This is a genomic window from Rhizobium sp. 25PS6 (assembly GCF_032464655.1).
Classification (GTDB): Bacteria; Pseudomonadota; Alphaproteobacteria; order Rhizobiales; family Rhizobiaceae; genus Rhizobium; species Rhizobium laguerreae.
The window spans coordinates 109,446-164,735 of record NZ_JAWDIV010000010.1 but is presented as its reverse complement, the minus strand read 5'-3'; the positions used below and the strand labels follow the sequence as shown (position 1 = coordinate 164,735).

The window sequence follows — 55,290 nt, the reverse complement described above, 5'->3', positions numbered from 1 at the left end:
CCGCATGGTTCCTCAGCAATCCACCCATCGTCGCTGCGGTCCGACGTCGACATGAATGATGCCGTTGCAATAGCTGCCGATGCCGCCGATGCCCGGCGCGCTTCTTGCGGCAGCAATGATCGTGCGCTCCGACAGGCCGGGTATCCTGATATCGGCCGCCAGACACTTCCCGTGCAGGGACCCATGGCGGCGGGGATGCGGCCTGTGGCCAGAGGTTATCACCGGGCGTCGCCCGGTCTTCGCGGCGATATGCGACAGGATCGCTCGCAGGCGCCCTGGAAAACAGCTGGCACGAACGCTGACGGTCTGGACCGTGTAGGCGAGACGTGCCTGAGGTTTTGGAAGATGAATGGCATGCCTTTTCATGTCTTGACCGACGGCAGCCGTTGCTGATTGTAGGGCGAAAAGGCCTGCCATGGCGAGCAAAATTGCGTTCTGCATGGTCGCTCCGATCGGCTATCCCAGCGACCCCAACGGCGCCGGCACCAGACGCAGGATTTTCGGTTCAAAAAAAGCTTTTTTGTGAAATTTCATACTCAGATATGAGTAAGGCGGCTGATCAATTCGGCTTAAAATCCGGGGAATTGCCGCTCACAACTGGAATAAACATCTCAAACGCGAGGCAGCACATGGTGATCCAGTCTCTTTTTCTCGTCACCCTCGTGGTCGACGATTACGACCGCGCCAAGGCTTTTTACTGCGATGGTCTCGGTTTCGATTGCCTGCAGGACGAGCTACAGCCGGAGGGCAAGCGCTGGGTGGTGGTGAAGCCAAGGGGTGGGGATGGAGCCGCCTTTCTGCTGGCGCAGGCGGCAGACGAGACGCAGCGCGCGGCCATTGGCAATCAGACCGGCGGCCGTGTCGGCTTCTTTCTGAAGACCGACGATTTCGCCCGCGACCATGCCGCGATGCTGGCGGCCGGCGTGCGCTTTCTGGAAGAGCCGCGTCATGAGGTTTACGGCACGGTGGCGGTGTTTGCGGATCCCTACGGCAACACTTTCGATCTGATCCAGCACACTGCCGCCTGAACCCCTTGATTGCGACCGGTTGCCCGTGCATAAGCCGCGGCGTTAACAACATGGGCGAAAAGCCCTGCTGCATTCTGCAGCAATTAAACTGTGACAGCGTGGGCCCTCCACCAGCCTATTGAGGACGACATGAACGAATTCAAGAAACTCGTATTCTCCGGCGTGCAGCCGACCGGCAATCTGCATCTCGGCAATTATCTCGGCGCGATCCGCCGGTTCGTGGCGCTGCAGGAAGGCAATGACTGCATCTACTGCGTCGTCGACATGCATGCGCTCACCGCCCAGCTCGTGCATGAGGACATGCCGAGCCAGACGCGCTCGATCGCCGCCGCCTTCATCGCCGCCGGCATCGATCCGGAAAAACATATCGTCTTCAATCAGTCGGCCGTGCCGCAGCATGCCGAACTCGCCTGGATCTTCAACTGCGTCGCCCGCATCGGCTGGATGAACCGGATGACGCAGTTCAAGGACAAAGCCGGCAAGGACCGCGAGCAGGCCTCGCTCGGGCTCTACGCCTATCCGAGCCTGATGGCCGCCGACATTCTCGTCTATCGCGCCACCCATGTGCCTGTTGGTGAGGACCAGAAGCAGCATCTGGAGCTTGCCCGCGACATCGCGATGAAGTTCAACCTCGACTATGCCGAGCATATCAGCAGGACCGGCTACGGCGTCGACATCACCGTCGGCAACGAGCCGGTGCATGCCTATTTCCCGATGGTCGAGCCGTTGATCGGCGGGCCGGCGCCGCGCGTCATGTCGCTGCGCGACGGCACCAAGAAAATGTCGAAGTCGGACCCCTCCGATCTCTCGCGCATCAACCTGATGGACGACGAGGACGCGATCTCGAAGAAGATCCGCAAGGCCAAGACCGATCCGGACGGTTTGCCGAGCGAGATCGACGGGCTGCAGGGCCGTCCGGAAGCCGACAATCTCGTGGCGATCTATGCCGCACTCGCCGATAAGTCGAAGGCAGACGTGCTCGCCGAATTCGGCGGTCAGCAATTCTCCATCTTCAAGCCGGCGCTGGTCGAGCTGGCAATCAACGTGCTCGCGCCGATCACCGGCGAAATGCGCCGGCTGATGGATGATACCAGCCATATCGACGCGATCCTGCGCAAGGGCGGCGAACGCGCAAGGGCACGCGCCGAGGTGACCATGCGCCAGGTGCGCGACATCATCGGCTTCCTCTATTGAGATAGATCTCCTCTTCTCCCTGTCGCGGTAGAAGAGGATTTCTTCTGGGGCATCACGGCAAAAACTGGACTTGCATATTTTCCGCTTCGGGTGTCAGAGTCCGCGCCATGGTATCGAAGCGACTCTCACGGCTCGAAGGTCACCGCCGCAAATTCATGGCAGTGATCGACGGTACACCCGAATGCCAACGCGCCGTTCATTATGCCGGCCGGCGCGCGAAGAATTCCAATGGCGGGCTGGTGCTGCTCTATGTGATCCCCGACGGGGATTTCCAGCAATGGCTCGGCGTCGAAGAGATCATGCGGGCCGAAGCGCGTGAGGAGGCCGAGGCGGTGGTTGCCAAGATCGCCCAGATCGTGCGCGAGACCATCGGCATCGAGCCCGAGGTCGTCATCCGCGAGGGCGGCGCTGCCGAACAGATCAACGCCGTGATCGAGGAAGACCGCGATGTAGCGATCCTGGTTCTGGCCGCCGGTTCGGCGAAGGAAGGTCCAGGGCCGCTGGTTTCCTCGGTTGCCGGTCGCGCGGCGGCGTTTCCGATCCCGGTCACCGTGCTGCCGGATACGCTGACCAACGAGGAAATCGATGCCCTTTGCTAGAGCATGATGCCGAAAAGTATGAGCGGTTTTCGGACGACATCATGCTCTAACTATATAATGTAGAACAGGATTCAGATTTTATGCTAACGGGCCTAAAATCATCCTGTTCTGGCATTTCTTGAGTACAAGTCTCTTGATTAGAGCCGTCAATCGGCTTATCTTCTTTTGAAGAATTCTAAAGACGGCCGAGGCCCTGGCCGACCGCATGGAGAACCAGATGTTCATTCAGACCGAAGCCACGCCGAACCCCGCCACGCAGAAGTTCCTGCCGGGCAAGGTGGTGATGGAAAACGGCACGGCAGAGTTCCGCAGCACTGAGGAGGCTCAAGCTTCGCCGCTCGCTGCCCGCCTGTTCGAAATATCCGGCGTCACCGGCGTCTATTTCGGCTATGATTTCATTTCCGTCTCCAAGGATAATGCCGACTGGCAGCATCTTAAGCCGGCTATATTAGGCTCGATCATGGAGCACTTCATGTCCGGCAAGCCGGTCATGGGCGATGCCTCCATCCTTTCCGAAGACGCCGATGCCGGCGACGAATTCTTCGACGAAGGCGATGAATCGATCGTGCTGACCATCAAGGAGCTTCTGGAGACCCGCGTACGCCCGGCCGTTGCACAGGATGGCGGCGACATCACCTTCCGCGGCTTCAAGGATGGCAAGGTCTATCTGAACATGAAGGGTTCCTGCGCCGGCTGCCCGTCTTCGACGGCAACGCTGAAGCACGGCGTCCAGAACCTGCTGCGCCATTTCGTTCCGGAAGTGCAGGAAGTGATTGCCGCTTAAAAATCTTGAATTCGTCCAGCCGTTCATCTCAGGTTCGGCCGAACGGGTTTATCGATAGGCGACACTGGTTTATTCGGAAATTGATGGCATGATCATTCTGGCGCTCGACACGGCAGGTGTGGACTGCGCTGCCGCCGTCTATGACAGCGGCAGGGATACGGTGCTGGGGGAGGCATCGGACATGATCGGCAAGGGGCATGCTGAACATCTGATTGGTATCGTCGATCGCGCACTCGATCAGGCGGGACTGGCCCTTTCGGATGTCGACCGCCTTGCCGTCACCATCGGTCCCGGCTCCTTTACCGGTATCCGCGTCGGCGTTGCCGCAGCCCGCGGTTTTGCGCTTTCCCTCAATGTGCCGGCCGTCGGCGTCACCACGCTCGAAGTCATGGCATCAGCCCAGCGCGACAAGACGCCTCATCGCGCCGTGCTGGCGGCGATGGATGCCAAGCGGGACGAAATCTATCTCCAGTCCTTCGCCGCCGACGGTTCGCCCCTCGACGCGCCACGGGCAGTCAGCGTTGCGGAAGCGCAGGTTTTTGCCGCCGGTTTTGACGGCGAGATTACCGGTTCGGCGACGCCGCTCCTCAAGGCCGACGCCTTCGGCGATCACACCAACAGGTTCCCGATCTCCGTCGTGGCGCGCCTGGGCGCTGCCGCCTCCCCCGATGCCGGAAAGCCGAAGCCCCTTTATCTGCGCGGACCCGATGCCAAGCCGCAGGCCGGGTACGCGATTGCGCGACGAGTATGACGATGCTGGAAAGCTATCTGACGCTGAAACCGGAATTCGAGATCATCGCCATGGAGCGCGAGGATTGCCGCGATGTTGCCGCCCTGCACGGCGAGCGGTTCGCCCGGCCCTGGGGCGACGGTGAATTTCACGGGCTGCTGATGCAGGATACCGTCTTCGGCTTCGTCGCGCGCCAGACCAATGCCATCCTGAAAAAGCCGCTTCCGGGGTTCATTCTCGCCCGCCATGTCGCCGGCGAGGCGGAGATCCTGACGATTGCCGTGCAGGCGAAGGTCTCCCGTGCCGGACTTGGCTGGCGACTGATGCAGGCGGCGATGCGGGAAGCGCGGTCGCGCGGCGGCGAGAGCATGTTTCTCGAGGTCGACAACGGCAATACGGCAGCGCTTGGCCTCTACCGCAAGCTCGGCTTCGAAAAGGTCGGCGAACGTCTGGGTTACTACAAACAAGAAAACGGCGCCCTCTCCACGGCGCTTGTCATGAAGCGCGTTCTTCGGTAGTTCCCTGGCAGCGAGATAACATGCAGGCCGGCGCAAATGCCCCAGCGGCGTTGTCGAAACACGAATATCTCTATAGGCCGGCGATGACTGATGTAGCCAAGACCCTCGAGGAGCTTTGCACCGAACGCGGCATGCGCATGACCGAGCAGCGCCGCGTGATCGCGCGCATCCTGGAAGATTCGGAAGACCATCCCGACGTCGAAGAACTCTACCGCCGCTCGGTGAAGGTCGATGCGAAGATCTCGATCTCGACGGTCTATCGCACCGTGAAACTATTCGAGGATGCCGGCATCATCGCCCGCCACGACTTCCGCGACGGGCGCTCGCGCTACGAAACGGTGCCGGAAGAACATCACGACCATCTCATCGACCTGAAGACCGGCACGGTCATCGAATTCCGCTCGCCGGAGATCGAGGCGCTGCAGGAGCGCATCGCCCGCGAGCACGGCTTCCGGCTGGTCGACCACAGGCTGGAGCTCTACGGCGTTCCGCTGAAGAAAGAAGATCTCTGAAGCAATGGCAGCCCGGGAGACCAGCATTTGATCGCCTGGCTGCGCATCGCTTTCGCCGCGGTCGTCATCCTTGCCGTCAGCATCGTGCTCATGCCGCTGCAGGTCCTGGCGCTGCGGTTCGACTGGCGGCTGCGCCGCCGGCTTCCGCGCGCCTGGCACCGGATCGTCTGCTATTGCCTCGGCATCCGCGTCCGCGTCATGGGTAAGCTGGAAGATCGCCGGCCGCTGATGCTCTGTTCCAACCATTCCTCCTGGCTGGATATCATGGTGCTGTCAGCCGTTGCCGACGTCGTCTTCATCGCCAAGATCGAGGTGCGCGACTGGCCGATCTTCGGCACGCTCGCCAAGCTGCAGAAGAGCGTCTTCGTGGTGCGCGAGGAGCGGCGCAAGACCGGCCATCAGGCAAACGAGATCGCCGGGCGCATGGCCGACGGCGAGATCGTCGTGCTCTTCCCCGAAGGCACGACCTCGGACGGCAACCGGCTGCTGGAGGTCAAGTCCTCGCTGTTCGGCGCTGCCGCGATGGCCGTGCCTTATTCGCCGACGGGAACGGTCGTGGTGCAGCCGGTGGCGGTTGCCTATACCCGGGTGCACGGCATCGCCATGGGGCGCTATCATCGGCCGCTCGCCGCCTGGCCGGGTGATATCGAGCTGCTGCCGCATCTCATCGATATCGTCCGCTGCGGCGCCATCGACGCCGAAGTTTCCTTCGGCGAGGCGGTGGATTACCGCGCCGAGACCAGCCGCAAGGAGGTGAGCGCGACGATCGCCCTGCGCATCCGCAACCTCCTGAACAGCCGCCTGCGCGGGCGAGAAATCTCTTAGAGCCTTTCCTGGTCAGATTGCAGCATTCTGCCGGAGCAGGTTTTCGTCGGGGCAGAGGCGATTGGCGAAGGGCATACCCCTTGGTACGTCCGAGCCGATCGCCTCTGATCCTGGCGGAAAGATGCCCGGCCCTTCGGGTTGGCTGAAACGGGCCGCCTGCTCGATCGGCCGGCTTGGCCGTAGAGCTTGGCTACGACGCGCGCCGGCCGGTCGAGCATTCGACTCCGTTTGAGCCAACAGAATGCTGCAATCTGACCAGGAAAGACTCTAGAAGAAGATTTCGATTTTCTCCGGCGGCAAAAACCACTAAATAGCGCGCCATGACACAGGACAGCGCCCTTCTCCAGGCCCCGGAATCGACACCCCGCGATGGCAGCAACAGCCGCAAGGTCTTCATCAAGACCTATGGCTGCCAGATGAACGTCTACGATTCCATGCGCATGAGCGATGCGCTCGCCCGCGACGGCTATGAGCCGACGGAAGATATGGAAGAGGCGGACCTCGTTCTCCTCAATACCTGCCATATCCGCGAAAAGGCGGCCGAGAAGGTCTATTCGGCGCTCGGGCGGCTGCGCGATATGAAAAAGAAGAAGGCGGCGGACGGCCGGGAGATGATGATCGGCGTTGCCGGCTGCGTCGCCCAGGCCGAAGGCGAAGAGATCCTGCGCCGCGCACCCGCCGTCGACGTCGTCATCGGCCCGCAGACCTATCATCGTCTGCCGGAGGCGCTGCGCCGGGCCAAACAGGGCCAGCGCGTCGTCGATACGGAATATGCGATCGAGGACAAGTTCGAGCATTTGCCGATCGCCGAGAGCCGAAGGATCCGAGCCCGCGGCGTCACCGCCTTCCTGACGGTGCAGGAGGGCTGCGACAAGTTCTGCACCTTCTGCGTCGTGCCCTATACGCGCGGCTCGGAAGTGTCGCGGCCGGTTTCCCAGATCGTCGAGGAAGCCGAAAAGCTCGCCGACAGCGGGGTGCGCGAGATCACCCTGCTCGGGCAGAACGTCAATGCCTGGCACGGCGCCGGGAGCCAAGGCGAGGCATGGAGCCTCGGCGACCTGCTCTATCGCCTTGCCGAGATCCCCGGTCTTGCGCGGCTGCGCTACACCACCAGCCATCCACGCGACATGGATGACCGGCTGATCAACGCCCATCGGGACCTCAGGGCCCTGATGCCTTATCTGCACCTGCCGGTGCAATCGGGCTCCGACCGCATCCTGAAAGCGATGAACCGGCGCCACACGGCGGCCGAATATCTGGCGCTGATCGAGCGCATCCGCACGGTGCGGCCCGATATTGCGCTGTCGGGCGATTTCATCACCGGCTTTCCGGGGGAGACAGATGAGGATTTTGAGGATACATTGAGACTTGTGGAGGAGGTCCGTTATGCACAGGCCTTCTCGTTCAAATACTCGACACGACCGGGCACGCCCGGCGCGGAGCTGAAGGATCAGGTGCCGGAAGAGATCAAGGCAGAACGGCTGGAACGCCTGCAAATGCTTCTCCTGAAGCAGCAGCAGGAATTTGCCGAATCTTGCATCGGCAAAGAGATCGACCTGTTGCTCGAAAAGCCCGGTCGCATGCCGGAACAACTAATCGGACGTTCTCCCTGGCTTCAATCCGTGAATGTTGATGCAAAAGCATCGCAAATCGGTGACATTATTAAAGTGCGAATCACAGGGACCGGAACAAACAGCCTGTTTGCCGAACGCGCAGAGGCTGCGGTCTAACCCAAGGAGCCTGACCGCTTGAACGGACAAGAATTGGTTTCTTCTTCACCGCGCCACCCCCGCACGCCGAGCGATACCAATCACTTCGTCCTGACGTTCGAGAACAACCGGTTCGCCAGCGAGCTCTTTGGTCAATTCGACCAGAACCTCAAGCTGCTCGAGCAACGGCTGAACATCGATGCGCGGGCACGCGGCAATTCGGTCGTCATCACCGGCGATGTCGTGACCACCAATCAGGCGCGGCGCACACTCGACTATCTCTATGAAAAGCTTCAGAAAGGCGGCAGCGTGGAACGATCCGACGTCGAGGGTGCAATCCGCATGGCGGTCGCCGCCGACGATCAGCTCAGCCTGCCGACGATGGAGCGCAAGGCCAAGCTGACGATGGCGCAGGTTTCCACCCGCAAGAAGACGATCATCGCCCGCACGCCGATGCAGGACGCCTATATCAGGGCCCTGGAACGCGCCGAGCTTGTCTTCGGCGTCGGCCCGGCGGGCACCGGCAAGACCTATCTCGCCGTCGCCCATGCCGCCCAGCTGCTGGAGCGCGGCGCTGTCGAAAAGATCATCCTGTCGCGCCCGGCCGTCGAGGCCGGCGAGCGCCTCGGCTTCCTGCCCGGGGATATGAAGGAAAAGGTCGATCCCTATCTTCGCCCGCTCTATGATGCGCTCTACGACATGATCCCTGCCGACAAGGTCGACCGGGCGATCACCGCCGGCGTTATCGAAATCGCGCCGCTCGCCTTCATGCGCGGCCGAACGCTCGCCAACGCCGCCATCATCCTCGACGAAGCGCAGAACACCACGTCGATGCAGATGAAGATGTTCCTGACGCGTCTCGGCGAAAATGCGCGCATGATCGTCACCGGCGACCCGAGCCAGATCGATCTGCCGCGCGGCGTCAAATCCGGCCTCGTCGAGGCCCTGCAGCTTCTGAACGGCGTCGAGGGCATCTCGATCGTGCGCTTCACGGATACCGACGTTGTCCGCCACCCGCTGGTCGGGCGCATCGTCAGGGCCTATGATTCCACCTATGCCGTCGCCGAAGACGTCAGCCGGCAGGACTAATGGCCGAACTCGACATCCAGATCAGCGTCGAGGACATCGGCTGGCCCGGCGAGGAGACGCTGCTGTCGTTTTGCGAACGCGTGCTCGGTGCCACCGCGGTCTATTTACGCGACAGCGAGAAGCAGCCATTCCCGACGATGCCGCCCGAGGTTTCGCTTGTTTTCACCGACGATGCCTCGATCCAGGACATCAACGCCGAATGGCGCGGCAAGGACAAGGCGACCAACGTGCTCTCCTTTCCGGCCTTTCCGGTTCAGCCCGGCAAGATGCCCGGTCCGATGCTCGGCGACATCATCATCGCCCGGGAGACGCTGGAGCGGGAAGCGGCCGAGCTCGAAAAGAGTTTCGACGACCACCTGACCCACCTTCTGGTGCACGGTTTCTTGCATCTTCTCGGCTACGACCATATGAATAGTGCCGAAGCCGAAATTATGGAGGGGCTGGAGACTCGCATTTTGGCGCAGCTCGGCCTATCTGATCCCTACGAGGGTCAAGACCTTAAAATGGAACCATGAGCGACTTTACGACGAAGCCGGCGGCAGACGCCAAAGACTCCGAGTCATCCTCCTCTTCGGACGAGGCAGGCAGTAGTAGTCGGCCATCCGGCCGATCCCAATCCTTCTGGTCGCGCGCCGCGCGCATCCTTCGCCCGCAACAGGGCTCGCGACTGCGCGAGGATCTCGCCGACGCGCTGATGACCGATGCGGCCGGCGACGACGCCTTTTCGCCCGACGAACGGGCGATGCTCAACAACATCCTGCGTTTTCGCGAGGTGCGCGTCGCCGACGTGATGGTGCCGCGCGCCGATATCGAGGCGGTCGACCAGAACATCACCATCGGCGAACTGATGATCCTCTTCGAGGAATCCGGCCGCTCGCGCATGCCTGTCTATGCCGATACGCTCGACGATCCGCGCGGCATGGTGCATATCCGCGACCTGCTCTCCTATGTCGCCAAGCAGGCGCGCAACAAGCGCCGAGGCCCGACGAAACCGGCCGCTGTCGTGCCGGCGATCGAGGTTGCGCCCGAAAACATCCAGAAGACCACGCGTTCGGCCAAGCAGAATTTCGATCTCGCCCGCGTCGACCTGCAAAAGACGCTGGCCGAGGCCGGTATCATCCGCAAGATCCTGTTCGTGCCGCCGTCAATGCTGGCGTCAGACCTGTTGCGCCGGATGCAGGTGAACCGCACGCAGATGGCGCTCGTCATCGATGAATATGGCGGCACCGACGGGCTTGCCTCGCATGAAGACATCGTCGAAATGGTGGTCGGCGACATCGACGACGAACATGACGACGAAGAAGTGATGTTCAAGCGCGTCGCCGAGGACATGTTCATCGCCGACGCTCGCGTCGAGCTGGAAGAGATCGCCCAAGCGATCGGGCCGGATTTCGACATCAGCGAGCAGGTCGACGAGGTCGATACGCTGGGCGGCCTGATCTTCTCCGCACTCGGCCGCATCCCGGTGCGCGGCGAGGTCGTCCAGGCGCTGCCAGGCTTCGAATTCCACATCCTCGACGCCGATCCGCGCCGCATCAAGCGACTGCGCATCACCCGCAAGCGCCACGCGGTTCGCCGCCGCGCCAAGACGGACGGCGACATCCCTCCCGGCGCCGAGGCCGGCGACGACCGGCCGGCGAAATCGACCGCCAACTGACAGGACCCAACTGACGGGACAAAGAGCCGCTTTTTTGAAAGACTGCGAACGGGTTGATTCGCGGTTTGATGGGAGTGCGCATGGAGCGGCTTGCGGACAGGGTTATCCTCGTCTGGGGTTTCAAACGGTCGCTGCTGGCTATCGCCGCCGGGGCATTCGCGGTTCTGGCGCTGCCGCCCATCGGCTTTTTCGCGGCGATGTTCGTTTCCTTCACGCTGCTCGTCTGGCTGATCGACGGGGCGGCGGCTTCGCCTGAAAGCGGTCTGATCGGCAGACTGTGGCCGGCGTTTGCCACCGGCTGGCTGTTCGGCTTCGGCTATTTCGTCGCCGGCCTCTGGTGGCTCGGCCATGCGCTGCTGATCGATCAGGAAGAATTCGCCTGGGCGCTGCCGCTGGCAATCCTCGGGCTGCCTGCCTGTCTTGCGATCTTCTACGGCCTGGCGGCCGCCCTTGCCCGCATCGTCTGGTCTGATGGCATGGGGCGGATCGCCGCGCTTGCGGCTGGCTTCGGGCTGATGGAATGGCTTCGAAGCTTCGTCCTCACCGGCTTTCCCTGGAACGCCATCGGCTACGGCATCATGCCGGTTCCGCTGATGATGCAGTCGGCGCATGTGATCGGGGCGATGGGCGTAACGGCCCTTGCCGTCTTCGTCTTTTCTGCGCCTGCCCTTGCCGGGACGCGGCAGGGCGCGCGACCGGGTATCGCGCTCGCCGTCCTCTTCTTTGCCGCCCATCTCGGTTATGGCGCCTATGCTCTCCATCTCGCGTCGCGGCCGGACACATTGCCTGAGGACAAGCGGCCGGTGGTACGGCTGGTGCAGCCGGCGATCGATCAGACAGCGAAAATGGATAACGACGTCGACCGCGCCGCCATCTTCGAGACGCATCTGAAGCTGTCGGCCGAAGCGCCGAAGAATGGCGGGCGCAAGCCCGATATCATCGTCTGGCCGGAAACGTCGATCCCCTTCATCCTGACCGACAACCAGGATGCGCTGACGCGGATTGCCGACACGCTCGACGACAGTCAGATCCTCATCGCCGGCGCCGTTCGCGCCGAGGAGATGGGACCAGGCACGCCGCCGCGCTACTATAATTCCATCTACGTGATCGACGGCCGCGGCCAGATCATCGCCGCCTCCGACAAGGTGCATCTGGTGCCCTTCGGCGAATATCTGCCCTTCGAGGACGTGCTCACCGAATTCGGCATCCAGAACGTCGTCGAGATACCGGGCGGCTTTTCGGCCGCCGCAAGCCGGCACCTGCTGGCGCTGCCCGGCGGGCTCAATCTCTATCCGCTGATCTGCTACGAGATCATTTTTCCCGGCGAAATGACCGGTGACATAAAAGACGCCAACGCGATCCTCAATATCACCAATGATGCCTGGTTCGGCGTAACGCCCGGCCCCCACCAGCATTTCCAGCAGGCGCGGGTACGGGCTGTTGAAACCGGCCTGCCGCTGATTCGCGACGCCAATAGCGGCATTTCAGCGCTGGTGAATGCACATGGGGAAATTATTGCGGGCCTCGATCTCGGAGAAACCGGCTTCGTCGATGCAACGCTCGATAGCATCGGCGATGGAGTCGGAACGACATTCCCCCGGCAAACTTACTTCTGGTTGACCGAGGCGCTGCTGATTTTGATTGCGCTAATTTCTCGCAGAGGTTTTATTTCCGGGTTGAATTGACCAAAAACCCCTAAAATTGCATAGTGATGTCAATCGGCGTTCTTAACGTATGTTTGAAGGTGGGTTCCTCACCGCTTGCAACGTGGCGTTTTGGGATGGATCAGGGGCATGCCGGTTAGAAACAGGTTGAAATTCTTAGCTAGGGCACGACCATGATTGAAAACAAGAAGAAGCCTAACCCGATCGACATCCATGTTGGCAGCCGTATTCGCCTCCGCCGTACGATGCTGGGCATGAGCCAGGAAAAGCTTGGCGAAAGCCTTGGCATTACCTTCCAGCAGATCCAGAAATACGAAAAGGGCACCAACCGCGTCGGCGCAAGCCGCCTGCAGAATATCTCGAACATCCTCAATGTTCCGGTGTCGTTTTTCTTCGAGGACGCGCCCGGCGAACATTCCAGTGGCGGCGGCGGCATGGAAGCCTCCAGCTCGAATTACGTCGTCGATTTCCTCTCCTCCTCGGAAGGACTGCAGCTCAATCGCGCCTTCGTCAAGATTTCCGATCCCAAGGTTCGCCGCAAGGTCGTGGAGTTGGTGAAAGCCCTGGCCGCTGAAGCCGACGCCGACTGACCACCCACCATCGCAGAATTCGAAAGGCGGTCGAAAGGCCGCCTTTTTTGCGTTTTTGGGGCAAAATTTGTCACTTTGCCGCAGATATAAAGATATATTTATGTCCTTCTGCGCTTGTCATCAGGCCTCGAACTGAGTACCTACTAGCTGGCTTTATTCTTTGAGGGGAATCCCGAAATGCGCGCAAATTATCTCTTTACCAGCGAATCTGTTGCCGAAGGTCATCCGGACAAGGTCTGTGACCGCATCTCCGACGAGATCGTCGATCTGGTCTACCGCGAAGCGGCCAAGACCGGCGTCAATCCGTGGGGCGTGCGCATTGCCTGCGAGACGCTGGCGACGACCAACCGTGTTGTCATCGCCGGCGAGGTCCGCCTGCCGCCGAGCCTGATGAAGAAGGACAAGGATGGCAAGGACGTCATCAATCCTTCGAAGTTCAAGGCTGCCGCCCGCCGCGCCATCAAGGATATCGGCTACGAGCAGGACGGCTTCCACTGGAAGACGGCAAAGATCGACGTGCTCCTGCACTCGCAGTCGGCGGATATCGCGCAGGGCGTCGACAGCGCCGCCGACCAGCAGGGCGACGAGGGCGCCGGCGACCAGGGCATCATGTTCGGTTATGCCTGCCGCGAAACGCCGGACCTGATGCCGGCGCCGATCTATTATTCCCACAAGATCCTGCAGCTGCTCGCAGTTGCCCGCAAGAAGGGCGACGGCGAAGTCGCCAAGCTCGGCCCCGACGCCAAGAGCCAGGTGACCGTGCGCTACGTCGACGGCAAGCCGTCGGAAGCAACCTCGATCGTGCTTTCGACCCAGCATCTCGACGAGAGCTGGGATTCGAAGAAGGTCCGCGCTGTCGTCGAGCCCTATATCCGCGAAGCGCTCGGCGAGCTGAAGATCGCCGACGATTGCAAGTGGTACATCAACCCGACCGGCAAGTTCGTCATCGGCGGACCGGACGGCGATGCGGGCCTCACCGGCCGCAAGATCATCGTCGACACCTACGGCGGTGCCGCTCCGCATGGCGGCGGTGCATTCTCCGGCAAGGACACGACGAAGGTCGACCGTTCGGCCGCCTATGCCGCCCGCTATCTTGCCAAGAACGTCGTTGCCGCCAGCCTTGCTGACCGCTGCACAATCCAGCTCTCTTACGCCATCGGTGTTGCTCAGCCGCTGTCGATCTATGTCGACCTGCACGGTACCGGCAATGGCATCAGCGAGGATCAGGTCGAAGCCGCGATCCGCCAGAACATGGACCTGTCGCCGACCGGTATCCGCCGTCATCTCGACCTCAACAAGCCGATCTACGCCAAGACGTCGGCTTATGGCCATTTCGGCCGCAAGGCCGGCCGCGACGGCTCGTTCTCCTGGGAGCGCACCGACCTCGTGAAGGCGCTCAAGGAATCCGTTAAGACCAAAGCCGCTGCATGACGGATATGGAACGCCGGGGGCGGGCGACCGAAGCCTTCTTCGGTCGCCGCAAGGGTAAGGCCCTGCGCGAACAGCAGGCCGAGACGCTGAACAGTCTCCTGCCGGCATTCCTGATCAATCTAACAGCGGCTCCGCCGGAGCCGCTGACTTCCCTCTTCCCGGTTCCGGTCGAAAAATTACGGCTGGAAATCGGTTTCGGCGGCGGCGAGCACCTGATCCACCGCGCGCTGGAGACGCCTTCGACCGGATTCATCGGCGTCGAACCCTTCGTCAATTCCATGCAGAAGCTGCTGTCGCGCATCGGTGAGACGGGTGCCTCCAATATCCGCGTCTATAATGACGACGCGACGCAACTGCTCGACTGGCTGCCGGACGGCGCACTCGATCAGATCGACCTGCTCTATCCCGATCCCTGGCCGAAGCGGAAGCACTGGAAGCGGCGTTTCGTCTCGAAAACCAATCTCGACCGTTTTCATCGCGTGCTGAAACCCGGCGGCCTGTTCTGCTTCGCCTCCGACATCGATACCTATGTAAACTGGACGCTGATCAAGTGCCGCAACCATGGCGGTTTCGACTGGATAGCCGACAATGCAGCCGATTGGCTGACGCCCTATGAGGGCTGGCCGAGCACGCGTTACGAGGCAAAGGCGCGCCGCGAGGGCCGGTCTTCGGCCTATCTGACGTTCAGGAAGATCTGAGGCAGTCGGCAAGTCGGCAAACGCGCCCATGATGTTCCTCACGTGAGCAATCGCGTAGGACGCTGATCTGATGGTTCCCGACAGCGACAAAAAACCGAACTGAAGGAGTTGCGCCCTGCCTTGCGACGCGTAGAGTTCCGCCGTCGGACCGGTTGCCATTAGCGCTCACGCGGCTATTTTCTGTGCTGGCCACCCTCCTCTCAATGGAAGAGAGACAATGACCGGGAGCAAGTCATGTGCCGAAATATAAAACCCCTGTTCAATTTCGATCCGCCAGCGACGGACGACGAGATCCACGATGCCGCACTCCAGTTCGTGCGCAAGGTGAGCGGAACGACTAAACCGTCGAAGCGCAATGAGGTCGCATTCGAGCACGCGGTCAATTCCATCGCGGCATGTGCCCGCGAGCTGCTCGATTCGCTGGAAACGTCTCAACCTCCTCGTGATCGCGAAGAGGTAGCGGCAAAGGCGCGCGCGAGAACGGCGGTCCGGTTCGCTTAAGGAAACCCTGTCACGCACAGGAGATCTCAATCAAGGCTCAAATGGCCTTGACGGTCAGTGCAGGCTGACCGTCTTCAATTCGTCCTCGGCAGCCTTGAAAAAGGTGCTGGAGCGGTTGTCCGTCAAAAGGATCGGCGTGCCGTCGGCGCCGAAGAGTGCCCAGAGATCGACGTTCGGATCGATATCCGGCGCCTCGGGAAAGCACTTGGCGACCTCATCGGTCCGCATTTTTCTGATATAGGCGACCTCGCCGTTGCCGATGTGGGCAAGCTCGGATTTGGTCAAGTGAGACGTGGCTTCTTTCATCAACATTCCTGTTCCTCCGGGAGAAGGGACCAACGGTTCAACAACCGTTGTGCTACTCTGAGACCGAAATGTTAATTTTCTTGACCATGCGCGCGGGTTCCGGACGAATTAGATCGACGGAGAGCAGACCGTTCTTCAGGGCCGCACCCAGCACCTGCATGCCGTCGGCAAGAACGAAAGTACGCTGGAACTGCCGGGCGGCGATACCGCGATAGAGATAGTCCCGCTCACCCTGTTCGACCTGGCGGCCGCGGATCAGAAGCTGGTTCTCCTCAATGGAGACGTCGAGTTCCTCCTCGCTGAAGCCGGCCACGGCAAGGGTGATGCGCAGACGTTCCGGCGCGCCGCTGTCGGCGCCGATGCGTTCGATATTATAAGGCGGATATCCGTCACTCGCCTTGGAAATGCGCTCCAGCGTCTTTTCCATGGCATCGAAGCCCAGAAGCAGCGGGCTGGCGAAAGGAGTAATGCGGCTCATCTCTTTTCAAGTCCTTGATGCAAGCGACCATCCCGGACCTCAAGTGCAGCATCCGGATGCCGCTAATATGGGGACAGAATACCGGCGCCGCAAGGCATGGGCCGCGACGTGCCGGCGTCACCTCTCGATTTTAAAGTGATGGCGTCAGGCTCCTTCCTTGACAAAGCGCCTGCTGCCTCGCATCAAAACATGCCGCGCGGATTGTACTGATTTGTGACGGGACGTGAAGAAATCGGTGCATACTCCGATAACCCGCAGTGCGAGGATGGAACGATCGGAATGGCAAGCGCAAGAAAGATCATCATCGACACGGATCCAGGCCAGGACGACGCGGCCGCCATCATGCTGGCCTTCGGCAGCCCCGACGAGCTGGAGGTGCTGGGGATCACGACGGTCGCCGGCAACGTGCCGCTTTCGTTCACCAGCCGCAATGCGCGCATCGTCTGCGAACTCTGCGGCCGGACGGAGACCGAGGTTTTCGCCGGCGCCGACGCGCCGATCGCCCGCAAGCTGGTGACCGCCGAACATGTGCATGGCAAGACCGGCCTTGACGGTCCGGAACTGAACGAACCAACGATGGCGCTGCAGCCTGGCCATGCCGTCGACTTCATCATCGAGACGCTGCGCCGCGAGCCGGAAGGTACGGTGACGCTGTGCACGCTCGGGCCGCTCACCAATATCGGCATGGCCTTCCAGAAAGCGCCTGATATCGCCCCCCGCATCCGCGAACTGGTGATGATGGGCGGCGGCTTCTTCGAGGGCGGCAACATCACGCCGGCGGCCGAATTCAACATCTATGTCGACCCAGAGGCGGCCGATATCGTCTTCCGCTCAGGCGTTCCGATCGTGATGATGCCGCTTGACGTGACGCATCAATTGCTGACCCGCAAGGACCGGGTGAAGCGCATGGCCGAGATCGGCACGGCGCCGGCAAAGGCCATGGTCGAGATGCTGGAATTCTTCGAACGCTTCGACATCGAGAAATACGGTTCCGACGGCGGGCCGCTGCACGACCCGACCGTCGTCGCCTACCTGCTGAAGCCGGAGCTTTTCAAGGGCCGGGACTGCAATGTCGAGATCGAGGTCCAATCCGAACTCACGGTCGGCATGACCGTCGTCGACTGGTGGCATGTGACCGAGCGCAAGCGCAACGCCAGGGTCATGCGCCATGTCGATGCGGACGGCTTCTTCGATCTGCTGATCGAACGCTTCGCCCGCATCTAAAGCTTCGGTTTCCCTTCCTCGCGAGGAGGAAGGAAACGATCTCAGGCGTCTTTTTCGTCGAAGACAGAGTTGGTTTCGGTTTCGGCCGGCTTCGGGCCGCCCTTGGCGACACCGACCATGGCCGGGCGCAGCACGCGCTCGCCGATGGTGAAGCCTGCCTGCACGACCTGGACGACGGTGTTGTTCGGCACGTCCGGGTTCGGCACCTCGAACATCGCCTGATGGAAATTCGGATCGAACTTCTGGCCAACCGGCTCCAGCTTGCGAACGCCGTGGCGTTCCAGAGCCGACAGCATGGCACGCTCGGTCATCTCGACACCCTCGATCAGCGTGCTCAGGCCGGCATCGGCAGTAGCCTTGGTTTCCGGAGAGATGGCGTCAAGCGCGCGGCGTAGATTGTCCGAGACGGCGAGCATGTCGCGCGCGAAACCCGCGACGGAATAGGACTTGGCATCCTTCACCTCGCGCTCGGTGCGGCGGCGCAGATTGTCCATCTCGGCAGCAAGGCGCAGATAGCGGTCGCGCAGCTCGCCGTTTTCGGCTTTCAGAAGCTCGATCGGGTCCGGCTGGGCGGGCTCTTGCTGCGCAGTTTCGTTCTCGACGTAGGCGGCAGCGTCGGCTGCGGCATCGGCCGCAGTTGCGTCAGGTCCGTTTTTCGTCGTGTCATCGGTCATGACGGTCTCCGGTTGGTGTCTTCAGATGCGCCCGATATCGAGGTTTGACCGAAAAAAATCAAGTCTGCGTGACAAAGAAGCGAAAATTCCGCGTGACTGATTGCTGCGCGTCAAAGCTGATTGCGCGAAAGGCGGGAGACGAGCTGGGCTGTGTAGTCCACCATCGGCACGATGCGGGAATAATTGAGCCGCGTCGGGCCGATAACGCCGACGGCACCGACGATACGATCGTCGTCGTCACGATACGGCGCGACGATGAGCGACGAGCCGGACAGCGAGAAGAGCTTGTTTTCCGAACCGATGAAGATGCGCACGCCCGAACCGCTTTCGGCGAGATTGAGGATCTCGATCAGGCTGTCCTTCTTCTCGAGATCGTCGAACAGCAGGCGCAGCCGGTCGAGATCCTCGGCGCCGGCAAGGCCTTCGAGCAGGTTGGCGCGGCCGCGGATGATCAGCTGCGTCGGCTTCCCCTCGTCCGGGCTGCCGGCCCAGACAGCGATGCCGCGCTCGACCAGATCGCGCGACAGGGCATCGAGTTCGTGACGGACGTCGTCTTTCAGCCGGCTTAATTGTTTGCGGAGCTCCGGTAGGGTCTGGCCGGACATATGGGCATTGAGAAAATTCGCCGCTTCCGTCAGCTGCGAGGAGGTGACGCCCGCCGGCAGTTCGATGATGCGGTTTTCCACCTGATCGTGATCGCCGACGAGCACGGCCAGCGCCTTTGTCGGTTCGAGCCGGATGAACTCGACATGTTTCAGCACCGGATCGCTTTTCGAGGTGATGACGAGGCCGGCGCCGCGCGAAATTCCGGATAACATGCGGCTTGCCTCGTTCATCATCGATTCGACGGGATTGCCGCCGCTTTCGGCACGCACCTGGCGGTCGATGCTGGCGCGCTCCTCGGCGGAGAGGTCGCCGACCTGCATGAAGGCATCGACGAAGAAGCGCAGGCCGATCTGGGTCGGCAGCCGGCCGGCGCTGACATGCGGCGAATAGATCAGGCCGAGCTCTTCGAGATCGCTCATCACGTTGCGCACCGAGGCCGGGGACAGCGACATCGGCAGGATACGGGACAGGTTGCGCGAACCGAGCGGCTCGCCGCTTTCCAGATAACCTTCGACGATGCGACGAAAAATTTCCCTGGAGCGCTCGTCCAGCGCAGCTACGGCATCCGAAACCGACGTCGACCTGATGCCCATGAAGCTTTCGAACCCGTGCTGATGATACTTCCCGAAAATATAGTCAAACTAACACCCGTGGCAAAAGGGAATTTGCAAATGAGCGCCGCCAATCGTAGAAGCGGTCAAATAAACCCCAGGAGATAAGAATGCGGCCTTCAGGCAGAAAGATCGACCAGATGCGCAAGGTCTCGTTCGAGCGCAATTTTTCCAAGCATGCGGAAGGCTCCTGCCTGGTGAAGTTCGGCGATACGCATGTGCTCTGCACGGCGAGCCTCGAAGAAAAGACGCCGCCATGGCTGCGCAATACCGGCAAGGGCTGGGTCACGGCCGAATACGGCATGCTGCCGCGGGCGACCGGCGAACGCATGAAGCGCGAGGCCGCCGCCGGCAAGCAGGGCGGCCGCACCCAGGAAATCCAGCGGCTGATCGGCCGGTCGCTGCGCGCCGTCGTCGACCTGCAGGCGCTCGGCGAACGGCAGATCACGCTCGATTGCGATGTCATCCAGGCCGATGGCGGCACGCGGACAGCGTCGATCACCGGCGGCTGGATCGCGCTTTACGACTGCCTGAAATGGATGGAAAGCCGCAACATGATCAAGGTCGACCGGGTCCTGAAGGATCATGTCGCCGCCATCTCCTGCGGCATCTTCGCCAGCCAGCCGGTGATCGATCTCGACTACATCGAGGATTCCTCGGCCGAGACCGATGCGAACTTCGTCATGACCGGCACCGGCGGGATTGTCGAGATCCAGGGCACGGCCGAAGGCACGCCGTTCAGCGAAGGCGAATTCACCTCGCTGATGCAGCTTGCCAGAAACGGCATCGGCGAACTCGTGGCGCTGCAGAAGCAAGCCGTCGAAGGATGAACCCCATGCTGGAAGGCATGTTGGAAACGGCGCTCTATGCGCGGGATCTCGATAAGGCCGAGACGTTTTACGAAGACGTTCTCGGGCTTGAAAAGATCGCCCGCGCCGCCAACCGGCACGTCTTCTTCCGCTGCGGGCCTGGCGTTCTGTTGATCTTCAATCCCGAAGAAACGGTGAAGCCGCCGGCGCCTGAAGCACTGCAGGTACCGCCGCACGGCACGAGCGGCCAGGGCCATGCCTGTTTCCGGGTGTCCGGCCGCAATATCGATGCCATGGCCGAACGGCTGACGGCGGCGGGCGTGGCGATCGAATCCGAAGTGCGCTGGCCGAACGGCGGCCGCTCGATCTATTTCCGCGATCCTGCCGGCAACAGCCTGGAATGCGCGGAGGCTAAAATCTGGGGCATCGAACAGGACATCTGAATGCGCAAGCTTGAAACGAAGACCATCGTCGTCGCCAGCCACAATGCGGGCAAGATTCGCGAGATCCAGGAATTGATCGGGCCGCTCGGCTTCACCGCCAAATCGGCCGCCGAGCTGAATTTCGTCGAACCGGATGAGACGGGCACGAGCTTCGAGGAGAATGCGACGATCAAGGCAATCGCCTCGGCCAATGCCGCCGGCATGCCGGCGCTGTCGGACGATTCCGGGCTGGTGGTCGACGCACTCGGCGGCGATCCCGGTGTCTACACCGCCAATTGGGCGGAGACATCAGACGGCACGCGCGATTTCGACATGGCGATGACCAAGGTGGAAAAGGCGCTGCAGGATGCCGGCGCGACAAAGCCGGAACTGCGCAGGGCGCGTTTCATCAGCGTGCTCTGCCTTGCCTGGCCGGACGGGCATACGGAGCTGTTTCGCGGCGAGGTGGAAGGCAGCGTCGTCTGGCCGCCGCGCGGCACGCAGGGCTTCGGCTACGATCCGGTCTTCCAGCCCGAGGGCTACGACATCACCTTCGGCGAAATGAGCGGCGAGGAAAAACACGGCTGGAACATCGGTAAGCCGCAAGCGCTGTCGCACCGGGCCCGCGCCTTCAAACTCTTTGTCGAAACCTGCCTGGAGGCATAAGGTCAGTCCGTGGACAATTTCGACACGCCAAGCACCTCGCGCGATGCGGCCCTGCTGCCCGATACCGGCGAGCCGGGCTTCGGCGTCTATGTGCATTGGCCCTTCTGCGCGGCGAAGTGTCCCTATTGCGACTTCAACAGCCATGTGCGCCACCAGCCGGTGGATCAGGAGCGCTTTACAGCGGCCTTCCTGAAGGAGATGGCGGCAGTCCGGGCGATCAGCGGCCCGAAGACGGTGACGAGCATCTTCCTGGGGGGCGGCACACCCTCGCTGATGAAGCCGGAAACGGTCTCCGCCATTCTCGACGGCATAGCGCGGCACTGGCATGTGCCTGATGGCATCGAGATCACCATGGAGGCCAACCCTTCGAGCGTCGAGGCCGAACGCTTCCGCGGCTACCGGGCAGCCGGCGTCAATCGCGTCTCGCTCGGCGTGCAGGCGCTGAACGACCGGGATCTGAAATTCCTCGGCCGGCTGCATGATGTCGCCGACGCGCTGAAGGCGATAAGGCTGGCGCGCGACATCTTTCCGCGCATGTCCTTCGATCTGATCTATGCCCGGCCGGAGCAGACGGTCGAGGAGTGGGAAAAGGAGCTGAAGGAGGCGATCTCCTATGCGGTCGACCATCTTTCGCTCTATCAGCTGACCATTGAGGAGGGCACGCCCTTCTACGGCCTGCACAAGGCCGGCAAGCTGATCGTACCGGACGGCGAGCAATCGGCAGTGCTCTACGAGGCGACGCAGGAGATCACCGCGCGCGAGGGCATGCCGGCCTATGAGGTTTCCAATCATGCCCGGCCTGGGGCCGAAAGCCGGCACAACCTGACCTACTGGCGCTACGGCGATTATGCCGGCATCGGCCCAGGCGCCCACGGCCGGCTGACGCGTGGCACCGAGAAGCTCGCAACGGCGACCGAGCGCAAGCCGGAAACCTGGCTCGACATGGTCGAGCGCGACGGGCACGGCATTCTCGACGAGGAGCGGCTCGGCTTCGAGGAACAGTCCGACGAGCTGCTGCTGATGGGGCTGCGGCTGAGAGAAGGCGTCGATCTGGCCCGCTGGCAGCAGCTTTCCGGCCGCGACCTCGACCCGAAACGCGAGGAATTCCTGCTCGAACACAAATTCATCGAGCGGATCGGCAATTCACGCCTGCGCTGCACGCCCTCAGGCATGCTGATTCTCGATTCCGTCGTCGCCGATCTCGCCTGCTGATATCATAAGACGAATGGATTTGCAGCGCGACGGCATCGATGTTGCCGCCGTGCCGGAAGGCAGTCTCAGCCGTGGCTGGTGGCACCGGCCTTGAAGAGGCTGCCGGTCGGTGTCTTCAAAAACATCTCCAGCGGAATATGCTCCTGGTGCAGGAAGCCGGTCGCCGGCAACAGGCCGTCGCGGACCATCTCGATGACAGCGACGACGGAGGCTGACGTCGTCCAGGCGATCGCCGTGCGGCGCGCCCCGGCAATCTCGATCGGGTAATAGGCGCGCACGAATTCCTTGCGGCGCAGGCCGCCATTCTCGGTGCCCTCGGCGGCGACATGGACATAGACGACATCGTCTTCAACCGGCGGCTTGGCATTGGTCAGGATCTCGCCGGCGAGCTTGCGCTTGTCGCGCATCAACAGCTCGTGGAAGAAGAAGTTCATCAGCTCCATATGGCCGGGATACCGCATGGTCTTGTAATCGAGATTGTCGATCTTGCCGAGCATGGTGTCGCACATGGTGCCAAGGCCGCCGGACGTCGTGAAGGCTTCGAGCTTGACGCCGCCGACATAGACGGTCTCATGCCATTCCATCGGCGAGACGAGCTTGCGCACACCGCCCTCGATGACCTCACAGTCGTTCAGATATTCGTTGACGACGCCCTCAGGCGACCAGTTGAAGGCGTAGCCGAGCAGTCCGGTCGGATGCTGCGGCAGAGCGCCGACGCGCATGCGGATCGACCGGCAGCGATCGAAGCCATCGGCCAGGCTTGCGCCGACGATGCCGACGAAACCGGGCGCCAGGCCGCATTGCGGCGCCATCAGGCCGCGCGCCGTCTTCGACAGCTCGATAATGAAATTGGTTGTGGGAACGTCTTCGGTCAGATCGAAATAATGAATACCGGCAAGATGGGCGGCACGCGCCAGCTCAATGTTCAAATGATAGGGCAGGCAGGAGAGCACCGCCTCGACATTCGAGAGCAGTTCGCCGATCACTTGCGGATCGGAGATATCGCCGGTGCGGCACTTGAAGGGGACGTCGCTCAGCGGCAACTGCGCGTCGACCCCGATGACCTCGAAGCCGCCTTCATGCAACAGCGTCGCCGCCAGCCGTCCGACCTTGCCCAGGCCGAGAACGGCGATCTTTTCGAAACTCATTCATTCCTCCCACGCGCCGTTTTGGCGCTTCAGTCTTTGACATGCACGTCATGCGCGGGAGGTATAGAATAAAAAACTTATAAAGGAAAACAGCCGGAATCACTTCCGGCCGTGGATTTTTCGGAAAAACTAGGCGATTATTCGTTGATCAGGCGCTTCAGAAGCTCGACTTCATGCGAAAGCTTGGTGTCTCCCGAAATCAGCTCCTCGATCTTGCGCACGGCATGCAAAACGGTCGTGTGATCGCGCCCGCCGAACCGGCGGCCGATCTCCGGGAAGGAGCGCGGCGTCAGCGTCTTCGACAGATACATGGCGATTTGGCGCGGTTTGACGATGACGCGGGTGCGGCGGTTCGACACCAGTTCCTGGCGCGAGACGTTGTAGTGCCTTGCGACGATGCGCTGGATATCCTCGATGCGCACACGGCGGGGCTCGCCGGAGCCGACCAGATGGGCGAGCAGCTCGTCGACGCGTTCAATCGACAGGTTCGGCTCGAAGGAGCGGCGGAAGACCAACTGGTTGAAAGCGCCTTCGAGTTCGCGGCCGCTGGCCGTGACGTTTCGGGCGACGTGCTGGAGCAGTTCGGCCGGAATTTCGAGCGACGGATCTTCGAGCCGGGCGACAGCAAGGCGACGCTTGAGGATTTCGAGACGCATCTCGTAATCCGGCGCGTCGAATTCGATCGCCACACCGCCCTGCAGGCGCGAGCGAACGCGGGGATCGAGCGACTCCAGCTCCCAGGGCGCACGGTCGGCAGCAACAACGACCTGCTTGGCGCTGTCGAGCAGCATGTTCAGGAGATGGCAGAATTCATGCTGGATCATCTTGCCCTGCAGGAACTGCATGTCGTCGATAATCAGGAGATCGATGTTGCGCAGCGAATCCTTCAGCGTCAGCGCATCATTGTCGCGGATCGCGGTGGCGAAGCGCCACATGAAATATTCGGCAGTCAGATAGACTACGCGCAGAGCCCGCGGGTTCTGCACCGCCGCATTGGCGACCGCCTGCAGCAGGTGGGTCTTGCCGAGACCGACGGTCGAATGGATGAAGAGCGGGTTGAAGCGCACGGCGCCCTGACCGGCTTCCGCGATCGTCTTTGCAGCCGCAAGTGCTACCCGGTTGGAGCTGCCTTCGACGAAGGTGTCGAAGGTAAAGCGGGAGTCAAGTGGCGAACCGAAGAGCGGCGAGCCAAAGCTTGCGGGCCTTGCGGCGGCAACAGCCGAAACCGCCTGCTGGACGGCCTGACCGGCCGGCTGCGCGCTTGTCGGGCGGCGCATCTGCGCGGGGGCGGCTGGTTCCGGCGCGACCGCCTCATCGAGTGCCTTCGTGCCGTGGCGCGTTGCCGTGCGCACCAGGACTTCGATTTTCAGAATTTCCGGATCTTCGGCCTGGAACAGACCGGTGATGAGATCGAGATAACGATTGTTGATCCACGACTTCAGGAAGGTCGTGGGAACCGAAAGGCGAACGACGCTCTTCGATACCGAATGCAGCTTCAGCCTGGCAAACCAGCTGGCATAGACGTCAGGACCGACCTGGGCCTTCAAGCGCGCGCTGACGCGCTCAAACAAAATGCTCTGCTTCATTTCCGCCTTTGCTTCGCCCACTTCGAGGCGAATGGATCCGAACGTCTGCGGTGCCGCATCCCCATTGTCGAGCCCGCCCGTCGTCATCGTATTCATCTGCATAATGCCGCCTTTCAATTCCACCGGGCGGCATCCGCTAAAACAGCCGCCCGATCAATCCCCGCTTTGGCGGGCTGACGGATCCTCATGAGCCGCTCGCCTGCCGGTTCACTCAAAAACACTGGCCCCTCAACGGGACCGACGCAGAACTCCGTTGCAGGGGCCGCATTCATGCGGCAACCTTCATCGGTTTTCCGTGTCAGGCTGGCGGTCGAACCTCGTTTTCGGCCGACCAGCCCGAACGCAATATTGCTTTACCTTCTCCGGCGGCCTCGCCTTAAACGTGTGGCCACTAAAGACACAAAACATCCCCGCTCCGTAACAGCCACGTTACGGCTCAAATCCGTCGAGTGCTTGAAAAAACGGAAGCGCAGGGCTCCGTAACAAAAGGCACAAACTCATCGCCCTGCCGACGTGGCAGTTAAAACCGAGCCTCTGCAGGTGATGTCCGCGCCCTCTGTTGGAAGCCATTTAGGCAGGATCAAACGGCAATATCAACGATGAATTTTAGGCAAAATTAACAAGCGGCCATTGACTCCGCCTGCCCTTTTCGGGCGTCACACTAACGTCAAAAAAGAATCGCAGTTGAATCAAAGAGATTCCCCCGTTCGGGCTATTTTGACACGCATTGAAAGAAAAAAAATAAAATCCTCTTGACTCCCCTGTAGTTCGGGAAGCTTGGGGCAGAGTCGCGCAGCGCAAAAGCATCCTTGCGCAAGCCATTGTTTTCTAACACTTTTTCCTGTCATGGCGCTGACACGAAACAGTCGCGAGATTAACCATGCAGGGGCTGATCGGTTGAATTGAAAAAGCCCGGTAAAATTACCGGGCTAATCATAAAGAAGAAGTCCTTAACGGAAGATTACGCGGTCGTGGTGACCGAAAGAGCCTTCACACGAGCGGCCAGACGCGAGACCTTGCGTGATGCCGTATTCGAATGCAGCACACCCTTGCTGGCGGCGCGGGCAAGCTCGGGCTGAGCCGCCAGGAAAGCTTCCTTCGCCTTGGCGGCGTCACCGGATGCGATGGCCTCTTCGACCTGGCGAACGAAAGTACGAACGCGCGAGCGACGAGCCTTATTGACGTCGGTACGGCGGGCGATCTTGCGGGTCGCTTTTTTCGCCGAAGTTGTATTGGCCATGGATGCCTCTCTCAAGAATTCGAACAAACTCCGCCATTACCGCGGGCCCTGCGGCCACAAAATCCAGCAATACGGGAGCAATCGCGGAAAACCAAACCGGCTTTCCGAACCGTGGGCGGGCATATAACTCTAAAGCCGGCCCACGTCAACGCGGATTTTCAAGCTTTGCCACCAGCAAGCGCCTAAAAGCATTCAACGGTGCGTAAAAGCCGGTTTGCGCTTCTCGACGAAGGCCGCCATGCCTTCTTTCTGGTCGTCCGTGGCAAAGAGGCTGTGGAACAGGCGGCGCTCGAAACGCAATCCCTCCTCCAGCGTCGTCTCGAATGCGCGGTTGACAGCCTCCTTGGCCATCATCACCGAGGGGCGCGACAGTGAAGCGATCTTTTCGGCGGCCGCCAGCGCCTCGTCGAGCAGACGCTCGGGCGCCACCACACGCGAAACGAGTCCCGATCGTTCTGCCTCGACCGCATCCATCATGCGGCCGGTGAGAATAAGATCCATCGCCTTCGCCTTGCCGACGGCGCGCGTCAGCCGCTGCGAGCCGCCCATGCCGGGAATGACGCCGAGGGTGATTTCCGGCTGGCCGAACTTCGCCGTCTCCGAGGCGATGATGAAATCGCACATCATGGCGAGCTCGCAGCCGCCGCCGAGCGCAAAACCGTTGACGGCAGCGATCACCGGCTTGCGTGCCTTGGCGACCTCATCCCAGCCGCTGATGAAATCACTCTTATAGATATCGGCGAACTGGAGCGACTGCATCTCCTTGATATCGGCGCCGGCAGCAAAGGCGCGCTCGGAACCGGTCAGCACGATCGCCCCGACCGCCTCGTCGGCGTGGAAGGCGGCATAGGCTTCTTTCAGTTCCTTCAGGACGGTGGAGTTCAGCGCGTTCAGCGCCTGCGGGCGGTTCAGCGTGACGAGGCCGACATTGCCTCGGGTTTCGACGATCAGGGTTTCATACGCCATGCTGTTCTCCCGGTTTCTCACTCTTAACTTCTGGCAGGCTTATTTCTGGCAGGTGGCGCAATAGAAGGTGGAGCGACCCGCCTGGACGATGCGGGCGACCGTACCGCCGCAGCCGGGCGTGCGGCAAGCCTGACTTCCGCGATCATAAGCGGAGAAGGAATGCTGGAAATAGCCGAGCGATCCGTCGGTCTGGATGTGGTCGCGCAGCGATGATCCGCCGGCGGCGATCGCATCGGCGATGACGTCGCGGATCGAGGCGACGAGCAGGTCGAGCTGCGCCTTCGGCCGGCCAGTCGCCGTCACCAGCGTACCGGCGGCGCGGATCGGCGAAAGATGCGAGCGCCACAGCGCCTCGCACACATATATATTGCCGAGACCGGCAATGTTCTTCTGGTCAAGCAGCGCACTCTTCAGCGGCTGCGCCTTGTCCCGAAAGCGTTCGGCCAGATAGGCGGCGCTGAGCTCGTTTCCCGTCGGCTCCGGGCCGAGATCGCGGAAGAAGGGATGGGCGGCGAGATCGGCGCGTCCCGCCATATCCATAAAGCCGAAACGGCGCGGATCGTTATAGACGACGCGGCGTGGGCCGCTGGCCGCTTGTAGATGGAAGACGACGTGATCGTGCTTCTCGTCCTTCGAGCGGGCACGGTGGAATTCGCCGGGCATGCCGGAGGCGGCGCCCTCCTCGATGCGGCCCTCCTCGATGCGGAAGGAACCGGACATGCCGAGATGCGAAATCAGCGTGTTGCCGTCGTCGAGATCGACCAGCAGATATTTGGCGCGGCGGCCAAGACCGACGATGGTGCGGCCGGAAACCCTGTCTGCGAAAGCGTCGGGAAAGGGAAAGCGCAGATCGCCGCGGCGCAGCTCCAGCCTGGTGACGCGCGTGCCCTCCATCGCCGGCGTCAGACCGCGTTTCACCGTTTCGACTTCTGGCAATTCCGGCATCTTAACCCATCTATCTCTAACGTGTTTCAACCGACGACGATGTGCGCTATAGCGCCAGTGTGCCGCGGAACACGCGGCCCTTAGATAACGTCGCGCGCGGTCTTTCGCTATGGCCGTCGCGCCCGAATCTTCAGGAACGGAGCAGTCTGATGTCAGAAAGCCGCACTTCCGCCGATGGCGGTATGGAGACCTCCTACGGCTTCCGCGAGGTGCCTGATGGGCAGAAGCAGGGCCTGGTCAACCAGGTGTTCCACAAGGTCGCCAAGCGCTACGACATCATGAACGACGTCATGTCGATGGGCATGCACCGCGCCTGGAAGGACGCGATGATTTCGGCGCTGAACCCGCGCAAGGAGCCGGGCTACAAGGTGCTCGACGTGGCCGGCGGCACCGGCGACATCGCCTTCCGCATCGTCGAGGCGTCAGGCAGAGAGGCGCATGCCACGGTGCTTGACATCAACGGTTCGATGCTCGGCGTCGGCGCCGAGCGGGCCGAAAAGAAGAAGCTTTCCGGCAATCTCACCTTTGTCGAGGCGAATGCCGAGAAACTGCCTTTCGAGGCAGGCAGCTTCGACGCCTATACGATCGCCTTCGGCATCCGCAACGTGCCGAGGATCGATGCGGCGCTGTCTGAGGCCCATCGCGTCTTGAAGCGCGGCGGGCGGCTGCTGGTGCTGGAATTTTCCGAAGTCGATATGCCGATTCTCGACAAGATCTACGATGCCTGGTCGTTCAATGCCATTCCGCAGTTCGGCAAGGCGATCACCGGCGATGCCGAACCCTACCAATATCTGGTGGAATCGATCCGCAAGTTCCCGAACCAGGAGAATTTCGCGGCAATGATCCGCCAGGCCGGCTTTTCGCGCGTCACCTTTACCAATTATACCGGCGGCATTGCCGCACTCCATTCCGGCTGGAAGCTCTGACGCATGACGCCGAAAAGTGTAGAGCGGTTTTCGAATAGCGTCGCGCGAGAATCAAACAGAACATGAGTACTTTCGGCGCATATTTCCGCCTTTGGCGCGTCGGTTGGGTGCTCGTGCGTGAGGGTGTCGTGTCAGCCCTTCCTTCCGAAGGGCTGCCGCCGCCGGTCGCGCTCGCCAAATCCTTCGTCACGATTTTCGAGCGAAGCAAGGCGCGGCATCAGAAGCGCAGCGACCGGTTGGCCCAGGCTGTCGAGCGGCTCGGTCCCTCCTATGTGAAGATCGGGCAGTTCCTGGCAACGCGGCCGGATGTCGTCGGCGTCGAATTCGCCAACGACCTGTCGCAGCTTCAGGACCGGATGGCCTTCTTTCCCTCGGCGGCGGCCAAGGCCAATATCGAAGGCTCGCTGGGGCGGCCGATCGGCGAACTTTATGCGAGCTTCGGCGATCCGATCGCTGCCGCCTCGATCGCGCAGGTGCATCCGGCCGAGGTCGAGAGTGCCGAGGGCCGGAAGAAGGTCGCCGTCAAGATCGTGCGGCCCGGCGTGCGCCAGCGCTTTGCCCATGACATCGAGGCGATGTATCTCGTTGCCCATATGCAGGAGCGTTTCCTGCCGTCCAGCCGGCGGCTGCGGCCGGTCGAGGTGACGAAGACGCTGGAGCAGACGACGAAGGTGGAGATGGATCTTCGCCTGGAGGCGGCGGCTCTTTCCGAGATCGCCGAGAATACCGAACGGGATCCCGGCTTCCGCGTGCCGAAGGTCGACTGGGAGCGCACCGGGCGCGACGTCATCACCATGGAGTGGATCGACGGCACGCGGATGTCCGATGTCGAGGGCCTGCGCGCGGCGGGCCACGACCTCAACCTGCTTGCCGATACGCTGATCCAGTCGTTCCTGCGCCACACGCTGCGCGACGGCTTCTTCCATGCCGACATGCATCCGGGCAATCTCTTCGTCGATGCGGGCGGCATGATCGTCGCCGTCGACATGGGCATCGTCGGGCGGCTGGGCAAGAAGGAGCGGCGGTTCCTCGCCGAAATCCTCTATGGCTTCATCACCCGCGACTATATCCGGGTTGCCGAGGTGCATTTCGAGGCCGGCTATGTGCCGGGCCACCACAATGTCGAGAGCTTCGCCCAGGCGATCCGGGCAATCGGCGAGCCGATCCATGGACAGCCGGCCGAGACGATTTCGATGGGCAAGCTGCTGACGCTGCTGTTCGAAGTGACCGAACTCTTCGACATGGCGACGCGACCGGAACTGGTGATGCTGCAGAAGACCATGGTCGTGGTCGAGGGCGTGTCGCGCATGCTCAATCCGCGCTTCAACATGTGGAAGGCCTCCGAGCCTGTCGTCGGCGACTGGATCCGCACCAATCTCGGACCGAAACGGATCGCCACCGATCTCAAGGACGGGCTGAAGGCGGCGGTCAAGCTCGCCGAAGCCGTGCCGGAAATCGCGGCAAAAACCGAAAAATTCCACCACCAGCTGCTGCATATGAGCGAGCACGGCTTACGTTTCGACGCTGAGACGGCGGAAGCGATCGGCAAGGCCGAAGCGCGGCACAACCGCTCGGCCAAAATCGCCTTATGGGTCATCGCCTTGACGCTTCTCTACATTGCCTGGATGCTGAGCTGACCGCCTGCCAAAAACATGCTGTGTTCGGCATTTGGGATATCCCATGTGACGGATGGCTCGCTTAGTCTCGCGTTCCGAGCATGATGCCGAAAAATGTGAGCGGTTTTCGGGCGACATCATGCTCTGAATCCTGTTTTAGGGAGATAGGCACATGAAGCACGAACGCCCTGGCATCGAACTTTCCGGACGGCCGCTCGGTTTTGCCGAGATGGTGACGATCGGGGCGGGCAAGGCTGCGATTTCGGCTTCGGCGACGGGCATGGCCCGCATCGCGATCGCCCGCGAGGTCGTCGAGGACGCGATCGCCTCCGGCATGCCCGTCTACGGCTCGACGACAGGCGTCGGCGCCATGAAGGATGTGGAGTGGTCGGCCGACGAACTCGACACTTTCAATCTCGGCCTGGTGCGTGCCCATCATTTCGGCACCGGCACCCCCTTTTCCTGCAATGTCGTGCGCAATGCCATGGCGATCCGTATCAACACGGCGCTGACCGGCCAGGTCGGCTGCACGCCGGAGCTGATCCAGGCCTATATGACGATGCTCGAGGCCGATCTGATCCCGGTCGTGCGCCGCACCGGCTCGATCGGCTGTGCCGATATCGGTCTGATGGGACAGATCGGCGCGGTGCTGACGGGGGTCGGCGAAGCGATCTATCGCGGCAACCGGATGCAGGCGGCCGAGGCTTTCCGGGCGGCCGGGCTGGAACCGGTGCGGATGGCGCCGCGCGACAGCCTTGCCTCGCTCAGCATCAATGCGGTGAGCTTTGCCTCGGCAGCGGAAACGACACGCAATGCTGCGGCCTCGATCCGCATCCTGCTGGCGACGGCGATGATGGCCGCTGGCGCGCTCGGCGCTTCCCGCGATCCGTGGAAGGCGGTCAGGCATGTCGGAACGGCGCGCGAGGCGCTGATCGGCGCCTGGCTCTGCAATGCCTCCGACGAATGGAACTGGCCCGTCGCAACACATGTGCAGGATCCGCTCAGCCTGCGCATGATCGCGCAGGTGTTCGGCGCGGTGATCGAGAACCTCTTATCGACCGGCCATAAGATCCTTGCCGCCACCGGCCGCTCGGACGACAATCCCGTCGTCGTCGAAGGCCGGGTGATGACGTCCGGGGGTTCGCTTCCGCTCGATGTGACGATCCTGCTCGAATCGGCAGCACTCTGCATGGCGCATGCGGCGCGCAACGCCTTCAACCGCTGCGTCATTCTCGGCAACGGCCAACGGCGCGACCTGCCGGTCAACCTCGTGCCGCCGGGGCGGATCGCCACCGGTTTCGGGCCGATCATCAAACTTGCCGGCGAGATTTTCTCGCGCGTGCTGTCGATGTCCAATCCCGTGTCGGCCCAGTCGCTGGTCGTCGCAGCCGGGCTGGAGGACGAGGCAGCCTTCCTGCCGCTCGTCATCGAGCGCTTCGAACGGCAGATGCAAGCACTGAAGCGCCTTGCGGCGCTCGAGGCGCTGCTGTCTGCCCAGGCGATCGACATTCTCGGCGACGAACCGAAGGGCGTCGCGGGCATGCTCTACGATGTCGTGCGCAAACATGCGGATTTCTATATCGTCGACCGGCCGCTTTCGGCCGAGGTGGAGGCGATCGAGGAGGAACTTGGTTCGGACGACTTCGTTACGAAGCTGACCGAGCAGGTTCCGATCGCCTCCTTCGACGATTTCTTCGCCCTCGGCTCGCTGGAGCGCATCGAGGAACGGCTAACCCGTCACGAGCCGGCAACGGTCTGATTTCCAGTTACGGAGAAAGCGGCATGGACTTCGATCTCGTTTTGCAGGGCACGGTGGTGCTGCCGGACCGCATTCTCGACGAGGGTTATGTCGCCGTTCGCGACGGCAAAATCGCCGAAGTCGGCCTTGGCGTGCCGCCTGCGGGCCGCGAACGGCATCTGCTCGGAAAAGCGCTGATCCTGCCCAGTGCGATCGACGCGCAGGTGCATTCGCTTTCCCAAAAAGACCAGGAGGATTTCCTGTGGTCGACACGATCGGCAGCGGCCGGCGGCGTGACTGTCATTGTCGACATGCCCTATGACGAGGGCAATCTCGTCTGCTCGGCGGCGGCGGTGAAGCGGAAGATCGATCATGCCGGCCCGCAGGCGCGCGTCGATTTCGCGCTTTACGGCACCGTCGATCCGGAAGAAGGCCCGGCGCGGATCCGTGAGATGGTGGAGGCAGGCGTCGCGGCCTTCAAGTTTTCGACCTTCGGCACCGATCCCAAGCGCTTTCCGCGCATTCCGCCAGCCCTGCTCGATGCCTGCTTTGCGGCGATCGCGCCGACCGGGCTGACGGCGGGCGTGCACAATGAAGACGATGAGGCGGTGCGCACCTATATGGAGCAGGTGAAGGCGAGCGGCATCTCTGATTGGCGGGCGCACGGCCTGTCACGGCCGCCGATCACCGAGCTGCTGGCGATGCACACGATCTTCGAGACCGGCGCCAATACCGGCTGCCCGGCGCATGTGGTGCACTGCTCGCTCGGGCGCGGTTACGATATCGCGCGTGCCTATCGCCGCGACGGCTTTGCGGCGACTGTGGAATGCTGCATTCACTACCTGACGCTCGACGAGGAAAACGACGTGAAACGCCTCGGCGGCAAGGCGAAGATCAATCCGCCCGTGCGGCCGCGCGCCGAGGTGGAGACGCTCTGGCGGAAGGTGGCCGAGGGCGATGTCTGGCTGGTCTCGACCGATCACGTCAGCTGGTCGGAAAACCGCAAGACCAATCCCGACATGCTCGCCAACGCCTCCGGCGTTCCCGGTCTCGAGGTGATGGTGCCGCTTTTCGTCAAAGGTGCCGTCGAACGCGGCATTCCGCTGACATGGGCCGCCAGGCTGATGGCGGAGAACCCGGCGAAGCATTTCCGGCTCGACCATATCAAGGGCGCGCTGACACCGGGCAAGGACGCCGATATCGTCGTGCTCGAGCCGCGCGACAGCGTCTATGATGCCGCCACGAGCGGCAACAATGTCGTCGGCTGGAGCCCCTATAACGGCATCCGCCTGCCCTGGACCGTTTCCGCCACCTACCTCAGAGGCGAAAAGATCGCCGAGGGCGCGAAGGTGCTGGCTGAGCCCGGCACCGGCCGGTTCGTGCGGCCGCTGCCGCGCCAGGCCATTGCGGGAATTGAAACATGAGCCGCAATCTACCCGTCAATGCCAGCCGGATCGCTGACGATATCGATACGCTGGCCGGGATCACCGAGCCGGGGCATCCCTGGACGCGACGGGCCTTCTCGCCGCTCTTTCTCGACGGCCGAGCCTATATCGAAGCGCGGATGAAGGCGGCGGGGCTGGAAACGCGGATCGATGCCGCCGGCAATCTGATCGGCCGCCGGACAGGCCGGAAACCATGGCTCGGCACGATAATGGTCGGCTCGCATTCCGACACGGTGCCCGACGGCGGCCGCTTCGACGGCATCGCCGGCGTGATTGCGGCGCTGGAGGTAGCGCGGGCTCTTGTTGACCAGAATATCGAGCTCGATCACGATCTCGAAATCGTCGATTTCCTTGCCGAGGAGGTGAGCATCTTCGGCGTCTCCTGCATCGGCAGCCGCGGCATGACCGGCCAGTTGCCGGAGGCCTGGCTTTCGCGCGTTAGCGACGGGCGCGATCTGGCCGAAGGCATCGCCCAGGTCGGTGGCAGACCCGATGTGCTGATGCAGCAGAACAGGCCCGATATAGCGGGCTTTCTCGAACTCCATATCGAACAAGGCCCGGTGCTCGAAGCCGAAAAGGAGGATATCGGCATCGTCACCGCGATATCGGGCATCACCCGTATCGAGATCACCGTCGAAGGGCGAGCCGATCATGCCGGCACGACGCCGATGGACCGGCGGGCGGATGCGCTGGTGGCGGCGTCACAGCTGGTGCTCGACATCCGCAATGCCGCCGCCGAACTTGCCAAATCGCCGGGGCATTTCGCGGCAACGGTCGGGGAATTCAGGATCGAGCCGAATGCCGCCAATGTCGTGCCGTCGAAGGTGGTGCTGCTGATCGATGGCCGGGCCGAAATCCGCGCCGACATGGAGGCATTCTGCCGCTGGCTCGAAGGCAACGTCGAAAAGCTGGCAGGCGCCTATGGCGTGACGATCAAGACGCCGAACCGGGTTTCCGACAATCAGCCAACACCTGGCGATGCCGGGCTGCTATCGACCTTGGAGGCTGCCTGCGAACGTGTCGGCGCAAAACATCGGCGCATGGCCTCCGGTGCGGGACACGATACGGCCTGGATCGCCAAGGTGGCGCCGGCGGCGATGATCTTCGTGCCCTGCCGGGACGGCCGCAGCCATTCGGCCGACGAGTGGGCGGAGAATGACGATATCACGCTCGGCGCCGCCGTGCTTATCGAGGCGGTGCGCGAGATGGACACGAGCTTGAATCAGGAGAGGACCGATGGGACGCATACTCGTTGAGAAGGACGTGGAAGCTGCCGTCAAGGGTGGCTCCGTTTATGCCGCCGGCGGCGGAGGCTGGGCCGATCACGGGCGGATGCTCGGGCTTGCCGCCGTCAATGTCGGCAAGCCGGAGCTGGTCTCGATCGACGAGCTGAAGGACGAGGACTGGATCGCGACTGCGGCCGCGATCGGCGCGCCGGCCTCCACCACCCCCTGGGAAATGCAGGGCATCGATTATGTGAAGGCGGTGCAACTGCTGCAGGAGGCGCTCGGCGAAAAGCTTTCCGGGCTGATCATCGGCCAGAACGGCAAATCCTCGACGCTGAACGGCTGGCTGCCGTCGGCAATCCTCGGCACCAAGGTGGTCGACGCGGTCGGCGATATCCGCGCGCATCCGACGGGCGACATGGGCTCGATCGGCATGGCCGGCTCGCCCGAGCCGATGATCCAGACCGCCGTCGGCGGCAATCGCGCCGAGAACCGTTACATCGAACTGGTGGTGAAGGGGGCGACGGCGAAGATCTCGCCGGTGCTGCGCGCCGCCGCCGATCAATCCGGCGGCTTCATCGCCAGCTGCCGCAATCCTCTCCGAGCCTCCTATGTCCGCAGCCATGCGGCGCTCGGCGGCATCTCGATGGCGCTTGCGCTCGGCGAGGCGATCATCGCGGTGGAGAAGCGCGGCGGATCTGCCGTCATCGATGCGATCTGCAAGACGACGGGTGGGCATATCCTTGCCGGAGGCGTCATCACTCGCAAGGACGTCGTCTACACCAAGGAAGCCTTCGACATCGGCACGGTCACCGTCGGCACGGGCGAAAAGTCGGTGACGCTGCATGTGATGAACGAATACATGGCGGTGGACAATGCCGATGGCAAAAGGCTTGCCACCTTCCCCGCCGTCATCACCACGCTTTCACCGGAGGGCGAGCCGCTCAGCGTCGGCCAGCTTCAGGAGGGCATGCATGTTTTCATCCTGCATGTGCCGATGGAGATCATTCCGCTTTCGGCTAGCGTGCTCGATCCGACTGTCTATCCCGTCGTCGAAAAGGCGATGGGGATCGAGATCGCACGTTATGCACTGGCGACGAAGGCCTGAGCCATGGCGCGCGATCCCGGTCTCGAAGAACTGATGCGTGAGGAACTCGGCGATCGGCCGGGCCTTGCCGAAAAATCCATGTTCGGCGGCTGGGCCTTCATGCTGAACGGCAATCTTCTCTGCTGCGCGCGCCATGACGGCATGCTGATCCGTCTCGGCAAGGGCAATGATGGCTGGGCCCTGGCGCTGCCGGGCGTGATCCAGATGCTGTCTGGCGAACGTGTCATGCATGGCTGGGTGCGAGGCGGTGCCGAGGTTTACGGCGACGATGCTCTGAGACGGCGTCTGCTCGATGCGGCGCTCGCCTATGTGGAATCGCTGCCGAGCAAATAGCAAACGATGCCATTCCCCCTTCTCCCCAGCGGGGAGAAGATGTCCGAAGGACAGATGAGGGGGTGAGCGGCAAGGCCGCGAGTGCACTGAGCGCAAGCGAAGGGCAACATATAGATCCTGCCGTGCAGCCCCCTCATCCGACCCTTCGGGCCACCTTCTCCCCGAGGGGAGAAGGGAAAAACAGAGAACCAAACGAGGAACCCACGATGCCGAAGGCCAATCCACGTCATCCGAAATTTCCGATTCCCGGCGGGCCGGAACTGCGCGCCAAGGGCTGGCGGCAGGAGGCGCTGCTGCGGCTGCTCGAAAACGTGCTCTCCGTCGGCGAGGATCCCGACAACCTGATCGTCTATGCCGCGCTCGGCAAGGCCGCCCGCAACTGGGCGGCGCACAGAGGCATCGTCAAGGCGCTGACCGAGATGGAAGAGGACCAGACGCTGCTCATCCAGTCCGGCAAGCCGATCGGGCTCGTTCGAACGCATGCCAAGGCGCCGCTCGTCATCATGGCGAACTGCAATATCGTCGGGCAATGGGCAAAAGCCGAAGTGTTCTACGAGCTGCAGCGCAAGGGACTGATCTGCTGGGGCGGGCTGACGGCCGGCGCCTGGCAATATATCGGCAGCCAGGGCGTCATCCAGGGTACGTATGAGATCTTCATGCGCATCGCCGAGCGGCGCTTCGGCGGCGATCTCCTCGGCCGGTTCGTGCTGACGGCCGGCCTCGGCGGCATGGGTGGGGCGCAGCCGCTCGCCGGCCGCATGGCAGGCGCTGCGATCCTGTGCGTCGACATCGATCCGGAGCGAGCCCGCAAGCGCCAGCAGATCGGTTATCTCCAGGAAATCGCACCCGATCTCGATACCGCCCTTCAGATGATCGATGCGGCGGTGAAGGACAAGCGGCCGCTTTCCGTCGGCCTCGTCGGCAATGCGGCGGAGGTTTATCCGGAGATCGCCCGGCGCGGCATCGTGCCTGATATCGTCACCGACCAGACCTCGGCGCATGACCTCGTCTATGGCTATGTGCCGAAGGGCATGAACCTCGATCAGGTCAAGGGCCTGCGTGACGACGGCCAGGGCCAGTTGATGGCGGCAAGCCGGGCCTCGATCGTCGAGCATGTGACGGCGATGCTGGAGTTCCAGAAGCGCGGCTCGGAAGTCTTCGACAACGGCAACCTGATCCGCACCCAGGCCAAAGAGGGCGGCGTTGCCAATGCCTTCGATATTCCGATCTTCACCGAAGCCTATCTCAGGCCGCTGTTTGCCCGGGCGATCGGTCCGTTCCGCTGGATGGCTCTGTCAGGCGAGGAGAGCGATATTGCCCGCATCGACGACCTGCTGCTCGAGATGTTTCCCGACAACAAGATCATTACCAATTGGATCCGGCTGGCGCGTGAACATGTGCCCTTCGAAGGGCTGCCGGCCCGCATCGCCTGGCTCGGCCATGGCGAACGCACGGCACTCGCCCGCCGCGTCAATGCGCTAGTTGCGAGCGGCGAACTCAAAGGCCCGGTCGCCTTCTCCCGCGACCATCTCGATGCCGGCGCCATGGCGCATCCGAATATCATGACCGAGCGGATGAAGGACGGCTCCGACGCGATCGCCGACTGGCCGCTGATCGATGCGATGATGCTCTGCTCGTCGATGGCCGATCTCGTCGTCGTCCATTCCGGCGGCGGCGGCTATGCCGGCTACATGACGAGCTGCGGCGTCACCGTCGTCGCCGACGGCACGGACGCCGCTGACGAGCGGCTCGACCATGCGCTGACCAACGATACGGCGCTTGGCGTCATGCGTTACGCCGATGCCGGTTATGAGGAGGCGCTGGACGAAGTGGCGAAGAAGGACGTGCCGTATATCCGACTTGGTTGAAATGGATCGTGAGTTGATATATATCATTGTCATATCCCATTGAGGATCGTGACATGGAAACAGCAAAAATCTTCTGGTCAGGGCGTTCCCAAGCCGTCCGATTGCCAAAGGAATTCCGCTTCGATGGCGATAGCGTTGCCATTCGCCGCCAGGGCCGTGCAATCATTCTTGAGCCGATTTCCGGTGATTGGGAATGGCTTGCAGACGTGACCGGTCCGGTTGATCCCGACTTTGCGACCGCGGCGGAAGAGCAACCTGCTGGGCAGGAGCGACCCGAACTCGACTTCTTCAAATGAAGTATCTGCTCGATGCAAATGCCGTCATTGCCCTGATGAAGGGCAATGAGCGCTTCGTCGCCGAGCTGCGCAAACACAGACCGCAAGATTTCGGAGTCCCGGCAATCGTCGCGCATGAACTCTTCTACGGCGCTTACAAAAGCCTCCGCACCGATGAGAACCTGGCGCGGATCGACGCGTTGCAATTCAACATCCTGGAGTTCGACCGAGACGACGCGCGCAAGGCGGGGGAAATCCGCGCGGCGCTGCAGGCATCGGGAACGCCGATCGGACCTTATGACGTCCTGATTGCCGGGCAGGCCTCTGCCCGCGGCCTCATCCTGATCACCCGCAATCTGCGAGAGTTCGAACGCGCGGCGGATTTACAAACCGAGAATTGGGAAGGTTAGCTTCGATCCGGTCGTCGGGGCAGCGCGTCAGGCGATCAGATTGGAGACTTCGATGAGATTGCCGTCGGGGTCCCTGAAATAAACCGAGCGCAAACGCCCGGTCGCACCGGTGCGTTCGACCGGGCCTTCTTCGATTGTAACGCCCGCGGCCTCTAGATCAGCGATGACGTCGGCAAGCGGCGTCTCGGCGATGAAGCAGAGGTCGCCGGAGCCGGGCGTGGGATGTTTCGCCTTGGGATCGAATTCGTGGCCGGTCTGGTGCAGGTTGATCTTCTGGCGGCCGAATTTCAGCGCCTTGCGACCTTCCGCGAAGGTTTCGACCGACATGCCGAGGATGCGGGAATAGAAATCGCAGGTGATGGCGATATCGTCGACGGTCAGCACGAGATGGTCGAGGCGGTCTATGCGGATCATGCTTTTCTCCTCGCGAATTGCTGGGCAAAACAGGCGGAAGCGAAGGCCAGCGCCAGCATGGCAAGGGTGAAGATAACCACGGCCGCCCAGCCTTCAACCGCGAAGAACCAGCCGCCCGCCGAACCCATGAGGCTGGAGCCGACATAATAGGCGAGCATATAGAGCGACGAGGCGTGGCCCTTGGTGCCATGCGCCAGCTTGCCGACAAGGCCGCTGGCGATGGAATGGCTCATGAAGAAGCCGGTCGTCAGCACTGTTATACCGAGGATGATGGCCGGGAGAGAGGCTGCAAGCGTCAGCGCGCTGCCGGCCGCGGTGAGCGCCAGACCGAAGAGAAGCACGGAAAAGTGCCCGATCCGGTCTCCTAGCAGGCCGCCGATCGAAGAGGCGCCGATGCCGAAGAGATAGACGGTGAAGATCAGCCCGAGTTCGGTCTGGTTGAGGTCGTAAGGCGGCGCCACCAGGCGGAAACCGGCATAGTTATAGATCGTCACGAAGGAGCCCATCGCCAGGAAGGCGATAGCGAAGAGTAAGGGCAGCGCCGGATTTTTGAGATGGCCGAGCCAGGCCCTGAGATGAAAGCGCGGATCGAAGCCCGGCCGGCGGATGAAATTGCGTGACGGCGGCAAGAGGGCGATGAAGCCGATCGCGGCGGCAAGGCCGATGGCGCCGATGAGAAAAAGCGCCGGACGCCAGGTGAGATATTCGGCGAAGACACCGGTCAGCACACGGCCGGACATGCCGCCGAAGGCCGTGCCGCCGACATAAAAGCCCATGGTGGCGCCAAGACCGCGCGGATCGATTTCCTCGGCGAGATAGGCCATGGCGACAGCAGGCACGCCGCCGAGGACGAGGCCTTGGAGAGCGCGGATGACGAGCAGCAGATGCCAGTTCGGGGCAAAGGCGGTGGCAATGGTCAGCAACGCCGCCCCAACCAGAGATATCGACATCAGGCTGCGGCGGCCAAGACCTTCCGAAACCGCGGCGGCACAGACGATCGCGACCGCCAGGAAGCCGGTGGAGAGTGAGAGCGACAGCGAGCTTTCGGCCGGACTGACGGAGAATTGCTGCGAGAAGATCGGCAGCAGCGGCTGCACGCAATAGAGCAGCGAGAAGGTGGAGAAGCCGGACAGGAAGAGCGCCAGGCTGGCGCGGCGATAGGCGCCGGTGCCACGGGTCAGGTAGTGTTTTTGCCCTGGGATCGCGCTTGTCTCGGCGGTCTTCACGGCATGCGCTGACGTCGGCATATCTTCATCCTTCCGACCTTCGATCTAGTCAACGCCACTCCATTTGTCCAATATATGACACTGACGATTCCGATAGGTTTTGGAGATGGCGATGGAGTTGCGGCATTTGAGATATTTTCTCGCGGTGGCGGAAGAAGGCAATTTCACCCGTGCCGCCGGCAAGCTCGGCATCGGGCAACCGCCGCTCAGCCAGCAGATCCGCGATCTGGAGAGTGAAGTGGGTGCGGCGCTGTTTCACCGCGTGCCGCACGGCGCCGAATTGACGGCAGCGGGTACGGCCTTCCTCGGCGAGGCAAAGGCTTCGCTGGCGGCCGCGGAAAAGGCGAAGCTTGCTGCGCAAAGCGCCAATCGCGGCGAGACCGGCCGTCTGTCGCTCGGTTTCACCGCTTCCTCCGCCTTCAATCCCGTCGTCAGCACGACGATCCGGCGCTTTCGCGCATACTGGCCGGAGGTGCAGCTGTCGCTGACGGAAATGAATACGCTGGCGCTGATGCAGAAGCTCGAACGCGGAGAGCTCGACGCCACCTTCATGCGCCCCAGCCTTGACGATCCCGCCGGTATTCGGCTGCGGCGGCTGCCGGATGAGCCGATGGTGATTGCCCTGCCCGCCAGCCATCCGCTGGCAAAACATCGCAGCCTGCCGCTTGCGGCGCTGGCGGACGAACCCTTCATCCTCTTTCCCCGGCTCGTCGGCTTGAGCCTCTACGACGATGTCGTGCTCGCCTGCCGCAAGGCGGGATTCGAGCTGACCGTGGCGCAGGAGGCGCCGCAGATTTCCTCCGTCGTCAATCTGGTGGCGGCCGATCTTGGCGTCTCGATCGTGCCGGCTTCGATTTCGCAGATCAAGCTCGAAGGCGTGGCCTACCGGCCGATCGAAGGGCCGCCGGCCGTGGCGCGCCTGGCGCTGGCAGTCCTGAAAACACACCGCTCGCCGGTCACCGAGAACCTGATCAGCCTCCTGAGTACATGAGTTAACCCGCTGGATCCCAATAGGGCGGATCGCCGAAGCTCTTCTTCAGATGATCGGCGATGGCGCGAAGCTTGGCGGAGGGATTTCGGCCTTCGGGATGGGCCATGTAGATGAATTCGGCCTCCGGCCTATGGCCGACGTCGATTTCGGCAAGCCGGCCCTCGCGGATGGCCGGGCCGGCGATGAAGGCAGGCAGCAGCGCGATACCGAGACCGGCAATCGCGGCGTCGCGGAGCATATCGCCATTGTTGATGCCGAGCGCCAGTTTCGCGCGGACGACGATCGCACCGTCCGGCGTCTGGAAGCGCCAGTCGGCAACGCCGCGATTGGTGTAGAAGATGCCGCGGTGGCTGTTGAGATCGGAAAGCGACGACGGCATTCCCTGGCAAGCGAGATAATCCGGCGAGGCGCAGAGAAGGCGGCGGCTATGCGCGAGCTTCCAGGCGACCAGCCGGCTATCGGCGATCGGACCATTGCGGATGATGGCATCATAACCGTCCGAGGCGGCATCGACGCGTCGGTCATCGATATCGAGGGTCAGTTCGATCTCGGGATGCTCGGCTAGAAAGGGATAGAGCGCCGGGCCGAGATGCATGCGGCCGAAGGTGACGGGAGCGGCGATGCGGATCGGGCCGGACAGCGTTCCGCGCCGCTCGGCCATATCGGCCGCGGCCTCCTCGATCTCGCGCACGATGCGCGCGGCGCGCTCCAGGAAGACCGTGCCATCCTCCGTCAAAGTGAGCCTGCGCGTCGTTCGGTGCAGCAGCATGCCGCCGAGCGAATTCTCCAGTTCCGCCAGCCTTTCGCTGACGACGGATTTCGACAGCCGCAGGCGCCGGGCCGCTTCACTGACCGAGCCCGCCTCGACCACGGCGACGAACGCCGCAATGCCTTCGATCCTGATCATCGTTCGGATTTTCCGAATTCGAGTTCCCCGATCTGGAGACTAATCCGAACGAAAGGAAAATGCCATCTTCCCTTCATCGAAAGGGGCGGCAGGGGCCGCCTCACCTCAAAACACCAGGAGATGGAACCTTGAACCGCTTGAATAACAAGGTCGCGATCGTCACCGGCGCAAGCTCCGGCATCGGCCGCGCCACGGCAAAGCTCTTTGCCGCCGAAGGCGCCAAGGTCGTCGTCGGCGCCCGCCGCCAGGGCGAACTCGACCGCCTCGTCGCGGAGATCAAGGCAGAGGGCGGCGAGGCCATCGCCATTGCCGGCGACGTGCGCTCGGAAGACTATCACAAGGCGCTGGTCGCCGCCGCCGTGACGAATTACGGCAAGCTCGACATCGCCTTCAACAATGCCGGCACGCTTGGCGAAGCCGGTGCGAGCACCGCTGTTTCGGAAGCAGGCTTCAGCGAGGCGCTGGCGATCAATCTGACGGCCTCCTTCCTCGCCGCCAAGCACCAGATCGGCGCAATGGTGAAAAATGGCGGCGGTTCGGTGATCTTCACCTCGACCTTCGTCGGCTACAGCTTCGCCTTTCCGGGTGTCGCCGCCTATGCCGCCAGCAAATCCGGCCTGATCGGCCTGACGCAGGCGCTTGCCGCCGAATTCGGCCAGCAGGGCGTGCGCGTCAATGCCATCCTGCCGGGTGCTGTTGACACCGACATGTATCGGGACATGAACGACACGCCTGAGAAGCAGGCCTTCGTCACCAATCTGCATGCGCTGAAGCGTGTCGCAACACCCGAAGAACTCGCCCGCTCGGTCCTCTACCTCGCCTCCGACGATGCGAGCTTCGTCACCGGCACGGCATCGCTGGTCGACGGCGGCGCCTCGATCACCCGCACCTGAGACGGCGCGGCGCGATTATCCGCTGCGGGTTGATGATCCTTCAACGCGCCGGCTTATCGCGCCGCTTTTTTCAGAGCATTCTCGCATTGAACAAGAACGGGCCACGCCCCAACATTCGGTCAAAGGAACTCATCATGTCACGCCTGCAGAACAAGACAGCTCTCATCACCGGCGGCACTAGCGGCATCGGTCTCGAAACCGCCCGCCAGTTCATCGCCGAGGGCGCCCGCGTCATCGTTACCGGCAGCAGCGCGGCAAGCGTCGAGGCGGCCCGCGCCGAACTTGGCGGCAAAGCCACCGTCATCCAGGCCGATGCCGGCAATGCGGCCGGCCAGAAGGCCGTCGCCGATAGTGTGAGAGAGGCTTTCGGCACGCTCGACATCCTCTTCGTCAACGCCGGGGTTGCCGAATTCGGGCCGCTGGAACAGTGGAGCGAAGCCGCCTTCGACAAGTCGGTTGATATCAACGTCAAGGGACCGTTTTTCCTGATTCAGTCGCTGCTGCCGATTTTTTCGAAGCAGGCCGCGATCGTGCTCAACACCTCGATCAACGCCCATATCGGCATGCCGAACTCCAGCGTCTACTCGCTGACGAAGGGCGCGCTGCTGACGCTTGCCAAGACACTGTCGGGCGAACTGATCGGCCGCGGCATCCGCGTCAACGCCGTCAGCCCCGGTCCGATCGCCACGCCGCTTTACAGCAAGCTCGGCGCTTCGGAAGCTCAATCCAAGGCGATGGCAGAGCAGGTCCAGGCCCAGATCCCCGTCGGTCGCTTCGGAAATCCGAGTGAAGTCGCCAAGACGATCGTCTTCCTCGCCTCCGATGAGGCTGCCTATATCGTCGGCAGCGAACTCATCATCGACGGCGGGATGAGCAACCTCTGACCCCACGAGCGCGGCGGAGACCAACTGCCGCGCTGCTTGCCGGCTTCGGCATGTCGTCGGCGCGATTGCATGTTCTCCGCCAAAGGCTTAGGGTCGAGAACGGTCAGAAAAGGCAACGGGAAGAAGGCCATGGCTCTCAGCGGCAAACGCATCCTCCTCATCATCTCGGGCGGCATCGCGGCCTATAAGAGCCTGGACCTGATCCGCCGGCTGCGCGAGCGCGGCGCGAACGTGCGCCCAGTCATGACCAAAGGCGCGCAGGAATTCGTCACGCCGCTTGCCGTCGGCGCGCTGTCGGCGGATCACGTCTTCCTCGATCTGTTTTCACGACAGGACGAACAGGATGTCGGTCATATCCGGCTGGCGCGCGACTGCGACCTTGTGCTGATCGCCCCTGCCACCGCCGATCTGATGGCGAAGATGGCGAACGGGCTTGCCGACGATCTCGCTTCGACCGTGCTCCTGGTGACGAACAGGCCGGTGCTGGCGGCACCGGCGATGAACCCCGCCATGTGGACGCATCCGGCGACGCGGCGGAATGCGGCAATGCTGAGAGCCGACGGCATCCGCTTCATCGGGCCGATGGCTGGCGAGATGGCGGAAAGCCGAGAAGCAGGGCTCGGCCGGATGGCGGAGCCGCTGGAGATCGTCGCTGCGGCCGAAACCATGCTCGACGATGGAGAAAAGCCGCTCAAGGGGCGCAAGGCGATCGTCACCTCAGGACCGACGCACGAGCCGATCGATCCGGTGCGTTATATCGCCAACCGCTCCTCCGGCCGGCAGGGGCATGCGATCGCCGCAGCCCTGGCAAAGCTCGGGGCGGAGGTGACGCTGGTGTCAGGGCCGGTGACGATCGCCGATCCCGTCGGCGTCAGCACCGTGCATGTCGAGCGGGCCGAGGAAATGCGTGATGCCGTGCTTGCGGCGCTGCCGGCCGACATCGCCGTGATGGTCGCGGCGGTGGCGGACTGGCGCGTCGCCTCGGCGGCTGACCAGAAGCTGAAGAAACATCCGGGCGAATCCATCCCGACGCTGGCGCTGACCGAGAATCCGGACATCCTGAAAACCGTCGGCCATCACACGATGCGGCCGAGGCTGGTGATCGGCTTTGCCGCCGAGACGCAGGACGTGGAAAGCAATGCGAAGGCGAAACTCGAAAGGAAAGGCGCCGACATGATCGTCGCCAATGACGTTTCTCCTGCGACCGGCATCATGGGCGGCAGCCGCAACAGCGTCAAACTCATTCGCCGTGACGGCGTCGAGCAATGGCCTGATCTGACGAAGGAAGAGGTTGCCGAAAGACTTGCGGCACTGATCGCCAAGCAGCTCCGCTGATCGCGAGCGGCTCAGCTAGCGTCGAGCGGCTCAGGCAGGGATAGCGACGCGCAGCGGCTTGGAGGCGCTCCGCTTCTCCGGCCGGAAATCGGCGACGTCGATGCCGTCTTTGCCGACGGTGACGGCGCTGCCATCCGGAATTTCGGCCCAGGCATCGACATCGTCGTTCAACGGTTCCGACACAAGGCAATAGCCCGCGCCGACGGGAGACGCATAGAGCGTCGGCGCCTTGCGGTCTGTGGCATAACGGATCGCATAGAGCGTGCAGCCATCGGAGAAGGCGGCGGTAAAACGCAGCAGGATCGAGCCGATGACACTTTCGGCCAGGTCCTCGATCGCACCGATCATTTCCGCCATCGCGGCGACCGGCGCCTCGCGCAGGCCGAACTGCAGCGCCAGCAGGAACATCAGTTCGGAATCGGTCGTGCCGCCGCGGGCATTGAACAACTCGTCGTCGAGCATCGCCTCCATCGGCCGGCGCAGGCGCTCGAAGCCGGAGATCTGGCCGTTATGCATGAAGGACCAGGTGCCATGGGTGAAGGGGTGGCAGTTGTCGCGGCGCGTGCCGCCGCCTGTGGCAGCGCGGACATGGGCGAGGAAGAGCGGCGAACGGATCTGCCGCGCCAGGCTCTTCAGATTGCAATCCGACCATGCGGGCAGGATATCACGGTAGCGGCCGGGTTCGGGCCTGTCGCCATACCAGGCGATGCCGAAGCCATCGCCATTCGTCGCCGTCTTGGCGCGGGTGGCGCAATGCGACTGCTCGATCAGGGAATGGGCGGGCGAAGATACCAGTTCCTCGAGATAGAGAGGATCTCCGCGATAGGCTGCCCAGCGACACATGGCTTTCTTGCTCCGGAACCCGCCGCCGCGCCGGCGGGAATGCTGAAATTGTCGAACGACGCAGCTAACAACAGATTAACGCGCGGCCGGTTTGCAAGCCAAACATGACGGTTTCTTGACGTTTAGCCTCTTCAAATTCGGCAAATAACTGTGTTCTCTCGTGAACACCCGTATTCCTCTAATCAGTGCATGCGTGCATTTTTGCTTGCATCTCGAAAGAATCGGCCTAACTTTAAGCCATCAGCAACAGAACGAAAGGAAGGTGATCCAATGTCTAATGAGATTTCGGACCTCGTAACGGGCATGGAAGAGGTGACGAAGGCGAGGCAGCCCTCGCTCTAATCCCCGCCTTCCTGGGGCTGCCTAGACAGTCCAGGCCAGTTTGAGGCCAAACTCATGGAAAGGGTCGCCGAGGCGGCCCTTTTTTATTGTCTTGATGTCTTCATTGTCTTGATGCCAGGCGTTGACGGAAGATCGAAATCTCACTACTCATAAAGTCATCTGATGACTTTATGAGTAGTGAGATGCGAGCGCTCAGCAAGACCAATCTCGCCGATGAGGCGATCGAGGCGATCCGCGGCGACATTCTCGGCAAACGCTGGGCGGTCGGCGAGAAATTGCCGAATGAAGCCTCGCTGTCGGCCATGCTGTCCATCAGCCGCGGCACGGTGCGCGAGGCGGTGCGGGTCCTCGTCTCCCAGGGTTATCTCGAAACAAGGCAGGGTTCGGGCACCTATGTCCGCGCGACCAGCGATGCCGGCCGGCCGCTGACGATGGCGCGGCGCGCCAGCCTGCGCGACCAGTTCGAGGCGCGCCTGGCGCTCGACGTCGAGGCCGCGCGGCTGACGGCGATCCGCAAGACGCCGGAGACGGTTGCCGGGCTTCGCAGGCTGCTTGCCGAACGCGGCAATTACGACGGCGGCAACCAAGCCGCCTTCATCGAACGCGACCTTGCCTTTCACAAGGCCATCATCGCCGCTTCGGGCAACCGGGCGATGATCGAGATCTACGATTTCTTCTCGGCCTCGATCGCCGACACCATCGCGGCGACGCTCGGCAAGGACATTCCGGAACCCGATATGCAGGCGCATGCCGATATCGTCGACGCCATCGAAACCGGCGATCCCGACAAGGCGGATGCGGCGGTGCGGCGCTTCATGGCGCCGGTTCTTGCCGCGCTCGAGCGGATGATCCTGTCATGAACACGCCTGCCAACCATGCCGTCAGCACGCTCGAGGCGGCCGACGAACTGCTTGTAGACGCCGAGGCCGGCAGCCTTCCGCCGCCGCAGGCAACGCCGGTCCGGGGAGTTGCGGGTCGTTTCCTGCTTGGTGCAAGTCTGGTGCTGATCGCCTTCAACCTGCGCCCGGTCTTCTCCAGCGCCTCGGCGCTGCTGCCGGAAATCCGCTCGGAGCTCGGCCTGAGCGCGCTGGGCGCCAGCCTGCTGACGACGCTTCCGGTCGTCTGCCTCGGCGCCTTCTCGCCGCTTGCGCCTCGTCTTGCCCAGCGCTTCGGCACGGAACGCACGCTGCTCGGCGTTCTCCTGCTTCTGGCGCTCGGCACCGCATTGCGCGGGCTTTCCTCCATACCGCTGCTCTTCATCGGCACGGCCCTTGCCGGCGCCTGCATCGCCGTCGGCAACGTGCTGCTGCCGGGGCTGGTGAAGCGGGATTTTGCCGGGCGCGCCGCGCTGATGACCGGCTTCTATACGATGGCGCTCTGCGCCGGGGCGGCAAGTGCCGCCGGGCTGACGCTGCCGATCGAGCACGCACTCGGCGGCTCTCTCGAGGGCGCCCTCGCCGTCTGGGCGCTGCCCGCGCTCATCGTCAGCCTGCTCTGGCTGCCTGAGGTTCTTCGCAGCGGCAGACAGGCAAGACGAAACGGCTTTCGCGTCGAAGGCCTCTGGCGCGACCGTTTCGCCTGGCAGGTGACGCTGTTCATGGGGCTGCAATCGGCCCTTGCCTATTGCGTCTTCGGCTGGTTGGTTCCGATCTTGCGCGAACGCGGGCTCGACGGCGTCACTGCCGGGGCGATCGTTTCGCTGTCGGTGATGGTGCAGGCGGCATCCTGCCTGATCGTGCCGCATATCGCCGTGCGCGGCCGCGACCAGCGGCTGATCAATGCGAGCCTCTGCGGCGTTGCCGTCATCGCCCTGCTCGGCCTGCTCTTCGCGCCGCTTTCGACGGTCTGGCTGTGGGCGGTGCTGCAGGGCATCGGCCAGGGCGGGCTGATCGCGGCGGCCATGACGACGATCGTGCTGCGCTCGCGCGATCCCGATGTCGCCGCCCATCTTTCCGGCATGGCGCAATGCGTCGGTTATCTGCTCGCCGCCATCGGCCCGCTCATCGTCGGCCTCATCCGCGGCTGGACCGGCAGCTTTTCCTGGTGCGCCGCCCTCTTCGTCGCGCTCGGGCTCGGCGCGGCGGTCAACGGCTGGAAGGCCGGCCGGGCGGTGGAAATCAACGTCCATGCGGTCGAAAGGAACGGCTGAGCCCTTCGCTCACCTATCCATCACCATCTCTTGATGCCGGTCGTCGGCCGCCGATGCTACGCTATCTCAGCCTCTCATTTCCCAACGCCGGAGGAGATATCTTGCGCATACGAACCCTGTTTCTGCTCGCCGCGTTCATGGCGTCGCTGGCACCTGCCCTTTCCCATGCGCAGGAAAGCGATCCACCGAGGGCGAATGACCAGAGCGTCGCGCGAGACGGCGTGCTGAGACTGCTGCCGGCCGACTCCGTCACCGAGCACGCGTTGACGATCGGCGGCCGGAAGATTGCCTATACCGCCACTGCCGGCACGCTTGATCTCTTCGGCCAGGATGGGGCGCAGACCGGCGCGATCTTCTACACCGCCTATGTCGCAAGGGATGGCGGGCAGAACCGGCCTCTGACCTTTGCCTTCAACGGCGGGCCGGGCGCCGCGTCCGCCTTCCTGCATCTCGGGCTGGTCGGGCCGAAAGTGCTCGACTTCGGGCCGGATGGACGCGACGGCGCCAATGCGAAACTGATCGATAACCCGCAAAGCTGGCTCGATTTCACCGATCTCGTGCTGATCGATCCGATCGGCACCGGCTGGAGCCGGACGGCGAAGGCGGACGACGCCACCAGTTATTATAACGTCAGTGCCGACGCCCAGAGCATCGCCAAGGCGATCGCGCTCTATGTCGCGCACAACAACCGTTCCAACTCGCCTAAATATCTTCTCGGCGAAAGTTATGGCGGCTTTCGCGCCGCCAAGGTCGCCTCGGCACTGCAGGAAAGCCAGGGCATCATCGTCGCCGGTGCGGTGATGCTTTCCCCCTTGCTCGAGGGTCAGCTGATGTTCAATGCCGATCAGTTTCCGCTCGGTGCAGCGCTGGAGCTGCCGTCGCTCGCCGCAGCCGAACTCGACCGGCATAACGCCTTTGACGAAGAGAAGCAGAAGGCAGCCGAGACCTTCGCGCTCGGGGACTATCTGACAACGCTCGCCGGGCCGCCGCCGACGGGTGCCGAGGCCGCCGCCTTCTATGGCAGGATCGCTCGGCTGACGGGCATTCCCGAGGATATCGTCACCCGCAATCGCGGCTTCCTCGGCAGCTCCTACGTCAAACATTCAGATGAGGGCAGCGGCGAGGTGATGAGCTCTTACGACGCCTCCTTTGCAGCACCCGATCCATATCCGGAATCGGATTACGATCGCGGCGACGACGCCATCCTCGACGGTTTCACCCGCGCCTATGGCGGGGCTTTCGCCGACTATGCCCGCAACGAACTCGGTTTCAGGACCGAGATGACCTATTCGCTGCTCGATGGCGATATCAGCCGGCGCTGGGAATGGGGCGGCGGGCGCGGCGGCGGATCGCGCTTCCAGGCCAGCGCCACCGACGACATCCGGCAGCTGCTCGCCGCGAACCCGGCCTTCCATCTGCTGATCGCACATGGCTACAGCGATTTGGTGACGCCTTATGGCGTCAGCCGCTACGTGGTCGACCATCTGCCGCCCTCGCTCGCCGGCGGCCGTGTCGGACTGAAGCTTTATCGCGGTGGCCATATGTTCTATACAAGAGCTGAACAGCGGGCCGCTTTCACGGCCGATGCAAAGGCCTTCTACGCCACACATTTGGCCGCTCAGCCGGCGGACTAAACCGCTGTACATTGCGCGACATGCTTTGGGGACTTGCCGATGCATATTACCGGAGGATGCCACTGCGGCGCGATACGCTATCAGGCGGAGATCGATCCGGAGCGGGTCTCGATCTGCCATTGCACCGATTGCCAGCGGCTGACGGGCGCGGCCTATCGCATCACCGCGCCGGCGCGGCCGGGAAGTTTCACGCTCACGTCAGGTGACCCAAGAGCCTATGCAAAATATGGCGACAGCGGTGGTCTCAGCCGGCAATTCTTCTGCCCGAATTGCGGATCGCCGCTCTACCGCACGGACCGCGAAGGCGGCGCGATCGGCATCCGCGTCGGCAGCATCGACCAGCGGCGGGAACTGGCGCCGAAGAAACAGATATGGTGCCGCTCAGCCCTGCCCGGGGTGGAGAATATCGAAACGATTCCGCGCTTCGAGGGCGAGGATTAGGCTGGCGTCAGCTTAACATCCCGCCTTTATTCCGGCCGAGGCATGTCCGGCCAGCGATCGGTCACGCCGGCCTGTACCGGACGCTCGAGATAGGTGGATAGGGCGATATGGCTGCGGGTGCCGGTGACGCCGGGAACGGCGTGGATCTGGGCGAGAAAAGCTTCCAAGGCCTGCGGGCTGGCGGTGCGGACCTTGAAGAGAACGCTGGCGTCGCCGGCGACCGAATGCATCTCCTCGACCTCGGGAAACTGCAGGACCTGCATCAGCCGCTCGCTCTTGCCCCAGCCCGCCGCCTCCACATGCACGAAGGCAAGCAGCGGCTTGCCGAGGGCTGCGCCATCCAGCGCGGCATGCACGCCCTTGATGGCGCCGGATTGTCTCAGTCGGCGCACACGCTCATGCACGGCCGGCGCCGAGAGGCCGACCACTTCGCCAAGCCTGGCATAGCTCTGGCTGCTGTCGGCGGCGAGCGCGGCTAATATCCTTCGGTCGAAGGCATCGATGACCGGCTGCTGGGGCCGTCTCTGCCGAAGATCGTCTGTATTTTTCGCCATTCCGCAAATCCCCTTTCTGCCGAAGAATAATCGCCGATACTGCCATTATTCAACAGAGTATTCGGAACGGGAGAAATTTCATGGAGATGATCGCGCGCAATCCGGCAAGCGGGGTGTATCCGGCCAGCCCTGATTACATCCATGCGGTGGAGATCAAGTTTCCATCCAGGCTGCTCTTCGTCAGCGGCACGATGGGCCTCGATCAAGAGGGAATGGCAGCCGCCGATCTGGAAGGCCAGTTGGACCTCATCTGGTCCAATCTGCGCGCCATCCTCACATCCGCTGATATGACGGTGGACAATATCGTGCGGCTGACGAGCTATCTCCGCGACGGCGCCTTTGTGGAAGCGAACCAGAATGCCCGTCTTCGGGCGCTTGGCGGCCGCGCTGTGCCGACCACGGCGATCATCGTCGAAACGCTGCGTGACGACTGGCTGGTCGAGATCGAGATCATCGCTGCCGGCTGACCGGCACATTGGCCATCGCACCCCGAGGGGTGCGATGGCTGTGACGATCAGGCCGCCTGTCTCAACCGGCCAAGCGCCTCGGCCAGATCGACCTCGCCGCGGAAACCGCCGCTGCTTTTCGCCTCCTGCCGATGCTCGATCGCATGGGCAAAACGCACGGCCGGCTCCTGCTGCATGCGCTCATAGAGGCGATGCAGACCAGGAAACTGCCGGCGGTCGACCACCTTGTGAAAATCGTTCCAGCGGGCGATGCCGACGAAATAGGCGTCCGCCAGGCTTGGGCCATTGCCGAGAAGCCATTCGCGGCCATCGAGCAGACGCTCCAGCGTATGATGTGCCTTTTCGACCGCGGCGATGCCATAGGCCGTGAGGGCCTGCTTCTGCTGCGGCTCCAGCGGATGCTCGATCGCGTACCAGAGCGGGCCGAAGGCCTGGAAGAAGGTGGTATTGAGAAAGGCCAGCATCTGGTTCAGCCGATCGAAATCCGCCGAGCCCTGCACAAAACCCAGACCGCTACCGATCGTGCGGGCGCCGATATGGTGCAAGATCGCTATGCTTTCGCTGATCGTCCTGCCATCTTCGAGCAGCAGCGACGGCGTTTCGCCGACCGCGTTGATCCGCTTATATTCTTCGGTGGAGACTATTTCCGGCATCTCGACGCGGCAGAGCCGATAAGGCAGGCCGGACCATTCCAGCGCGACGATCGAGCCGAAGGAGCAGCCTTCCGGCACGCCGTAAAACAATATGGGTGACATCAATCGTTCCTTTCAGAATTGAACCCGTTTGGACACGATCAATGTGAGGATGTGGACGATCTTGCGGTAGAGGCTATAAATGCATCGCAATGTCCACATATCTGGAAGCTGACGATGGCGCTTTTCAACCTCAATGACCTCCATCTTTTCGTGCAGGCCGTCGACAGCGGCGGCTTTACCGCCGCCGCAAGACATCTCGGCATTCCGAAATCGACAGTGAGCAAGCGGGTTGCAGAACTGGAGGCACGGCTTGGCGTGCGGCTGATCCAGCGCACGTCGCGAAGCTTCGCGCTGACCGAGCTCGGCCGGGAATTCTTTCAGCATGCCCAGGCCTCGATCATCGAGGCGGAGATGGCCGAGGGCATTGTGCGGCGGCATCTGGCCGAGCCCGCCGGCAGCGTTCGCCTGACCGCATCGGTGCCGACGGCGCAGTTTACCTTGACTGAGCATCTGCCGGCGCTGGCTGTGCGCTATCCGAAGCTCCGGCTCTCCGTGCATGTGACGGACCGTTTCGTCGATATCGTCCAGGAGGGTTTCGATATCGCGCTGCGCAGCCACAGGACGCCGCTGCCGGATTCGGCGCTGGTCCAGCGGAAGCTCGCCAGCCACCCTTTCTTTATCCTCGCTTCGCCGGATTATGTGAGTGCCCATGGGCAACCGCGCCGGCCGGAGGAGCTGGCACAGCATGCGACGATCATGACCAGCCTGACGGAGGACCAGTGGCGGCTTTATTCGGACAGCGACGAGGTTCTCGTCACGCTGCATTCCGTCATGGCGGCGGATGAGCCTTATGTGTTGATGGAAATGGCCATCTCGGGGCTCGGCATTACCTGCCTGCCGACATCCGTCTGCCGCAAAGCGCTGGCCAACGGGCGGCTGGTGCGGGTACTGCCGGAATGGACGGCCGGCAGCATCGAAACGACGATCCTGATGCCGCATCGGCGCGGCCAGCTGCCGGCAGTGCGCGCCGTCGTCGACTTCCTGGCGGAGCGGTTTGGCGGATAACGCTCCGCCCATGCGCAGCAGACGGTGAAACGCGACATTTCGAAGGAGACAGGCCGTATTCGGCCATCAGCCGCACTTCGAGCTGCAGGGCACCAACGATCGCCGGCGAGGCGTCTTCCGGCGAGACTGCAAGTCGTCGCTCGCTCGTGCTTCAAATCCCACTTTCGCCTCTTCCTATCCCAACCATCGCCTCGTTTGTTCGACTATCCGCCCCGCCCCGGGTCTCCCACCAGCACTCAGTAAAACATGAAATGCGATGTATTCCTCTACGAACAAATAGAAGGGTCCAATGTAGTTTGATACAGCTTCGGTCTGTAGCTCAAACTGGCTAAGTGCATATTAGGTTAATTTGCAGTATAGATAGAGTTGGGGAGAGATTCGCGTCACGGACGCGATAGGTCGATATAGTATTCAACGGCCTTTTCTGAATTTTACCAACTCTGTCTTGCACATTTGCGTAATTAACTTCAGAGTTGTTATTATTCAGCTATGCGTATGGACTTTAGTCTTAGCGTAGTTACGGACTTTAGTCCTAATACCTTCCAACCGAGAATGACCAGCGCTCTCGATCGGCGAATCAATAGTCGTCATTGAGCGCCTTAAAATCAATGCGCAAGGAGGTAGACTAAGCGGGTGCATTCCGGCATCCGGACTTGGTCCCTTCTCTCAATGCGATTGAAACCGAGGGAGAAACTCCATGGCACTCGACATCACGACCCAGGACATCATCATCGACGAGACCACCGGTCTGACCGACGACGATATCAACCCTGCCACACCGCCGCACAACGCCAATACCACGCTGCAATATTTGTTAGGTCTTGACGTTACCGGCGGGCTGACCTCACCGGAGGTCGCCTACCAGAGCAATTTCGTCGTGGCCTCGGCGAGCGCCGGGGAAACCATCACCTCGGTCGTTCTCACCCAGAACGCCTCCGGGACTCCGTTTTCCACCACGGTCGGCGTCAACAGCGGCATTCGCACCGTTGACGGCAATTACGTCTGGCTGTTCCAAGATCCGACACGTCCAAACGTGGTGATCGGCGTCATCGGTACCTCTAACCCGCTCACCGAGCCCGTTGA

Annotated in this window: 58 protein-coding genes and 1 pseudogene (1 of these 59 cut by a window edge); 43 read left to right on the top strand and 16 right to left on the bottom strand. The window is 62.3% G+C overall.

Translation table 11 applies throughout. The annotated features are described in order from the left end of the window. Window positions 1-12 precede the first annotated feature (12 nt). Window positions 13-441 carry a YcbK family protein gene (locus RWK44_RS16380; protein ID WP_316029105.1) on the bottom strand — a complete coding sequence of 143 codons (429 nt, stop codon included), beginning with the start codon at window positions 439-441 and terminating at the stop codon, window positions 13-15. A 188-nt stretch (window positions 442-629) separates the two neighbouring features. Between RWK44_RS16380 and RWK44_RS16375 the strand changes: the two genes are divergently transcribed. From RWK44_RS16375 to RWK44_RS16295, 17 genes are all read left to right on the top strand, one after another. Then, window positions 630-1,028, top strand: coding sequence for a VOC family protein (locus tag RWK44_RS16375; RefSeq protein ID WP_316029104.1), 399 nt, complete (start codon window positions 630-632; stop codon window positions 1,026-1,028). Between the two features lie 129 nt (window positions 1,029-1,157). Then, window positions 1,158-2,222 (top strand): tryptophan--tRNA ligase, encoded by a 1,065-nt coding sequence (gene trpS / locus RWK44_RS16370; protein ID WP_077977365.1) that lies wholly within the window; start codon window positions 1,158-1,160, stop codon window positions 2,220-2,222. A 107-nt stretch (window positions 2,223-2,329) separates the two neighbouring features. After that, window positions 2,330-2,821, top strand: a complete 492-nt coding sequence (locus RWK44_RS16365) for a universal stress protein (protein WP_003544884.1) — start codon at window positions 2,330-2,332, stop codon at window positions 2,819-2,821. A gap of 217 nt (window positions 2,822-3,038) precedes the next feature. Further along, window positions 3,039-3,605: a NifU family protein gene (locus RWK44_RS16360; protein WP_012755783.1), complete on the top strand. Its 567-nt coding sequence runs from the start codon at window positions 3,039-3,041 to the stop codon at window positions 3,603-3,605. An 88-nt stretch (window positions 3,606-3,693) separates the two neighbouring features. Further along, window positions 3,694-4,356 carry a tRNA (adenosine(37)-N6)-threonylcarbamoyltransferase complex dimerization subunit type 1 TsaB gene (tsaB, locus tag RWK44_RS16355; RefSeq protein WP_221988262.1) on the top strand — a complete coding sequence of 221 codons (663 nt, stop codon included), beginning with the start codon at window positions 3,694-3,696 and terminating at the stop codon, window positions 4,354-4,356. Further along, window positions 4,353-4,853: an N-acetyltransferase gene (locus RWK44_RS16350; protein WP_316029103.1), complete on the top strand. Its 501-nt coding sequence runs from the start codon at window positions 4,353-4,355 to the stop codon at window positions 4,851-4,853. Before tsaB ends, RWK44_RS16350 begins: the two co-directional genes overlap by 4 nt. 83 nt (window positions 4,854-4,936) lie before the next feature. Then, window positions 4,937-5,365 carry a Fur family transcriptional regulator gene (locus RWK44_RS16345; protein WP_003544875.1) on the top strand — a complete coding sequence of 143 codons (429 nt, stop codon included), beginning with the start codon at window positions 4,937-4,939 and terminating at the stop codon, window positions 5,363-5,365. A 27-nt stretch (window positions 5,366-5,392) separates the two neighbouring features. Beyond that, window positions 5,393-6,190, top strand: a complete 798-nt coding sequence (locus tag RWK44_RS16340; protein ID WP_020048192.1) for a lysophospholipid acyltransferase family protein — start codon at window positions 5,393-5,395, stop codon at window positions 6,188-6,190. Window positions 6,191-6,510: 320 nt separating this feature from the next. Then, the gene (gene miaB / locus RWK44_RS16335; RefSeq protein WP_316029102.1) at window positions 6,511-7,920 is read left to right on the top strand and encodes a tRNA (N6-isopentenyl adenosine(37)-C2)-methylthiotransferase MiaB; all 1,410 of its coding nucleotides are present in this window, start codon (window positions 6,511-6,513) and stop codon (window positions 7,918-7,920) included. 18 nt (window positions 7,921-7,938) lie between these two features. Further along, entirely contained in the window at window positions 7,939-8,988 is a 1,050-nt protein-coding gene (locus RWK44_RS16330) for a PhoH family protein (RefSeq protein WP_026264828.1), read from the top strand. Beyond that, a complete protein-coding gene (ybeY, locus tag RWK44_RS16325; protein WP_131662964.1) occupies window positions 8,988-9,503 on the top strand; it encodes an rRNA maturation RNase YbeY in 516 nt (171 codons plus the stop codon). Before RWK44_RS16330 ends, ybeY begins: the two co-directional genes overlap by 1 nt. After that, window positions 9,500-10,645 carry a hemolysin family protein gene (locus RWK44_RS16320; RefSeq protein WP_131662963.1) on the top strand — a complete coding sequence of 382 codons (1,146 nt, stop codon included), beginning with the start codon at window positions 9,500-9,502 and terminating at the stop codon, window positions 10,643-10,645. The genes ybeY and RWK44_RS16320 overlap by 4 nt, the downstream gene beginning before the upstream one ends. A gap of 80 nt (window positions 10,646-10,725) precedes the next feature. Beyond that, on the top strand, window positions 10,726-12,330 hold the full coding sequence (gene lnt, locus RWK44_RS16315; protein WP_131662962.1) for an apolipoprotein N-acyltransferase: 1,605 nt from the start codon (window positions 10,726-10,728) through the stop codon (window positions 12,328-12,330). Between the two features lie 152 nt (window positions 12,331-12,482). Continuing rightward, window positions 12,483-12,899, top strand: coding sequence for a helix-turn-helix domain-containing protein (locus RWK44_RS16310; RefSeq protein WP_020048186.1), 417 nt, complete (start codon window positions 12,483-12,485; stop codon window positions 12,897-12,899). A 177-nt stretch (window positions 12,900-13,076) separates the two neighbouring features. Then, window positions 13,077-14,330, top strand: coding sequence for a methionine adenosyltransferase (metK, locus tag RWK44_RS16305; RefSeq protein WP_025392891.1), 1,254 nt, complete (start codon window positions 13,077-13,079; stop codon window positions 14,328-14,330). Beyond that, window positions 14,327-15,028 carry a tRNA (guanine(46)-N(7))-methyltransferase TrmB gene (trmB, locus tag RWK44_RS16300; protein ID WP_131662961.1) on the top strand — a complete coding sequence of 234 codons (702 nt, stop codon included), beginning with the start codon at window positions 14,327-14,329 and terminating at the stop codon, window positions 15,026-15,028. The genes metK and trmB overlap by 4 nt, the downstream gene beginning before the upstream one ends. A 234-nt stretch (window positions 15,029-15,262) precedes the next feature. Continuing rightward, window positions 15,263-15,529, top strand: coding sequence for a DUF2277 domain-containing protein (locus tag RWK44_RS16295; RefSeq protein ID WP_017958692.1), 267 nt, complete (start codon window positions 15,263-15,265; stop codon window positions 15,527-15,529). A gap of 54 nt (window positions 15,530-15,583) precedes the next feature. On the opposite strand, the gene RWK44_RS16290 is transcribed toward RWK44_RS16295, so the two are convergent. Beyond that, window positions 15,584-15,841 carry a DUF1150 family protein gene (locus RWK44_RS16290; RefSeq protein ID WP_003544838.1) on the bottom strand — a complete coding sequence of 86 codons (258 nt, stop codon included), beginning with the start codon at window positions 15,839-15,841 and terminating at the stop codon, window positions 15,584-15,586. 46 nt (window positions 15,842-15,887) lie between these two features. Continuing rightward, window positions 15,888-16,313 (bottom strand): Hsp20 family protein, encoded by a 426-nt coding sequence (locus RWK44_RS16285; protein ID WP_131662960.1) that lies wholly within the window; start codon window positions 16,311-16,313, stop codon window positions 15,888-15,890. 279 nt (window positions 16,314-16,592) lie between these two features. On the opposite strand from RWK44_RS16285, the gene RWK44_RS16280 reads away from it, so the two are divergent. Then, window positions 16,593-17,537, top strand: coding sequence for a nucleoside hydrolase (locus RWK44_RS16280; protein ID WP_131662959.1), 945 nt, complete (start codon window positions 16,593-16,595; stop codon window positions 17,535-17,537). Between the two features lie 41 nt (window positions 17,538-17,578). Here the strand turns inward: RWK44_RS16280 and grpE are convergent, their stop codons facing one another. Then, complete coding sequence (gene grpE, locus RWK44_RS16275) at window positions 17,579-18,211, bottom strand: nucleotide exchange factor GrpE (protein ID WP_131662958.1); 633 nt, start codon at window positions 18,209-18,211, stop codon at window positions 17,579-17,581. A gap of 110 nt (window positions 18,212-18,321) precedes the next feature. Continuing rightward, on the bottom strand, window positions 18,322-19,410 hold the full coding sequence (gene hrcA, locus RWK44_RS16270) for a heat-inducible transcriptional repressor HrcA (RefSeq protein WP_012755759.1): 1,089 nt from the start codon (window positions 19,408-19,410) through the stop codon (window positions 18,322-18,324). A 128-nt stretch (window positions 19,411-19,538) separates the two neighbouring features. On the opposite strand from hrcA, the gene rph reads away from it, so the two are divergent. From rph to hemW, 4 genes are read left to right on the top strand one after another with little or no spacing between them, the layout of a single operon-like run. Further along, a complete protein-coding gene (rph, locus tag RWK44_RS16265; protein ID WP_017958689.1) occupies window positions 19,539-20,258 on the top strand; it encodes a ribonuclease PH in 720 nt (239 codons plus the stop codon). Further along, window positions 20,255-20,680 carry a VOC family protein gene (locus tag RWK44_RS16260; protein WP_131662957.1) on the top strand — a complete coding sequence of 142 codons (426 nt, stop codon included), beginning with the start codon at window positions 20,255-20,257 and terminating at the stop codon, window positions 20,678-20,680. Before rph ends, RWK44_RS16260 begins: the two co-directional genes overlap by 4 nt. Then, a complete protein-coding gene (rdgB, locus tag RWK44_RS16255; RefSeq protein WP_131662956.1) occupies window positions 20,681-21,325 on the top strand; it encodes an RdgB/HAM1 family non-canonical purine NTP pyrophosphatase in 645 nt (214 codons plus the stop codon). It abuts the gene before it with no gap. Window positions 21,326-21,334: 9 nt separating this feature from the next. After that, window positions 21,335-22,537 carry a radical SAM family heme chaperone HemW gene (hemW, locus tag RWK44_RS16250; protein WP_131662955.1) on the top strand — a complete coding sequence of 401 codons (1,203 nt, stop codon included), beginning with the start codon at window positions 21,335-21,337 and terminating at the stop codon, window positions 22,535-22,537. Window positions 22,538-22,602: 65 nt separating this feature from the next. On the opposite strand, the gene RWK44_RS16245 is transcribed toward hemW, so the two are convergent. From RWK44_RS16245 to mutM, 5 genes are all read right to left on the bottom strand, one after another. Further along, window positions 22,603-23,685, bottom strand: coding sequence for a saccharopine dehydrogenase family protein (locus RWK44_RS16245; RefSeq protein ID WP_064648416.1), 1,083 nt, complete (start codon window positions 23,683-23,685; stop codon window positions 22,603-22,605). 137 nt (window positions 23,686-23,822) lie between these two features. After that, window positions 23,823-25,373, bottom strand: a complete 1,551-nt coding sequence (dnaA, locus tag RWK44_RS16240; RefSeq protein WP_131662954.1) for a chromosomal replication initiator protein DnaA — start codon at window positions 25,371-25,373, stop codon at window positions 23,823-23,825. 859 nt (window positions 25,374-26,232) lie between these two features. Continuing rightward, window positions 26,233-26,511 carry a 30S ribosomal protein S20 gene (rpsT, locus tag RWK44_RS16235; RefSeq protein ID WP_003544819.1) on the bottom strand — a complete coding sequence of 93 codons (279 nt, stop codon included), beginning with the start codon at window positions 26,509-26,511 and terminating at the stop codon, window positions 26,233-26,235. A gap of 192 nt (window positions 26,512-26,703) precedes the next feature. Further along, window positions 26,704-27,477 (bottom strand): enoyl-CoA hydratase, encoded by a 774-nt coding sequence (locus RWK44_RS16230; protein WP_168283942.1) that lies wholly within the window; start codon window positions 27,475-27,477, stop codon window positions 26,704-26,706. 39 nt (window positions 27,478-27,516) lie between these two features. After that, entirely contained in the window at window positions 27,517-28,422 is a 906-nt protein-coding gene (gene mutM / locus RWK44_RS16225; protein ID WP_131662952.1) for a bifunctional DNA-formamidopyrimidine glycosylase/DNA-(apurinic or apyrimidinic site) lyase, read from the bottom strand. Window positions 28,423-28,571: 149 nt separating this feature from the next. Here mutM and ubiE point away from each other — a divergent pair, with 149 nt between their 5' ends. From ubiE to RWK44_RS16175, 10 genes are all read left to right on the top strand, one after another. Beyond that, window positions 28,572-29,348 carry a bifunctional demethylmenaquinone methyltransferase/2-methoxy-6-polyprenyl-1,4-benzoquinol methylase UbiE gene (ubiE, locus tag RWK44_RS16220; RefSeq protein WP_168283944.1) on the top strand — a complete coding sequence of 259 codons (777 nt, stop codon included), beginning with the start codon at window positions 28,572-28,574 and terminating at the stop codon, window positions 29,346-29,348. Between the two features lie 62 nt (window positions 29,349-29,410). Further along, window positions 29,411-30,985 carry a 2-polyprenylphenol 6-hydroxylase gene (ubiB, locus tag RWK44_RS16215; protein ID WP_222060452.1) on the top strand — a complete coding sequence of 525 codons (1,575 nt, stop codon included), beginning with the start codon at window positions 29,411-29,413 and terminating at the stop codon, window positions 30,983-30,985. A 151-nt stretch (window positions 30,986-31,136) separates the two neighbouring features. Beyond that, on the top strand, window positions 31,137-32,723 hold the full coding sequence (locus RWK44_RS16210) for an aromatic amino acid lyase (protein WP_316029101.1): 1,587 nt from the start codon (window positions 31,137-31,139) through the stop codon (window positions 32,721-32,723). Window positions 32,724-32,746: 23 nt separating this feature from the next. Then, a complete protein-coding gene (locus RWK44_RS16205; protein ID WP_316029100.1) occupies window positions 32,747-34,126 on the top strand; it encodes a dihydroorotase in 1,380 nt (459 codons plus the stop codon). Continuing rightward, a complete protein-coding gene (locus RWK44_RS16200) occupies window positions 34,123-35,403 on the top strand; it encodes a Zn-dependent hydrolase (protein WP_316029099.1) in 1,281 nt (426 codons plus the stop codon). The genes RWK44_RS16205 and RWK44_RS16200 overlap by 4 nt, the downstream gene beginning before the upstream one ends. Next, window positions 35,384-36,481 carry a DUF917 domain-containing protein gene (locus RWK44_RS16195; RefSeq protein ID WP_168283948.1) on the top strand — a complete coding sequence of 366 codons (1,098 nt, stop codon included), beginning with the start codon at window positions 35,384-35,386 and terminating at the stop codon, window positions 36,479-36,481. The genes RWK44_RS16200 and RWK44_RS16195 overlap by 20 nt, the downstream gene beginning before the upstream one ends. Window positions 36,482-36,484: 3 nt before the next feature. Beyond that, window positions 36,485-36,814, top strand: a complete 330-nt coding sequence (locus tag RWK44_RS16190; protein ID WP_020052607.1) for a TfoX/Sxy family protein — start codon at window positions 36,485-36,487, stop codon at window positions 36,812-36,814. A 206-nt stretch (window positions 36,815-37,020) separates the two neighbouring features. Then, on the top strand, window positions 37,021-38,682 hold the full coding sequence (locus RWK44_RS16185; protein WP_168283949.1) for a urocanate hydratase: 1,662 nt from the start codon (window positions 37,021-37,023) through the stop codon (window positions 38,680-38,682). 53 nt (window positions 38,683-38,735) lie between these two features. Next, window positions 38,736-38,978 carry an AbrB/MazE/SpoVT family DNA-binding domain-containing protein gene (locus RWK44_RS16180; RefSeq protein WP_020052605.1) on the top strand — a complete coding sequence of 81 codons (243 nt, stop codon included), beginning with the start codon at window positions 38,736-38,738 and terminating at the stop codon, window positions 38,976-38,978. Beyond that, window positions 38,975-39,367 (top strand): type II toxin-antitoxin system VapC family toxin, encoded by a 393-nt coding sequence (locus tag RWK44_RS16175; RefSeq protein WP_316029098.1) that lies wholly within the window; start codon window positions 38,975-38,977, stop codon window positions 39,365-39,367. The genes RWK44_RS16180 and RWK44_RS16175 overlap by 4 nt, the downstream gene beginning before the upstream one ends. 27 nt (window positions 39,368-39,394) lie before the next feature. On the opposite strand, the gene RWK44_RS16170 is transcribed toward RWK44_RS16175, so the two are convergent. Beyond that, entirely contained in the window at window positions 39,395-39,781 is a 387-nt protein-coding gene (locus tag RWK44_RS16170; protein ID WP_168283951.1) for a VOC family protein, read from the bottom strand. Beyond that, a complete protein-coding gene (locus RWK44_RS16165; protein WP_316029097.1) occupies window positions 39,778-41,028 on the bottom strand; it encodes an MFS transporter in 1,251 nt (416 codons plus the stop codon). The genes RWK44_RS16170 and RWK44_RS16165 overlap by 4 nt, the downstream gene beginning before the upstream one ends. Window positions 41,029-41,119: 91 nt before the next feature. Here RWK44_RS16165 and RWK44_RS16160 point away from each other — a divergent pair, with 91 nt between their 5' ends. Beyond that, window positions 41,120-41,998 carry a LysR family transcriptional regulator gene (locus tag RWK44_RS16160; RefSeq protein WP_131662941.1) on the top strand — a complete coding sequence of 293 codons (879 nt, stop codon included), beginning with the start codon at window positions 41,120-41,122 and terminating at the stop codon, window positions 41,996-41,998. 1 nt (window position 41,999) lies between these two features. Here the strand turns inward: RWK44_RS16160 and RWK44_RS16155 are convergent, their stop codons facing one another. Continuing rightward, complete coding sequence (locus RWK44_RS16155; RefSeq protein WP_316029096.1) at window positions 42,000-42,905, bottom strand: LysR family transcriptional regulator; 906 nt, start codon at window positions 42,903-42,905, stop codon at window positions 42,000-42,002. 128 nt (window positions 42,906-43,033) lie between these two features. Here RWK44_RS16155 and RWK44_RS16150 point away from each other — a divergent pair, with 128 nt between their 5' ends. The 3 genes from RWK44_RS16150 (at window position 43,034) to coaBC (ending at window position 46,017) form a co-directional block, all read left to right on the top strand. Then, on the top strand, window positions 43,034-43,798 hold the full coding sequence (locus RWK44_RS16150) for an SDR family oxidoreductase (RefSeq protein ID WP_222011026.1): 765 nt from the start codon (window positions 43,034-43,036) through the stop codon (window positions 43,796-43,798). Window positions 43,799-43,932: 134 nt separating this feature from the next. Further along, window positions 43,933-44,682: an SDR family oxidoreductase gene (locus RWK44_RS16145; protein WP_222060454.1), complete on the top strand. Its 750-nt coding sequence runs from the start codon at window positions 43,933-43,935 to the stop codon at window positions 44,680-44,682. A 129-nt stretch (window positions 44,683-44,811) separates the two neighbouring features. Continuing rightward, window positions 44,812-46,017, top strand: a complete 1,206-nt coding sequence (coaBC, locus tag RWK44_RS16140; RefSeq protein ID WP_316029095.1) for a bifunctional phosphopantothenoylcysteine decarboxylase/phosphopantothenate--cysteine ligase CoaBC — start codon at window positions 44,812-44,814, stop codon at window positions 46,015-46,017. Between the two features lie 30 nt (window positions 46,018-46,047). Here the strand turns inward: coaBC and RWK44_RS16135 are convergent, their stop codons facing one another. After that, window positions 46,048-46,860, bottom strand: coding sequence for a class II glutamine amidotransferase (locus tag RWK44_RS16135; protein WP_131662936.1), 813 nt, complete (start codon window positions 46,858-46,860; stop codon window positions 46,048-46,050). Window positions 46,861-47,384: 524 nt separating this feature from the next. On the opposite strand from RWK44_RS16135, the gene RWK44_RS16130 reads away from it, so the two are divergent. From RWK44_RS16130 to RWK44_RS16115, 4 genes are all read left to right on the top strand, one after another. Then, window positions 47,385-48,062: a FadR/GntR family transcriptional regulator gene (locus RWK44_RS16130; protein ID WP_020052595.1), complete on the top strand. Its 678-nt coding sequence runs from the start codon at window positions 47,385-47,387 to the stop codon at window positions 48,060-48,062. Continuing rightward, window positions 48,059-49,351 (top strand): CynX/NimT family MFS transporter, encoded by a 1,293-nt coding sequence (locus RWK44_RS16125; protein ID WP_316029094.1) that lies wholly within the window; start codon window positions 48,059-48,061, stop codon window positions 49,349-49,351. Before RWK44_RS16130 ends, RWK44_RS16125 begins: the two co-directional genes overlap by 4 nt. Window positions 49,352-49,452: 101 nt before the next feature. Next, a complete protein-coding gene (locus RWK44_RS16120) occupies window positions 49,453-50,985 on the top strand; it encodes a S10 family peptidase (protein WP_131662933.1) in 1,533 nt (510 codons plus the stop codon). A 39-nt stretch (window positions 50,986-51,024) separates the two neighbouring features. Beyond that, a complete protein-coding gene (locus tag RWK44_RS16115; protein WP_168283960.1) occupies window positions 51,025-51,426 on the top strand; it encodes a GFA family protein in 402 nt (133 codons plus the stop codon). Between the two features lie 26 nt (window positions 51,427-51,452). Here RWK44_RS16115 and RWK44_RS16110 read toward each other — a convergent pair. After that, a pseudogene (locus tag RWK44_RS16110) lies at window positions 51,453-52,033 on the bottom strand (Lrp/AsnC family transcriptional regulator). Window positions 52,034-52,060: 27 nt separating this feature from the next. Between RWK44_RS16110 and RWK44_RS16105 the strand changes: the two are divergent. After that, window positions 52,061-52,447 (top strand): RidA family protein, encoded by a 387-nt coding sequence (locus RWK44_RS16105; RefSeq protein WP_131662930.1) that lies wholly within the window; start codon window positions 52,061-52,063, stop codon window positions 52,445-52,447. Between the two features lie 47 nt (window positions 52,448-52,494). On the opposite strand, the gene RWK44_RS16100 is transcribed toward RWK44_RS16105, so the two are convergent. Next, a complete protein-coding gene (locus tag RWK44_RS16100) occupies window positions 52,495-53,202 on the bottom strand; it encodes a glutathione S-transferase family protein (protein ID WP_131662929.1) in 708 nt (235 codons plus the stop codon). 114 nt (window positions 53,203-53,316) lie between these two features. On the opposite strand from RWK44_RS16100, the gene RWK44_RS16095 reads away from it, so the two are divergent. Next, window positions 53,317-54,207 carry a LysR substrate-binding domain-containing protein gene (locus RWK44_RS16095; protein WP_168337744.1) on the top strand — a complete coding sequence of 297 codons (891 nt, stop codon included), beginning with the start codon at window positions 53,317-53,319 and terminating at the stop codon, window positions 54,205-54,207. 697 nt (window positions 54,208-54,904) lie between these two features. Further along, on the top strand, window positions 54,905-55,290 hold the start of the coding sequence (locus RWK44_RS16090; RefSeq protein WP_316029093.1) for a DUF5801 repeats-in-toxin domain-containing protein. The gene runs 3,160 nt beyond the window's last position; only the first 386 of its 3,546 coding nucleotides appear in the window; its start codon is at window positions 54,905-54,907; its stop codon lies off the right edge, out of view.

Bases quoted from the DNA above. Each gene is read 5' to 3' on its own strand.
- coaBC (WP_316029095.1), top strand. From the start codon at position 44,812: ATGGCTCTCAGCGGCAAACGCATCCTCCTCATCATCTCGGGCGGCATC.
- ybeY (WP_131662964.1), top strand. From the start codon at position 8,988: ATGGCCGAACTCGACATCCAGATCAGCGTCGAGGACATCGGCTGGCCC.
- trpS (WP_077977365.1), top strand. From the start codon at position 1,158: ATGAACGAATTCAAGAAACTCGTATTCTCCGGCGTGCAGCCGACCGGC.
- RWK44_RS16180 (WP_020052605.1), top strand. From the start codon at position 38,736: ATGGAAACAGCAAAAATCTTCTGGTCAGGGCGTTCCCAAGCCGTCCGA.
- RWK44_RS16230 (WP_168283942.1), bottom strand. From the start codon at position 27,477: ATGGCGTATGAAACCCTGATCGTCGAAACCCGAGGCAATGTCGGCCTC.
- RWK44_RS16260 (WP_131662957.1), top strand. From the start codon at position 20,255: ATGAACCCCATGCTGGAAGGCATGTTGGAAACGGCGCTCTATGCGCGG.
- rdgB (WP_131662956.1), top strand. From the start codon at position 20,681: ATGCGCAAGCTTGAAACGAAGACCATCGTCGTCGCCAGCCACAATGCG.
- dnaA (WP_131662954.1), bottom strand. From the start codon at position 25,373: ATGCAGATGAATACGATGACGACGGGCGGGCTCGACAATGGGGATGCG.
- RWK44_RS16165 (WP_316029097.1), bottom strand. From the start codon at position 41,028: ATGCCGACGTCAGCGCATGCCGTGAAGACCGCCGAGACAAGCGCGATC.
- RWK44_RS16375 (WP_316029104.1), top strand. From the start codon at position 630: ATGGTGATCCAGTCTCTTTTTCTCGTCACCCTCGTGGTCGACGATTAC.
- RWK44_RS16175 (WP_316029098.1), top strand. From the start codon at position 38,975: ATGAAGTATCTGCTCGATGCAAATGCCGTCATTGCCCTGATGAAGGGC.
- RWK44_RS16210 (WP_316029101.1), top strand. From the start codon at position 31,137: ATGAAGCACGAACGCCCTGGCATCGAACTTTCCGGACGGCCGCTCGGT.
- hrcA (WP_012755759.1), bottom strand. From the start codon at position 19,410: ATGGGCATCAGGTCGACGTCGGTTTCGGATGCCGTAGCTGCGCTGGAC.
- RWK44_RS16105 (WP_131662930.1), top strand. From the start codon at position 52,061: ATGGAGATGATCGCGCGCAATCCGGCAAGCGGGGTGTATCCGGCCAGC.
- RWK44_RS16145 (WP_222060454.1), top strand. From the start codon at position 43,933: ATGTCACGCCTGCAGAACAAGACAGCTCTCATCACCGGCGGCACTAGC.
- rph (WP_017958689.1), top strand. From the start codon at position 19,539: ATGCGGCCTTCAGGCAGAAAGATCGACCAGATGCGCAAGGTCTCGTTC.
- RWK44_RS16100 (WP_131662929.1), bottom strand. From the start codon at position 53,202: ATGTCACCCATATTGTTTTACGGCGTGCCGGAAGGCTGCTCCTTCGGC.
- RWK44_RS16380 (WP_316029105.1), bottom strand. From the start codon at position 441: ATGCAGAACGCAATTTTGCTCGCCATGGCAGGCCTTTTCGCCCTACAA.
- RWK44_RS16190 (WP_020052607.1), top strand. From the start codon at position 36,485: ATGGCGCGCGATCCCGGTCTCGAAGAACTGATGCGTGAGGAACTCGGC.
- RWK44_RS16200 (WP_316029099.1), top strand. From the start codon at position 34,123: ATGAGCCGCAATCTACCCGTCAATGCCAGCCGGATCGCTGACGATATC.
- RWK44_RS16290 (WP_003544838.1), bottom strand. From the start codon at position 15,841: ATGTTGATGAAAGAAGCCACGTCTCACTTGACCAAATCCGAGCTTGCC.
- RWK44_RS16360 (WP_012755783.1), top strand. From the start codon at position 3,039: ATGTTCATTCAGACCGAAGCCACGCCGAACCCCGCCACGCAGAAGTTC.
- RWK44_RS16365 (WP_003544884.1), top strand. From the start codon at position 2,330: ATGGTATCGAAGCGACTCTCACGGCTCGAAGGTCACCGCCGCAAATTC.
- RWK44_RS16160 (WP_131662941.1), top strand. From the start codon at position 41,120: ATGGAGTTGCGGCATTTGAGATATTTTCTCGCGGTGGCGGAAGAAGGC.
- trmB (WP_131662961.1), top strand. From the start codon at position 14,327: ATGACGGATATGGAACGCCGGGGGCGGGCGACCGAAGCCTTCTTCGGT.
- RWK44_RS16350 (WP_316029103.1), top strand. From the start codon at position 4,353: ATGACGATGCTGGAAAGCTATCTGACGCTGAAACCGGAATTCGAGATC.
- lnt (WP_131662962.1), top strand. From the start codon at position 10,726: ATGGAGCGGCTTGCGGACAGGGTTATCCTCGTCTGGGGTTTCAAACGG.
- RWK44_RS16320 (WP_131662963.1), top strand. From the start codon at position 9,500: ATGAGCGACTTTACGACGAAGCCGGCGGCAGACGCCAAAGACTCCGAG.
- RWK44_RS16135 (WP_131662936.1), bottom strand. From the start codon at position 46,860: ATGTGTCGCTGGGCAGCCTATCGCGGAGATCCTCTCTATCTCGAGGAA.
- rpsT (WP_003544819.1), bottom strand. From the start codon at position 26,511: ATGGCCAATACAACTTCGGCGAAAAAAGCGACCCGCAAGATCGCCCGC.
- RWK44_RS16125 (WP_316029094.1), top strand. From the start codon at position 48,059: ATGAACACGCCTGCCAACCATGCCGTCAGCACGCTCGAGGCGGCCGAC.
- RWK44_RS16115 (WP_168283960.1), top strand. From the start codon at position 51,025: ATGCATATTACCGGAGGATGCCACTGCGGCGCGATACGCTATCAGGCG.
- ubiE (WP_168283944.1), top strand. From the start codon at position 28,572: ATGTCAGAAAGCCGCACTTCCGCCGATGGCGGTATGGAGACCTCCTAC.
- RWK44_RS16185 (WP_168283949.1), top strand. From the start codon at position 37,021: ATGCCGAAGGCCAATCCACGTCATCCGAAATTTCCGATTCCCGGCGGG.
- grpE (WP_131662958.1), bottom strand. From the start codon at position 18,211: ATGACCGATGACACGACGAAAAACGGACCTGACGCAACTGCGGCCGAT.
- miaB (WP_316029102.1), top strand. From the start codon at position 6,511: ATGACACAGGACAGCGCCCTTCTCCAGGCCCCGGAATCGACACCCCGC.
- RWK44_RS16285 (WP_131662960.1), bottom strand. From the start codon at position 16,313: ATGAGCCGCATTACTCCTTTCGCCAGCCCGCTGCTTCTGGGCTTCGAT.
- metK (WP_025392891.1), top strand. From the start codon at position 13,077: ATGCGCGCAAATTATCTCTTTACCAGCGAATCTGTTGCCGAAGGTCAT.
- mutM (WP_131662952.1), bottom strand. From the start codon at position 28,422: ATGCCGGAATTGCCAGAAGTCGAAACGGTGAAACGCGGTCTGACGCCG.
- ubiB (WP_222060452.1), top strand. From the start codon at position 29,411: ATGAGTACTTTCGGCGCATATTTCCGCCTTTGGCGCGTCGGTTGGGTG.
- RWK44_RS16310 (WP_020048186.1), top strand. From the start codon at position 12,483: ATGATTGAAAACAAGAAGAAGCCTAACCCGATCGACATCCATGTTGGC.
- RWK44_RS16280 (WP_131662959.1), top strand. From the start codon at position 16,593: ATGGCAAGCGCAAGAAAGATCATCATCGACACGGATCCAGGCCAGGAC.
- tsaB (WP_221988262.1), top strand. From the start codon at position 3,694: ATGATCATTCTGGCGCTCGACACGGCAGGTGTGGACTGCGCTGCCGCC.
- RWK44_RS16130 (WP_020052595.1), top strand. From the start codon at position 47,385: ATGCGAGCGCTCAGCAAGACCAATCTCGCCGATGAGGCGATCGAGGCG.
- RWK44_RS16345 (WP_003544875.1), top strand. From the start codon at position 4,937: ATGACTGATGTAGCCAAGACCCTCGAGGAGCTTTGCACCGAACGCGGC.
- RWK44_RS16295 (WP_017958692.1), top strand. From the start codon at position 15,263: ATGTGCCGAAATATAAAACCCCTGTTCAATTTCGATCCGCCAGCGACG.
- RWK44_RS16170 (WP_168283951.1), bottom strand. From the start codon at position 39,781: ATGATCCGCATAGACCGCCTCGACCATCTCGTGCTGACCGTCGACGAT.
- RWK44_RS16195 (WP_168283948.1), top strand. From the start codon at position 35,384: ATGGGACGCATACTCGTTGAGAAGGACGTGGAAGCTGCCGTCAAGGGT.
- RWK44_RS16155 (WP_316029096.1), bottom strand. From the start codon at position 42,905: ATGATCAGGATCGAAGGCATTGCGGCGTTCGTCGCCGTGGTCGAGGCG.
- RWK44_RS16095 (WP_168337744.1), top strand. From the start codon at position 53,317: ATGGCGCTTTTCAACCTCAATGACCTCCATCTTTTCGTGCAGGCCGTC.
- RWK44_RS16205 (WP_316029100.1), top strand. From the start codon at position 32,747: ATGGACTTCGATCTCGTTTTGCAGGGCACGGTGGTGCTGCCGGACCGC.
- RWK44_RS16245 (WP_064648416.1), bottom strand. From the start codon at position 23,685: ATGAGTTTCGAAAAGATCGCCGTTCTCGGCCTGGGCAAGGTCGGACGG.